Source organism: Microbacterium testaceum (assembly GCF_001476285.1).
Classification (GTDB): domain Bacteria; phylum Actinomycetota; class Actinomycetes; order Actinomycetales; family Microbacteriaceae; genus Microbacterium; species Microbacterium testaceum_B.
Genome location: NZ_LDRU01000035.1, coordinates 1 through 47,312 on the forward strand (window position 1 = coordinate 1; position 47,312 = coordinate 47,312).

General features: G+C 67.9%; 41 protein-coding genes and 2 tRNA genes. 20 read left to right on the forward strand and 23 right to left on the reverse strand.

The window, feature by feature from the left end; all coding sequences use genetic code 11:
* Positions 1-232: 232 nt before the first annotated feature.
* Positions 233-472, forward strand: a complete 240-nt coding sequence (locus NS283_RS07125) for a cell division protein CrgA (RefSeq protein WP_058596186.1) — start codon at positions 233-235, stop codon at positions 470-472.
* Positions 473-534: 62 nt separating this feature from the next.
* Here NS283_RS07125 and NS283_RS07130 read toward each other — a convergent pair whose 3' ends face one another.
* Together NS283_RS07130 and NS283_RS07135 are read right to left on the reverse strand one after the other, a co-directional pair.
* Positions 535-1,464, reverse strand: a complete 930-nt coding sequence (locus tag NS283_RS07130) for a rhomboid family intramembrane serine protease (RefSeq protein WP_058596187.1) — start codon at positions 1,462-1,464, stop codon at positions 535-537.
* 18 nt (positions 1,465-1,482) lie between these two features.
* Positions 1,483-2,040, reverse strand: coding sequence for a peptidylprolyl isomerase (locus tag NS283_RS07135; protein WP_058596188.1), 558 nt, complete (start codon positions 2,038-2,040; stop codon positions 1,483-1,485).
* A 100-nt stretch (positions 2,041-2,140) separates the two neighbouring features.
* On the opposite strand from NS283_RS07135, the gene NS283_RS07140 reads away from it, so the two are divergent.
* Both NS283_RS07140 and NS283_RS07145 read left to right on the forward strand, forming a co-directional pair.
* A complete protein-coding gene (locus tag NS283_RS07140) occupies positions 2,141-2,713 on the forward strand; it encodes a hypothetical protein (protein WP_058596189.1) in 573 nt (190 codons plus the stop codon).
* Positions 2,710-3,183: an aminoacyl-tRNA deacylase gene (locus NS283_RS07145; RefSeq protein ID WP_058596190.1), complete on the forward strand. Its 474-nt coding sequence runs from the start codon at positions 2,710-2,712 to the stop codon at positions 3,181-3,183. The genes NS283_RS07140 and NS283_RS07145 overlap by 4 nt, the downstream gene beginning before the upstream one ends.
* Here the strand turns inward: NS283_RS07145 and NS283_RS07150 are convergent.
* From NS283_RS07150 to dnaA, 10 genes are all read right to left on the reverse strand, one after another.
* Positions 3,164-3,631, reverse strand: coding sequence for an NUDIX hydrolase (locus tag NS283_RS07150; protein WP_058596191.1), 468 nt, complete (start codon positions 3,629-3,631; stop codon positions 3,164-3,166). The two genes, NS283_RS07145 and NS283_RS07150, sit on opposite strands and share 20 nt — an antisense overlap.
* A gap of 87 nt (positions 3,632-3,718) precedes the next feature.
* Positions 3,719-3,791, reverse strand: a tRNA-Ala gene (locus NS283_RS07155).
* Between the two features lie 12 nt (positions 3,792-3,803).
* Positions 3,804-3,877, reverse strand: a tRNA-Ile gene (locus NS283_RS07160).
* Between the two features lie 68 nt (positions 3,878-3,945).
* Entirely contained in the window at positions 3,946-4,350 is a 405-nt protein-coding gene (locus NS283_RS07165) for a DUF3566 domain-containing protein (RefSeq protein ID WP_058596192.1), read from the reverse strand.
* Positions 4,347-6,977, reverse strand: coding sequence for a DNA gyrase subunit A (gene gyrA / locus NS283_RS07170; RefSeq protein ID WP_058596193.1), 2,631 nt, complete (start codon positions 6,975-6,977; stop codon positions 4,347-4,349). Before gyrA ends, NS283_RS07165 begins: the two co-directional genes overlap by 4 nt.
* 71 nt (positions 6,978-7,048) lie before the next feature.
* Complete coding sequence (gene gyrB / locus NS283_RS07175) at positions 7,049-9,082, reverse strand: DNA topoisomerase (ATP-hydrolyzing) subunit B (protein ID WP_058596194.1); 2,034 nt, start codon at positions 9,080-9,082, stop codon at positions 7,049-7,051.
* 118 nt (positions 9,083-9,200) lie between these two features.
* On the reverse strand, positions 9,201-9,689 hold the full coding sequence (locus tag NS283_RS07180) for a DUF721 domain-containing protein (RefSeq protein ID WP_058596224.1): 489 nt from the start codon (positions 9,687-9,689) through the stop codon (positions 9,201-9,203).
* Positions 9,682-10,833 carry a DNA replication/repair protein RecF gene (gene recF / locus NS283_RS07185; protein WP_058596195.1) on the reverse strand — a complete coding sequence of 384 codons (1,152 nt, stop codon included), beginning with the start codon at positions 10,831-10,833 and terminating at the stop codon, positions 9,682-9,684. Before recF ends, NS283_RS07180 begins: the two co-directional genes overlap by 8 nt.
* 70 nt (positions 10,834-10,903) lie before the next feature.
* On the reverse strand, positions 10,904-12,055 hold the full coding sequence (gene dnaN / locus NS283_RS07190) for a DNA polymerase III subunit beta (RefSeq protein ID WP_058596196.1): 1,152 nt from the start codon (positions 12,053-12,055) through the stop codon (positions 10,904-10,906).
* Between the two features lie 448 nt (positions 12,056-12,503).
* The gene (gene dnaA / locus NS283_RS07195; protein ID WP_058596197.1) at positions 12,504-13,919 is read right to left on the reverse strand and encodes a chromosomal replication initiator protein DnaA; all 1,416 of its coding nucleotides are present in this window, start codon (positions 13,917-13,919) and stop codon (positions 12,504-12,506) included.
* A 296-nt stretch (positions 13,920-14,215) separates the two neighbouring features.
* On the opposite strand from dnaA, the gene rpmH reads away from it, so the two are divergent.
* From rpmH to NS283_RS07240, 9 genes are all read left to right on the forward strand, one after another.
* Entirely contained in the window at positions 14,216-14,353 is a 138-nt protein-coding gene (rpmH, locus tag NS283_RS07200) for a 50S ribosomal protein L34 (RefSeq protein WP_013584598.1), read from the forward strand.
* A gap of 8 nt (positions 14,354-14,361) precedes the next feature.
* A complete protein-coding gene (gene rnpA / locus NS283_RS07205) occupies positions 14,362-14,700 on the forward strand; it encodes a ribonuclease P protein component (protein WP_058596198.1) in 339 nt (112 codons plus the stop codon).
* A complete protein-coding gene (gene yidD / locus NS283_RS07210) occupies positions 14,697-15,053 on the forward strand; it encodes a membrane protein insertion efficiency factor YidD (protein ID WP_058596199.1) in 357 nt (118 codons plus the stop codon). The genes rnpA and yidD overlap by 4 nt, the downstream gene beginning before the upstream one ends.
* Positions 15,054-15,055: 2 nt before the next feature.
* Positions 15,056-16,135, forward strand: coding sequence for a membrane protein insertase YidC (gene yidC, locus NS283_RS07215; RefSeq protein ID WP_193751221.1), 1,080 nt, complete (start codon positions 15,056-15,058; stop codon positions 16,133-16,135).
* A 15-nt stretch (positions 16,136-16,150) separates the two neighbouring features.
* Positions 16,151-16,654 carry a Jag family protein gene (locus NS283_RS07220; RefSeq protein ID WP_193751220.1) on the forward strand — a complete coding sequence of 168 codons (504 nt, stop codon included), beginning with the start codon at positions 16,151-16,153 and terminating at the stop codon, positions 16,652-16,654.
* 9 nt (positions 16,655-16,663) lie between these two features.
* Positions 16,664-17,293, forward strand: a complete 630-nt coding sequence (gene rsmG / locus NS283_RS07225; protein WP_058596202.1) for a 16S rRNA (guanine(527)-N(7))-methyltransferase RsmG — start codon at positions 16,664-16,666, stop codon at positions 17,291-17,293.
* Between the two features lie 5,314 nt (positions 17,294-22,607).
* Entirely contained in the window at positions 22,608-23,525 is a 918-nt protein-coding gene (locus tag NS283_RS07230; protein WP_058596203.1) for a ParA family protein, read from the forward strand.
* A complete protein-coding gene (locus NS283_RS07235; protein WP_058596204.1) occupies positions 23,525-24,505 on the forward strand; it encodes a ParB/RepB/Spo0J family partition protein in 981 nt (326 codons plus the stop codon). The genes NS283_RS07230 and NS283_RS07235 overlap by 1 nt, the downstream gene beginning before the upstream one ends.
* A 42-nt stretch (positions 24,506-24,547) precedes the next feature.
* Entirely contained in the window at positions 24,548-24,895 is a 348-nt protein-coding gene (locus NS283_RS07240) for a hypothetical protein (RefSeq protein WP_058596205.1), read from the forward strand.
* A gap of 428 nt (positions 24,896-25,323) precedes the next feature.
* On the opposite strand, the gene trxA is transcribed toward NS283_RS07240, so the two are convergent.
* From trxA to NS283_RS07260, 4 genes are all read right to left on the reverse strand, one after another.
* Positions 25,324-25,647, reverse strand: coding sequence for a thioredoxin (trxA, locus tag NS283_RS07245; RefSeq protein WP_058596206.1), 324 nt, complete (start codon positions 25,645-25,647; stop codon positions 25,324-25,326).
* 61 nt (positions 25,648-25,708) lie between these two features.
* Positions 25,709-26,695 (reverse strand): thioredoxin-disulfide reductase, encoded by a 987-nt coding sequence (gene trxB / locus NS283_RS07250; RefSeq protein ID WP_081317303.1) that lies wholly within the window; start codon positions 26,693-26,695, stop codon positions 25,709-25,711.
* Positions 26,696-26,768: 73 nt separating this feature from the next.
* Complete coding sequence (gene murJ, locus NS283_RS07255) at positions 26,769-28,388, reverse strand: murein biosynthesis integral membrane protein MurJ (protein WP_058596208.1); 1,620 nt, start codon at positions 28,386-28,388, stop codon at positions 26,769-26,771.
* Positions 28,385-30,658 (reverse strand): DUF6049 family protein, encoded by a 2,274-nt coding sequence (locus NS283_RS07260; RefSeq protein WP_153003298.1) that lies wholly within the window; start codon positions 30,656-30,658, stop codon positions 28,385-28,387. Before NS283_RS07260 ends, murJ begins: the two co-directional genes overlap by 4 nt.
* Positions 30,659-30,726: 68 nt before the next feature.
* Between NS283_RS07260 and NS283_RS07265 the strand changes: the two genes are divergently transcribed.
* Both NS283_RS07265 and NS283_RS07270 read left to right on the forward strand, forming a co-directional pair.
* Positions 30,727-32,241: a DUF7059 domain-containing protein gene (locus NS283_RS07265; protein ID WP_058596210.1), complete on the forward strand. Its 1,515-nt coding sequence runs from the start codon at positions 30,727-30,729 to the stop codon at positions 32,239-32,241.
* A 125-nt stretch (positions 32,242-32,366) separates the two neighbouring features.
* Positions 32,367-33,794, forward strand: a complete 1,428-nt coding sequence (locus NS283_RS07270; protein WP_058596211.1) for a CCA tRNA nucleotidyltransferase — start codon at positions 32,367-32,369, stop codon at positions 33,792-33,794.
* 288 nt (positions 33,795-34,082) lie between these two features.
* On the opposite strand, the gene NS283_RS07275 is transcribed toward NS283_RS07270, so the two are convergent.
* Positions 34,083-35,171: a hypothetical protein gene (locus tag NS283_RS07275; protein WP_058596212.1), complete on the reverse strand. Its 1,089-nt coding sequence runs from the start codon at positions 35,169-35,171 to the stop codon at positions 34,083-34,085.
* Positions 35,168-35,524, reverse strand: a complete 357-nt coding sequence (locus NS283_RS07280) for a PadR family transcriptional regulator (protein WP_058596213.1) — start codon at positions 35,522-35,524, stop codon at positions 35,168-35,170. The genes NS283_RS07275 and NS283_RS07280 overlap by 4 nt, the downstream gene beginning before the upstream one ends.
* A 264-nt stretch (positions 35,525-35,788) precedes the next feature.
* On the opposite strand from NS283_RS07280, the gene NS283_RS07285 reads away from it, so the two are divergent.
* The 4 genes from NS283_RS07285 (at position 35,789) to NS283_RS07300 (ending at position 40,247) form a co-directional block, all read left to right on the forward strand.
* Complete coding sequence (locus NS283_RS07285) at positions 35,789-37,078, forward strand: GAF domain-containing protein (protein WP_058596214.1); 1,290 nt, start codon at positions 35,789-35,791, stop codon at positions 37,076-37,078.
* Positions 37,079-37,227: 149 nt separating this feature from the next.
* Positions 37,228-37,752, forward strand: coding sequence for a hypothetical protein (locus NS283_RS07290; protein ID WP_058596215.1), 525 nt, complete (start codon positions 37,228-37,230; stop codon positions 37,750-37,752).
* Between the two features lie 338 nt (positions 37,753-38,090).
* A complete protein-coding gene (exaC, locus tag NS283_RS07295; protein ID WP_058596216.1) occupies positions 38,091-39,641 on the forward strand; it encodes an acetaldehyde dehydrogenase ExaC in 1,551 nt (516 codons plus the stop codon).
* A gap of 207 nt (positions 39,642-39,848) precedes the next feature.
* Positions 39,849-40,247 carry a DUF779 domain-containing protein gene (locus NS283_RS07300; protein WP_058596217.1) on the forward strand — a complete coding sequence of 133 codons (399 nt, stop codon included), beginning with the start codon at positions 39,849-39,851 and terminating at the stop codon, positions 40,245-40,247.
* Positions 40,248-40,254: 7 nt separating this feature from the next.
* On the opposite strand, the gene NS283_RS07305 is transcribed toward NS283_RS07300, so the two are convergent.
* From NS283_RS07305 to NS283_RS07325, 5 genes are all read right to left on the reverse strand, one after another.
* A complete protein-coding gene (locus NS283_RS07305; RefSeq protein ID WP_081317304.1) occupies positions 40,255-40,860 on the reverse strand; it encodes a response regulator transcription factor in 606 nt (201 codons plus the stop codon).
* Positions 40,857-41,966, reverse strand: a complete 1,110-nt coding sequence (locus NS283_RS07310) for a sensor histidine kinase (protein WP_058596225.1) — start codon at positions 41,964-41,966, stop codon at positions 40,857-40,859. Before NS283_RS07310 ends, NS283_RS07305 begins: the two co-directional genes overlap by 4 nt.
* A 17-nt stretch (positions 41,967-41,983) precedes the next feature.
* Positions 41,984-42,781, reverse strand: a complete 798-nt coding sequence (locus tag NS283_RS07315; RefSeq protein WP_058596219.1) for an ABC transporter permease — start codon at positions 42,779-42,781, stop codon at positions 41,984-41,986.
* Positions 42,778-43,707: an ABC transporter ATP-binding protein gene (locus tag NS283_RS07320; RefSeq protein WP_058596220.1), complete on the reverse strand. Its 930-nt coding sequence runs from the start codon at positions 43,705-43,707 to the stop codon at positions 42,778-42,780. The genes NS283_RS07315 and NS283_RS07320 overlap by 4 nt, the downstream gene beginning before the upstream one ends.
* 118 nt (positions 43,708-43,825) lie before the next feature.
* The gene (locus NS283_RS07325; protein WP_058596221.1) at positions 43,826-44,737 is read right to left on the reverse strand and encodes an AbaSI family restriction endonuclease; all 912 of its coding nucleotides are present in this window, start codon (positions 44,735-44,737) and stop codon (positions 43,826-43,828) included.
* Between the two features lie 197 nt (positions 44,738-44,934).
* Between NS283_RS07325 and NS283_RS07330 the strand changes: the two genes are divergently transcribed.
* Together NS283_RS07330 and NS283_RS07335 are read left to right on the forward strand one after the other, a co-directional pair.
* Complete coding sequence (locus NS283_RS07330; protein WP_058596222.1) at positions 44,935-45,876, forward strand: ATP-grasp domain-containing protein; 942 nt, start codon at positions 44,935-44,937, stop codon at positions 45,874-45,876.
* The gene (locus NS283_RS07335; protein ID WP_058596223.1) at positions 45,869-47,182 is read left to right on the forward strand and encodes an O-acetylhomoserine aminocarboxypropyltransferase/cysteine synthase family protein; all 1,314 of its coding nucleotides are present in this window, start codon (positions 45,869-45,871) and stop codon (positions 47,180-47,182) included. Before NS283_RS07330 ends, NS283_RS07335 begins: the two co-directional genes overlap by 8 nt.
* Positions 47,183-47,312: the final 130 nt, after the last annotated feature.

Genomic DNA, 47,312 nt, shown 5'->3' on the forward strand with positions numbered 1-47,312 from the left:
TTCTCTGTTCTATTTGTTTTCTTACTTCTTAGTTGTATTTTTTTTTTTTTTTCAAGCAGAAGACTGCATCCGAAGTTTCCGCCTGTCTCGGTGGCTCGGCTATGTGTCTAAGAGACATCCGTAGCACTCGCCGGCGTCCCGCTCCGCGGCGCGTCTGCGGAGAGGATGCGGTGGGCACCAGGCGATTCTAGTTCCGTGGGTCGCGCAGCACCTGAGCATTAGACTGGGCCGCATGGCTCGAACTGGAAACGGCGACGACCCGATCGCCGAGCGCAACGAAGGCGCGTCGGCACCGAACCCTGTGTGGTTCCTGCCCATCATGATCGGTCTCATGCTGGTGGGCCTGGTCTGGGTTCTGGTGTTCTACCTCAGCAACTCGCAGTTCCCCATTCCCGGCATCGGCCCGTGGAACCTCGTCATCGGCTTCGGAATCGCCTTCGTCGGCTTCCTGATGACCACGCGCTGGCGCTGATTTTCACCCGACTTACACGCGTGTAATTCATCCCCACCTGTGGATGAGCCTGTGGATAACTCTCAGTAGTACACGACGACGGGGATCACGAGCAGCGCGAGAAGCACCGCGCCCACCCCGACCAGCAGCCCGATCTGCAACGCTCTCTGCCGCGCGAGACGCGTCCGCGCGTAGACGAAGCCCACGGCCGCCCCGGTGATCAACCCGCCCAGGTGCGCCTGCCACGAGATCCCGACGCCGTTCAGTGCGGAGATGAAGTCGCCCGTGCCGATCGAGGTGATGAGCGCGACGACGAACGGCCACGCGAAGTTGATGCCGATCAGCACGGCGATCACGCGGATGTCGGCGCCGATGTGGCGCCCGATGACGAGCAGCGCGCCGAAGAGGGCGAAGATCGCCCCCGAGGCGCCGACAACCGGAGTCAGCGGCGCGAGCAGAGCCACGGCGACGGATCCGCCGAGGGTGCCGAGGGCGTAGAGCACGACGAACCGCCACCGCCCGAGGAGCGGTTCGAGGTTTCGACCGATGAACCACAGCGCGAGCATGTTCAGCGCGATGTGGAAGAAACCGGAGTGCACGAGCGAGACGGTGAACAGCCGCCACGGCTCGAAGGCCCCGAACTGCGGCACGAGGTACGGGCCGTAGAACATGAGCGCGTTGCTCAGGATCGACCCGAGACCGGGGATGATCCCGATGATGTAGACGAGGCCTGTGACCGCGATGATCGTCAGCGTGGCGAGCGGTCGACCCGAGGCGACCACGACCGCCGGGCGACGCGAGGCCCAGCGTCGTTCCGCCTTCTTCTGGGCGGGGGTCTCCGCGGCGCGCTGCTGAGCCATGCACTCGGGGCAGATCACGCCGACGGCGGCGGGGGTGCGACATTCCGAACAGACCGTGCGCAGGCATCGCTGGCAGAGCACGAAGCTCTGCCGATCCGGATGCCGGTAACAGAAGTTGTCGCTGTTACGACGGAAATCGTCGGTCGTAGACACCCGCCGCCGCTCCCAGGGTCAGACGGCGACGACGTCGACCGAGTGCAACACGACGTCTGCCTTCGGTCGATCCTGGGCGCCGGTGGGGACAGCGGCGATGGCGTCGACGACGGCCTTCGACGCGTCGTCGGCCACCTCACCGAAGATGGTGTGCTTGCCCTGCAGCCACGGCGTCGGGTCGGTGGTGATGAAGAACTGCGAGCCGTTGGTGCCCTCCGGCTGGCCGGTGATGGCGTTGCGGCGCAGACCCGCGTTGGCCATGGCCAGCTTGTACGGAGCGGTGAAGTCGAGCTCGGGGTGGATCTCGTCGTTGAAGTTGTAGCCGGGACCGCCGATGCCCTTACCGAGCGGGTCACCGCCCTGGATCATGAAGTTCGGGATGATGCGGTGGAAGATGACGTCCTTGTAGAGCGGACCCTCGCCCTTGGCGCCGGTGGCGGGGTTGGTCCATTCCTGCGTTCCATCGGACAGGCCGATGAAGTTGCGGACGGTACGGGGAGCGTGGTCGCCGAACAGGTTGACCACGATGTCGCCGTGGTTGGTGTGCAAGGTCGCGACGGCGGTGTGAGTAGCCATGGGTACATTCTCTCAGAGTTATCTGCAAGGGTCCGTGGTGGGCGCCGCCCGGTCTGGCAAGATGAAGCAACGTACATCCCATCGATAGGGAGGATGAGCCGTGGGCCTCAGCCGCAAGAGCAAGAAGGAACTGCGCAAGCTCCAGAAGCACGCCGCGAAGGTGTGGGAGTCGCAGCAGGTGCTGCTGGGCGAGAGCGGAAAGGTGGCTCGCGAAGCCGGCCACCAGCTCGGTCGCTTCAGCCGCGAAGACCTCGTCCCCGCCGTCCAAGACGGCTACAACAAGTACGCCGCGCCTTACGTCGACAAGAGCGTGAAGTACAGCAACCGCTTCCTCAGCAACAAGCTCATTCCGGCGGCCGGTGCGGTCGTCGGCGGGGCGATGTCGGTGTGGGATGCCGCGGGAGACACGCGTGACCGTCTCGCGAAGGGCCAGGGCTTCGAGCTCGACGCCCACAAGTACGCGAAGCGTGCCGAGAAGTACGGCAAGAAGGCGTCGAAGAACCTCGCCAAGAAGCTTCCTCACCAGAACGACGGCATCGGCGCCGGCGGCGTCATCGCCATCATCCTCGGCGTGGTCGCGGCGGCCGGTGTGGCCTACGCCGCGTGGCAGACACTTCGTGCCGACGACGAGCTGTGGGTGGCCGACGACCCGCTGCGTGCACCGGACGCGTGAGCGACCCCACCATCAGAGTCCGAGAGGCCGCGCGCGAGCGCGGCCTCTCCGTCGATATCCGGGAGCGTCCGGCGGCGTCGAGCCTGGACGAGGCGGCCGAACTCCTCGGCATCCCCTCCGCGGCCATCGTGAAGACGCTCGTGGTCAAGCGATCCGACGACACGTATCTCTTCGCGCTCGTGCCCGGTGATCGGGCGATCTCATGGCCCAAGCTCCGCGCCGTCGTCGGGGTCAACAAGCTGCGCCTGCCCGAACCCGAGCTCGCGCTGGCGGCGACCGGGTACGAACGCGGGACGATCGTTCCCATCGGCAGCACGAAAGACTGGCCGGTCTACGCCGACGAGAGCATCGTCGGGCAGCGCATCGCCATGGGAGCCGGCGCACACGGTTACAGCCTCTTCGTCGAGGCCGACGACCTCATCGACGCTTACGACGCGACGGTCGCCGATATCACCGCGCCTCGGGCATAAGAGCCGACTCCTCCGTCCCGCGCGGCGAGATCTTCGCCATGCGGAGGGCGATGTCCACGAGCTGGACACGGCGGAGCTTGCGGACCGTCGGCAACGAGAACCACTCTGCGCGGTCCGTGGATCCTCCGACCTCATGGCGGAGACGCCCTCCGACCACATGGGCGCGGTAGACGATTCGCAGTGTGTGAAGCGGCCCGTCGGCATCCGCTGACAGCCGCCCGGACGCAGGTATCACTCGGGAGTGGATGCCGAGAAGCTCATCGACCACCACACGGTAGCCCGTCTCCTCCCGCACCTCGCGCCGGACCGCGCGCTCGGGGTCCTCCCCGGCCTCGAGACCGCCTCCGGGGAGCGTCCACGCCGCCCGACGGCCCTCGACCCAGTGCGCCAGCAGCAAACGGTCGCTCGAGCCGGTGACGATGGCATAGGCGGCGACTCGCATGTCCATTGCGACACCATAGCGGCGCGACAGCGGCGGCGTGCGACGCGGGCCGTGAAGAGACCCGCATCGGCCGGAGCCGGGATGAAGAAGATGTGGAGCCTGGGAGATTCGAACTCCCGACATCCTGCTTGCAAAGCAGGCGCTCTACCAACTGAGCTAAGGCCCCGTGGGGATGGGGTGGGGCTACCAGGACTTGAACCTGGGACCTCTTCATTATCAGTGAAGCGCTCTAACCGCCTGAGCTATAGCCCCGTTGCGACGACGTGATGTCGTCAACCTCGAAGACTTTACCGGAATCCCGAGGTTTTTCCGAATCGGCCTCAGTTCGAGGTGAAGCCGACCAGGAGACCGCCGGTGACCTTGACCGCCAGGTTGTAGATTCCGGCGACGACGGCGCCGAGAACCGTGATGACGACCAGGTTGAGGATCGCGACGATCGCCGCGAACGCCATCACCTGGGGGAGCCCGACGTACTGCGAGAGTGTGGCGCCGCCGTCGGTGAAGCTCGTGAAGAACTCGTCCAGCTTCGTGATGAGGCCCGTGGCGCTGACGACGAGGTAGATGAGGAAGTACGAGACCACGGTCACGATCGCGACCGCCACGGCGGCCAGGAAAGACAGTTTCACCGCCGACCAGAAGTCGATGTAGACCAGGCGCAGGCGCACCTGCTTGGCGGGGGTCTTGTGAGTCGACTTCTTAGCGAGCTTGTCGGCTACCGTGCTCATGCGTCAGTACTTTCCTCGGGGGTCTCGGGAGCGGAGGCGTCGGCCTCGTCCGCAGGGGCTGCGGCGGGCTCCGTGGTCGTCTCCGTCGTCTCTGCCAAGTTGCGTTCGGCGTTTCGAGCGATCGCGATGATGCGATCGTCGCCTCCAGCTCGGGCGAACACGACACCCATCGTGTCACGTCCCTTGGCGGGCACCTCGGCCACGGCAGAGCGTACCACCTTGCCGCTGGCAAGAACCACAAGGACCTCGTCACCCTCGGAGACCATCATTCCGCCCGCGAGGACGCCCCGATCGTCGGTCAGACGGGCCACCTTGATGCCCAGACCGCCGCGGTTCTGCATGCGATACTCGGTCACCGCGGTGCGCTTGGCGTAGCCGCCCTCGGTCACGACGAAGACGTACTCGTCGTCCTTGGCGACGGATGCCGAGAGCAGGCTGTCGCCCTCGCGGAAGTCCATGCCCTTCACGCCCGACGTCGACCGACCCATCGGGCGCAGCGCACTGTCGGTCGCGGAGAAGCGCAGCGACATGCCCAGCCGGCTGATGAGGAGGATGTCGTCGCCCTCGTCGACCAGCAGGGCGCTCACCAGTTCATCGGCCGCGCCGGGCTCGGTGTCGTCGCCCTCCTCGGCCACCTGGCCGCGGAGCTTGATCGCGATGACACCGCCCTGCCGGTTGGTGTCGTACTCGTCGAGGCGCGTCTTCTTCACCAGACCGTTGCGGGTCGCCAGCACCAGGTAGGTGGCGACGCTGTAGTCGCGGATGTCGAGGATCTGCGCGATCTCTTCGTCGGGCTGCAGGGCGAGGAGATTCGCCACGTGCTGGCCCTTGGCATCCCGTCCCGCCTCCGGGACCTCGTAGGCCTTCGAACGGTAGACCCGACCCTTGTTCGTGAAGAACAGCAGCCAGTGGTGCGTCGTGGTGACGAAGAAGTGCTCGACGACGTCGTCGGCGCGCAGCTGCGCACCCTTCACGCCCTTGCCGCCGCGATGCTGCGACCGGTAGTTGTCGCTGCGCGTGCGCTTGATGTAGCCGTCACGCGTGACGGTGATGACCATCTCTTCTTCGGCGATCAGGTCTTCGATCGACACGTCGCCGTCGAAGCCGTGCAGGATCTGCGTGCGACGGTCGTCGCCGAAGCGGTCGACGATCCCGGTCAGCTCGTCACGGATGATCGTGCGCTGGCGGGCAGGGGTCGCGAGGATGTCGTTGAAGTCCGCGATGCGGGCCTCGAGCTCGGTCGCCTCGTCGACGATCTTCTGCCGTTCGAGCGCTGCCAGACGACGCAGCTGCATGTCGAGGATGGCCTGCGCCTGGATGTCGTCGATGTCGAGGAGCTTCTGCAGTCCCTCGTTGGCATCCTGAGCCGTCGGAGACCGGCGGATGAGCGCGATCACCTCGTCGAGGGCGTCGAGCGCCTTCAGGTAGCCGCGCAGGATGTGCATGCGCTCTTCGGCCTTGCGGAGGCGGTACCGCGTCCGGCGCACGATGACGTCGAGCTGGTGGTCGATCCAGTGGCTGATGAAGCCGTCGAGCGACAGGGTGCGGGGCACCCCGTCGACGATCGCCAGCATGTTCGCGCCGAAGTTCTCCTGCAGCTGGGTGTGCTTGTAGAGGTTGTTCAGCACGACCTTGGCGACCGCGTCGCGCTTGAGGACGACGACGAGGCGCTGGCCCGTGCGACCCGAGGTCTCGTCGCGGATGTCGGCGATGCCGGTGATCTTGCCCTCGCGAGCGAGATCGCCGATCTTGACCGCGACGTTGTCGGGGTTCACCTGGTACGGCAGCTCGGTGATCACGAGGCACGTACGGCCCTGGATCTCCTCGATGTTGACGACGGCGCGCATCGTGATCGAACCGCGACCGGTGCGGTAGGCGTCCTTGATTCCTCGGGTTCCGAGGATCTGCGCGGCGGTCGGGAAGTCGGGCCCCGGGATGCGCTCCATGAGCGCTTCGAGCAGCTCCTCGCGGGTGGCATCCGGGTTCTCGAGAGCCCACAGCGCGCCGGCGGAGACCTCGCGGAGGTTGTGCGGCGGGATGTTCGTGGCCATACCGACCGCGATACCGACCGAGCCGTTGACGAGCAGGTTCGGGAAGCGCGACGGCAGGACGACGGGCTCCTGCGTCTGACCGTCGTAGTTGTCCTCGAAGTCGACGGTCTCTTCTTCGATGTCGCGCACCATCTCGAGCGCGAGCTGCGACATCTTCGTCTCGGTGTAGCGAGGGGCAGCCGCTCCCTGGTTGCCCGGGGAGCCGAAGTTGCCCTGCCCCAGCGCCAGGGGGTACCGCAGCGACCAGGGCTGCACGAGCCGGACGAGGGCGTCGTAGATCGGCGCGTCACCGTGGGGGTGGTAGTGCCCCATCACCTCGCCGACGACACGGGCGCACTTCGAGAACGACTTGTCGGGGCGGAAGCCGCCGTCGTACATGCCGTAGATCACGCGGCGGTGGACCGGCTTGAGACCGTCCTCGACACGCGGCAGTGCGCGGCCGACGATGACGCTCATCGCGTAGTCGAGGTAGCTCCGCTGCATCTCGAGCTGGAGGTCGACCTGGTCGATCCTGCCGTGGTTGTGCGCGGGTTCCGACCGGACGTCGTCGGGCTCGGGCGTGATGTCGTCAGCCATGTCTTCTCAGTTTCGTAGTACGTCGTCGATCGTCGTCGTGAGGTTCCGTGCGGGGTCGCGCGGGCGAGAGATCAGATGTCGAGGAAGCGGACGTCTTTGGCGTTGCGCTGGATGAAGCTGCGACGCGACTCGACGTCTTCACCCATGAGCACGGAGAAGATCTCGTCGGCGGCCGCGGCGTCGTCGATCGTCACCTGCTTCAGGGTGCGCGTCTCGGGGTCCATCGTGGTCTCCCAGAGCTCGTGGTCGTTCATCTCACCGAGACCCTTGTAGCGCTGGATGCCGTTGTCCTTGGGGATACGGCGACCGGCGGCCTGGCCGTCGACGAGCATCGCGTCACGCTCACGGTCGCTGTAGGCGTACTCGTGGGGGTGGTTGGACCACTTCAGGCGGTAGAGGGGCGGCTGGGCGAGATAGACGAAACCGGCCTCGATGAGTCCGCGCATGTAGCGGAACAGCAGGGTCAGAAGCAGCGTGGTGATGTGCTGGCCGTCGACGTCGGCATCGGCCATGAGCACGATCTTGTGGTACCGCGCCTTGGCCATGTCGAAGTCTTCGCCGATGCCCGTGCCGAAAGCCTGGATCATCGCCTGGACTTCTTTGTTGCCCAGCGCCCGGTCGAGACGCGCGCGCTCGACGTTGAGGATCTTGCCGCGCAGCGCCAGGATCGCCTGCGTGTGCGGGTCGCGGCCCTGCACGGCCGAACCGCCGGCGGAGTCACCCTCGACGAGGAAGATCTCGCTGATCGAGGGGTCCTTCGAGGTGCAGTCCTTGAGCTTGTCGGGCATCGCGGCCGACTCGAACACGCTCTTGCGGCGCGCGGTCTCGCGCGCCTTGCGCGCGGCCAGACGTGCGGTCGCGGCATCGATCGCCTTGCGGATGATGTTCTTGGCCTGGCCCGGGTTGCGGTCGAACCAGTCGCCGAGCTTGTCGCCGACGACCTTCTGCACGAAGGCACGCGCCTCGGTGTTCCCGAGTTTCGTCTTGGTCTGGCCCTCGAACTGCGGCTCCGACAGCTTCACCGAGATGACGGCGGTGAGCCCCTCGCGGATGTCGTCGCCGGTGAGGTTGTCGTCCTTCTCTTTGAGCAGGTTGTTCGCGCGGGCATAGCGGTTGACCAGCGTGGTCAGCGCGGCGCGGAAGCCCTCTTCGTGGGTGCCGCCCTCGTGCGTGTTGATCGTGTTCGCGTACGTGAACACGTTCTCGGTGTACGCGGTGGTCCACTGCATCGCGAGCTCGAGCGCGATGTGGCGCTCGGTGTCTTCCGACTCGACCTCGATGATCTCGTCGTTGACGACATCGGCCTTGCGCACACGGTTGAGGTGCTCGACGTAGTCGACGAGACCGCGCTCGTAGAGGAACGAGTCGTTCCGCGCCTCGGTGACCTCTTCGCCCGGCTCGCCCTCGACGACCACCGACTGCGGACGCTCGTCGCGGAGGCTGATGCGTAGACCCTTGTTGAGGAACGCCATCTGCTGGAAACGCGTGCGGAGGGTGTCGTAGTCGAAGTCGATGGTGTCGAAGATCGTGGCATCGGGCCAGAACGTGATCGTCGTCCCGGTCTGGTCGCTCTCTTCGCCCTTCTCGAGCGGAGCGAGAGGGTGCCCGCCGTCGCGGAACGACTGGCGCCACACGTGCCCCTGCCGCTTGACCTCGACCTCGAGGCGGGTCGACAGCGCGTTCACGACCGATGAGCCGACGCCGTGCAGACCGCCGGACACGGCGTATCCGCCACCGCCGAACTTCCCGCCGGCGTGCAGGACCGTGAGCACGACCTCGACCGTCGACTTGCCCTCGGTGCGGTGCATGTCGACGGGGATGCCGCGGCCGTTGTCGACGACGCGGACAGCGCCGTCGCTGAGGATCGTGACCTCGATCGTGTCGCAGTACCCGGCCAGGGCCTCGTCGACGGAGTTGTCGACGATCTCTTGGACGAGGTGGTGCAGGCCCCGCTCGCCGGTGGAGCCGATGTACATGCCGGGGCGCTTGCGCACCGCCTCGAGACCTTCGAGCACCTGGATGGCGTCGGCCCCGTACTCGTTGGGAACCTTGGTGGAGGGTGCTTCAGGTTCCTCGGAAACGCTGTCGGGGTTTTCGGACGTCATGGGTACGCGCGCTCCAGATCGGTTCTCGGAGCTTCCATCCTATCGCGCGCGACCTGCAGAAATGGCGTGTACGCCCCTACGCGGGGATAAATCGGGTCGAGGCGGGATCGACCATGGCCTAGCCGTAGGTATCGCGCGGGCCGCGGCCTGGAACGGCTCTGGGCCCCCATTTCCAGGAGGGGACGTCCGGCCCCACGAACCGGATCGCCTCGACACCCGCCTCGGGGAAGCGACGCAGGATCTCCGACAGGATCTGCGCGCGCATGAGCTGGAGCTGCTTCGCCCACGCGGTGGAGTCGGCCTGGACAGTGAGTGTGCCGGCGTCCAGAGCGACCGGGCGGGTGTGCGCGGCCGTGTCGGCGCCGGCGACGTCGTGCCAGGTGCGAACCAGATCCTCGCGTGCAAGCTGCGGCTCCCACCCCGCCGACTGCGTCAGCGTCGAGAGCACGTCCCCGAGCCCGCGCGGGTCGCGGCCGGGGGTGAAAGGGGCGTTCTCGTCGTCGTCGGTCCGCCGACGACGCCTCTTCTTGCGGTAGGGCGAGGGTTCGAGGCCACGAAGGCGGAGGTAGGTCGCCATCGTCTCGGGCAGTTCGGTCTCGTCACTCATCGTCGTCACTCACGATCCGACCCGCCTCCACTCGAACCACGTGGGCGCGGAGGCCGTCGGGGACGTCCTCTTCGACCGCGGAGGTGACGATCACCTGCTCGTATCCGCCGACGAGCTCGGCGAGGCGCGCGCGGCGTCCGGCGTCGAGCTCTGCGAAAACATCATCGAGGATCAGGACGGGGTCTCCGAGACGTGACTCCGCGCGCAGGATCTCGGCCGAGGCGAGGCGCAGAGCGAGCGCGACCGACCAGGACTCTCCGTGCGAGGCGTAGCCCTTCACGGGCAGGTTGCGGACACGCAGCACCAGATCGTCGCGGTGCGGACCGACGAGTGTCAGCCCCCGCTCGAGCTCGGCGGAGCGGCGAGCGGCGAGGGCGGCGCGGAACTGGTCGGCGAGAGGCCCGGCCGACGCGGGGGTGGCCGCCTCGCCCTCTTCGGGATCGCAGCCACCGACGGAGAGTGCCCACTCGAGGCGCGGTTCGTGGTCGGCGCCCGCGATCGCCGCGTACGCGCGTGCGACGGGTTCGGACAGATCGGATGCCAGCGCCAGGCGCGCCTCGATGAGTTCGGTCCCGAGGGTGACCAGCTTGTCGTCCCACACGTCGAGCGTGCCGAGGGCGTCGCCGCGCACCCCTCGCGCCCGAGCGGACTTCAGCAGAGCGGTGCGCTGACGCAGGACCCTGTCGTAGTCGGCGACGACAGCGGCCATGCGGGGGCTCCGCTGCACGATGAGCTGGTCGGCGAAGCGCCGGCGTGCGGACGGGTCACCGCGGACGATCTGAAGATCTTCGGGCGCGAAGAGGATCACCTGCGCATAGCGCGGCAACTCGGCGGTGCGGACGTTCACGCCGTTCACACGCGCGCGATTGGAGCCCTGGCGATTGAGCTGCAGTTCGAGGAGGACGTTGCGCTCTCCGTGAGCGAGACGCGCGCGAACGATCGCGGCATCCGCCCCGTCCTTCACCATCGGCGCGTCACTGGACACGCGATGAGAACCGAGCGTGGCCAGGTAGGCGACCGCCTCGACGAGGTTCGTCTTCCCCTGGCCGTTCCGTCCGACGAAGACGTTGGCGCCCGTGGCGAGCGAGACGTCGACTTCCGCGTAATTGCGGAAATCCCTCAGTCCCAGCTGCTCCACGATCACCGAGTCAGACTACCGGCCGCCTCCGACACCGAAGCCCGAGGATCAGCCCGAGGATCGGCCCGGGGCCGGCTCAGCGCAGCAGCAGGTTCGGCTGGAGCAGGTACTTGAACGTGCCCTCGCCGCCCTTGTCGACCGAGGTCTGCGGGGTGACCAGCACGGGACTCAGCTTGTTCGCGTTGTCGCTCGAGGTGAACGTGATGCGCGTGAACTCGCTGCGCACCGCGCCGAGCGATTCGAGCAGGTACTGCGGGTTGAGGCCGAGCGTGACCTCGTCGCCGACCAGCGTGGCATCCACTGTCTCGGTGGCGCGCGCCTGCTCGGTGCCCGACGCGTCCATCGACACACCGTCGGCGCCGAAGGTGAAACGCAGCGGAGCGGAGCGGTCGAGGACGAGCGCCACGCGACGGACGGCTTCGGCCAGCTCGGCGGTGTTGACGACGCTGTGGTGCTCGGTCTGCTCGGGGAAGAGCCGGCGCACCGGGGGGAAGTTCCCCTTGATGAGCAGTGACGTCACGGTCTTATTCGCGGCCGTGAACGCGATGATCTCGCGGTCGCCGGACCCCGAGAAGGCGATGGAGATGTCGCCGCCGTGCGCGAAGGTCTTGCCGACCTCCTGCAGGGTGCGCGCGGGCACCAGCGCCGACGTCGTCTCGTCGGATGCCGCCTGCCCGCCGTCCCACGGGATCTCGCGCAGCGCGACGCGGTAGCGGTCGGTGGCGACGAGGCTGAGCCGTGTTCCGCTCACCTCGAGCTGGACACCGGTGAGGACCGGGGTGACGTCGTCGCGGGATGCCGCGAAGGCCACCTGCGCGATAGCGGTGGCGAACTCGTCCGCGGGGACCAGACCCGACTCACCCGTGACCTCGGGGATCGCGGGGTACTCCTGGACGGGCATCGAGGCGAGGGTGAACCGCGCCGACCCGCACGTGAGCAGGATGCCACCGTCGTCGTCGACGGCGATCTGGATGGGTGCGTTCGGCAGGCGGCTGGCGATGTCGCTGAGGAGACGACCGTGGACGAGGATCGTGCCGGGCTCGTCGACCGTCGCCTCGATCGTCGTACGCGCGGAGGCTTCGTAGTCGAACGCGGCGAGCGTGAGTCCCTGATCGCCGGCCTCGATGAGCACACCCGCGAGGATCGGCTGCGGATTGCGCTGAGGCAGGAGCTTGACCACGAACGAGACGGCTTCGCTGAACACATCGCGATTGACGTGGAACTTCACGGACGCTCCCTTGACGGCGGGTATGGCTTACCCATGCTAGTCCCCGACCGAGGCGCCCCCGATGTGCGTGCCCTCGCACCACAAGGTCATCGAATCTCTCTTAACTCGAATGGGATCTTTCATCTTGTTAACAGCTGTGGAGAGTGTGGATAACTCGATGGATCCCTGTTAACAGAAGGGAACGACACGAGTGTGACCTGTGGAGGCGTTGCGGAGAGTCTGCGCAGTTAACACGACGGCGCTCGGCGGGGGTGCGCCTGTCGTCCACAGGTTAAGGTGCGTCGTACACAAGTCATCCGCAGAGATTTCGAGTTATCCACAGGTTTTCCACACTGTGTAGAACCTGCCGAAAAGTCTCCGCGGAAGAGGTTGTGACGGGTTCTCCCGGCCGAAAAAGACGAAAGGCCCGACCGCGGATGCGGACGGGCCCGGTGCGGGAGACGAGCTCTCAGCGCATACGTCCGAGTTGGCTCGTGATCTCCGACACCTGGTTGAAGATGGATCGACGCTCCTTCATGAGGTCGCTGATCTTCTTGTAGGCGTACATGACGGTCGTGTGGTCGCGGTTGCCGAAGAGCTGTCCGATCTTGGGCAGTGACAGGCTCGTGCGCTCACGGCAGAGATACATTGCGATCTGCCGGGCGGTGGCGACGGCCTGTGATCGGCTCGAACCGTAGAGGTCGTCGACCGAGAGCTTGAAGTACTGCGCAGTCGCCGTGATGATGTCGGTCGGTGAGACGACATTGGCGTCGTCCTGATCGATGATGTCGCGGAGCACCGTCTGCGCGAGCGACATGTCGAGGGTCGACCGGTTCAGGCTCGCGAACGCGGAGACGCGGATGAGAGCACCCTCGAGCTCGCGGATGTTGGATGACACCACCGTGGCGATGTACTCGAGGACGTCGTCGGGAATGAGGAGACGTTCGCTCTGCGCCTTCTTGCGGAGGATCGCGATGCGGGTCTCGAGGTCGGGCGCCTGCACATCGGTGATGAGGCCCCACTCGAAGCGACTCCGCATGCGGTCCTCGAAGCCCGTGAGCTGCTTCGGGGGCAGGTCGCTCGTGATGACGACCTGCTTGTCGTGGTCGTGCAGGGTGTTGAACGTGTGGAAGAAGGCTTCCTGCGTCTCGGCGCGCCCCTGGAGGAACTGGATGTCGTCGATCAGAAGGATGTCGACGTCGCGATATCGGGCCTGGAACGCCGAGCCGCGGTTGTTCGCGATCGAGTTGATGAAGTCGTTCGTGAACTCTTCGCTCGAGACGTATCGGACGCGGATGCCGGCGTACATGCTCGCGGCGTAGTCGCCGATCGCGTGGAGAAGGTGGGTCTTGCCCAGCCCCGAGTCCCCGTAGATGAAGAGCGGGTTGTAGGCCTTCGCCGGCGCTTCGGCCACGGCGACGGCCGCTGCGTGGGCGAACCGATTGGACTGGCCGATGACGAAGTTGTCGAACGTGTACTTCGGGTTGAGCCGGGTGTCGCTGCGGGATGCCGGCACGATCGGTTCCGGCGCCTGCTCGGGGATGAGTGAATGAGCGGCGGGGGCCGGCGCGGGGCGGTCGTCGGCGGGAGCGGGCCGCGGCGAATCGATCAGGTCGGGGTTGACCACCACGCGGAACCCGTTCACTTCGGGGTCTGATCCCTGAACCTGGGTCAGCGCCTCGAGGATGGGTGCACGCATGCGCTTGTTCATCTGCGCGGCGGTCAGATCGTTGGGGACGTCGAGATACAGCGTGCCGCCCATGACGCCCTGAGGAACGGCGAGGTTGAGGAAGCCGTGGAGCTGCGGCGTGACGCGCTCATCCTCGAGGAGGTGGTCGAGCACGGCGGACCAGACGGGAACATCCGGTACTTCGTGCAATGACATGTCCCCTCCGGGATCTCGGCGCGCGGGCAGACCGACGGAGTCGCGTCGAACCTGTGGATAACTTCCGGGGCCACGCTAGTTCGCGGCTCATCCGGAGCAAAATCCACTGTAGAACGCTGTCGCGTGTCTTTGCCACGCCTGTGGACAACGACTGGGGATAATGGGCGGTCGGATTCTCGGTTTGAGTTAAGGGCGCGCGCGACGTAGCCTTAGTCGGTTGACTTATGCCTATACGGCAGTCCCGACCCACGTCCCCGGCAGAAGAGCATCGGGCGACACCACCTCCGGAGTGACCCATGAGCAAGCGCACCTTCCAGCCCAACAACCGTCGCCGCGCCAAGAAGCACGGCTTCCGCGCCCGCATGCGCACGCGCGCCGGCCGCGGCATCCTCGCGGCCCGTCGTGCCAAGGGCCGCACCGAACTCTCGGCCTGACCCACCTAGTGCTCGCGAAGCCGAACCGACTCACCCGCGGATCGGACTATAAAGCCACTGTCCGCCGGGGCACTCGGTGCGCCGGAACCCATGCCGTGACGTACGTCGGCAGCGTGGACGAAGACGGCCCCGCCCGTTTCGGTTTCATCGTGAGCAAGCAGGTCGGATCCGCGGTCACTCGCAACACCGTCCGCCGCCGCCTGAAGGCGGTGTGCGCCGAGGCGCTCCCGTCTGTCCGCGGGGGCGCCTCGGTCGTGATCCGGGCTCTCCCTTCTTCAGCGACCGCCGACTACGCGTCGCTCCGGTCCGACGTCCTTCGTTGCTTGCAGCGGAAGGCCTTCGTATGAGCGCCTCGACCCTCCCCACCTCGTCCACCGGGACCGCCCACTTCGAGCTGTCCGCGGTGGTGGCATCCATCCCGCTCCTGCCCCGGAACGCGGGACTGGCCCTGTTGCACGCGTATCGCGCGACGATCTCGCACGTCTATGGCGACGTCTGCAAGTACTACCCGTCCTGTTCTGCCTATTCGGTAGGCGCCGTGCAGCAGCACGGACTCGTCAAGGGTGTCGCGCTGACCGCGGCCCGCCTCGCACGCTGTCATCCCTGGGCTCAGGGAGGCATCGACGATGTCCGTCCTCACCGCGCCTTCCGTCACGAACTCACTCCGCACGGATTCGTCGTGCCCTCCCGGAAGGACTGATCGTGCAATTCGATCTCATTGGGACCATCCTCTGGCCGTTGAAATGGATGGTCGAGCTCGTGCTGGTGGGCTGGCACGCGCTGTTCACGGCGTTGGGCATGGCGCCGGCCGCGGGCCTCACCTGGGTGCTCTCGATCGTGGGTCTCGTGCTCATCGTGCGTGCCGCCCTGATCCCGCTCTTCGTGAAGCAGATCAAGAGCCAGCGCAAGATGATGGAGATCGCTCCGGAACTGCGCAAGGTGCAGGAGAAGTACAAGGGCAAGCGCGACCAGCTGTCTCGCGAGGCGATGAGCCGCGAGACCATGGCTCTGTACAAGAAGCACGGCACGACACCGGTCTCGAGCTGCCTCCCGCTCCTGGTGCAGATGCCGATCTTCTTCGCCCTGTTCAGCGTGCTGAACGACGTGTCGAAGCACGCCGCGAGCGGCGTCGGTGGTGTGGGTCTGCTCACCCCCGAGCTCACGACCGAGTTCTACGACGCGCGTCTGTTCGACGTGGCATCCATGCACGTGAACCTCGTGACGGCGTGGAGCCAGCCCGACGGCCAGGTCACCGTGGCGATCCTGCTCACGCTGGTGGTGCTGATGATCGCGTCGCAGTTCTTCACGCAGCTGCAGATCATCTCGAAGAACCTCTCCCCCGAGGCGAAGACCGGCCAGGCGTACCAGATGCAGAAGGTGATGCTCTACATCCTTCCGCTGGCGTTCATCTTCTCGGGCGTCTTCTTCCCGCTCGGTGTCGTCATCTACTGGTTCGTCAGCAACCTGTGGACGATGGTCCAGCAGTTCGTCGTCATCCGCGAGATGCCGACCCCCGGATCGGACGCGGCCAAGGCCCGCGAAGAGCGCCTCGCGCGCAAGGGCAAGGCGATCGATTCGAGCGGCAAGGTCGTCCCGATCGAGAAGTACCGCGCCGAGCAGCAGCGTCTCCTCGAAGAGGCTGAGCGCGCCCGTGCAGCGCAGCCCAAGCGGCAGCAGCCGGTCGGCAAGCAGCGTGCCAAGAAGCAGCAGGGCGGCACCAAACCCGGCGGCTCCCCCGCGCGCCCGGCATCCGGTTCCGCCGCATCCGACCCTTCCTCCTGACGACCCGGAGACATCATGACGACGTCCGAGCAGATCTCGACCGACCAGAACGCCGCCACCGAAGAGCAGCTCGAGCAGGAGGGCGACATCGCCGCCGACTACCTCGAGGGACTGCTCGACATCGCCGACATCGATGGTGATCTCGCCCTCGACGTGCGTGCCGGGCGGGCTTACGTGTCCGTGGAGGCGGACGATGCGAGCGCGCTGTCGTCGCTGTCGCACCCTGACACGGTTCAGGCCCTCCAAGAGCTCACGCGTCTCGCCGTGCAGAACGCGACCGGTCGCTTCTCGCGACTGATCCTCGACGTGGGCGGCTCGCGCGACGCGCGCCAGCGTCAACTCGAGAACCTCGTCGACCGGGCGATCGAGCGCCTGGACGAGGGTGCGTCGCAAGCGTCCCTTCCCGCGATGTCGAGCTACGAGCGCAAGCTCGTCCACGACATCGCGGCTCAGCGAGGCTGTGTGTCCGAATCCTTCGGTGAGGGCGCGGACCGTCACACCGTTCTGCGTCGCAGCTGAGGACTCCGGATGCCGTTGGAGCTGGAGGCGGAGCCCGCGGTCGCCGCGGAGATCTTCGGTGATCGTCTCGGCCTCGCTCGGCGTTTCACCGAGGCTCTTGCGCAGCATGGCGAGGAACGCGGTCTGATCGGTCCGCTCGAGGTTCCGCGCTTGTGGACTCGTCACATCCTCAACAGTGCTGTCGCGGCGCCCTTCTTCGAAGGTCAAGCAGCGGACATCGGGTCGGGGGCCGGTCTGCCGGGGATCGTCCTCGCGATCGCGCGCCCGGACGTTCATTGGACGCTCATCGAGCCGATGGAGCGCCGGACGATCTGGTTGACCGAGCAGGCGGAGAGTCTCGGGCTCTCGAACGTCACGGTCGCTCGCATGCGCGGCGAAGAGTGGACCGGTGGGCGTTCGTTCGACGTCGTCACCGCGCGTGCGGTGAGTGCGCTGCGCACGCTGCTCTCCTTCACCGCTCCCCTGGTTCGTCCGGGTGGTCGACTGGTGCTCCTGAAGGGGGCGAACGTCGCGGCCGAGATCGACGCGGCCGCGAAGCAGGTGCGCCGCTTCGGACTGACCGATGTGCGCGTCGAGGTCGTCGGCGAGGGGCAGTTGGACGAGCCGACGCGCGTTTTCGTGGCGACGGTGTCGCGCTGACGATCTCCCTCATCCCGCCGACTTGCGGCGTACCCCTTCCTGATTGACGTCAGCGGTTGTGGGTGCCTATCTCGCGGTTTCGGGTGAGGCTTCGGTGGCACTGTTCTCGTGCGGGGCTCGCAGAGACAGGGGCGGATGCCGCGTGCCGGTCGACCGGAATCAGCGCCCGGCCGAGCGAGCTGCGACCGGCGGAGAACTCATCGATCGTGCGGGTGATTCTGGGACACGGGGCGCTTATGGACGGCGCGTGTGCGCTCGTCCGACGGGCGTGGCGCGGTGATCTGCGTCCTTCACTTGAGCGCGAAGGCGACCGCGATAGAGTGTGGAAGGCTTGTCTGACAAGTTGGTCGTGGCTTACGCGACCACGAAGACCCTTGCGGGGTAGTCAGTTGGATCGCAGGGGTGTCGGCGTGAACCCTGCGCGTGGTGCGTCGTGGGCTCCGGTGCCGGTGTTGGCATCGGTGTTCCACGTGAAACGGCTTTCGGTGAAGTCCGCGGGGTCGAGCGTGGACGGACATCTTGACCTCGGTGACGCACTGCGCGCGCCGGCGGCGAGAGGGTGCGATCTCGCCGGACCGATGGGCGTGGCCTGGCTTTGAGCGACTCGCTCGGGAGGCATCCGGCAATGAGGCCGGGCGGTGCCGCACCGCCTCCGAAGGCCTGCGCCCGGATTGCGGACAGGAGAGGATCCACGTGAAGTGCGACGACCAATCCGGCGCACGTCTCTTCCGGGACATGTCATCCGCTCGAGGCCGAATCGGATGGCCCGGCGAAGGCGGCAGTGGATATCTCGCCTCTCCCCCACGATCTCCGGACGCCGCGGGTCGACGCTCAGGCGGAAAACTTCTCGCATTGTGAGCGCTGGAGATGCGTGATGAACGGAGTTTGCGTGATCGAAGGAGTGGACGGCTTCAGAGTGGTGATCCGCCCCGTCATGTACCGCGATCTGGCGCGAAGATGAGTCCGGGAGTAGGCCCGACCACAACGACGTCCGCGGTGGAGGTGTGATCGCCGCGCAGCGGTCGGTGACTGATGCGACGGGCGCCACGGTCGGTAGGGCCGATCACATCTCGTCCGCATAAACGGGGCGCGGGTTGGCCGTGGGTCGTAGTGTGCGTAGGGCTGATGGCGCGTGAGCGTTCTCCCGGGCTCTCCCCCATGTCGCGAGCACGGGCGGTAGCAGTGACCGTGTTCGTGCGAGATGCGTCTGATTCCTCGCCATCCCCAGCGTATGAGGGGGTTGCGAGACAGTGATGCGGACGATCAGGATCGGGCTCGCGATCGAGATGACAGAGACGGCCGTGTGGGGATGGGGGTTCTTCCGGTGGTGCCGGTATTGGTCGGAGTCAGCGGGCGCACCTCGAGCGGACGGTCCGACTGCAAGTTGTGCTCGCATCAGCGCGCGGGTGGAATCGCCCACGCTTCTGCCCCGTGGCATGCGGAGCCTGTGAGTGTCATGCTGTTGGACCTCGAGCCGGCGTCCTAGCGTGCGTTCGCTGACGCCCTTGGCTGCGGGCGCGTCCTCGGGTGTTGCCGCGGCAGCTATCGCGGTACCCGGTCACCGAGGCGGGTGACGCGACGGTCAGCTGCTGTCTCGGGAGTCGAGGCACCGAGGAGTGTCCTCGTCGACCTTCGTGCGGGCGAAGAAGCGCAGGTCGGTTGGAGGGAGCCGCGATTTACCTCCGCCAGAGAGGCATGACTGAGGGTCTGGATTGCGAGCCTTGGGCATCTGCGACCGGCGGCGAACATCGCGCGATGATGGATGCGATTTCCCGCCCAGGATCAGGTCGTGAGCGCAGTGAGGCGGCAAGATGAGCCGCTGCGGGGCCCGTCGTAGACGCATTCCGTGACGCGTTGTGCGGGCAGCTACTGGTTTGGGCTCGAACTGACCGCGCGGTGACCGTTGCGGGCCTGATGTTCCTCGCTGCGAATGCGTGTGCGCGCGCACTCTGCGCCCGTACGGCCGGGCTTGATGTTTCACGTGAAACGTACCGCGCTGCCCGCGGTGAATCTCGCGGGGTCTCATCGCCATAGTCGTGAGTGTGAGTGTGAGTGTGAGTGTGAGTGCGAGTGCGAGTGCGAGTGCGAGCTTGAGGCGCCTGGCGTTCGAAAGTACGTGATACCCCACCCCCCATGCGTAGCTCGTCGAGCACCTCTGGCCCGTGTGTTTCACGTAAAACATGCACGGCGACGTGCCCACTTTTCGGCTGCCTGGGAGCGCGGGTTGGCGCTGCGTACCTACGGTCAGAACGCGCGGCATCCGGCGTGCGCAACGACCTCCCGCCGCACCAGCACGTAGGTACCGCGGCAGCTGACGCCGTATGAAACGGGAAACGATCGTCACGCTGGCACCTGGCGATATCGCGCAAGTTCTGATGCCGACGCGGACCTGCTTGTCGACTGGGCCGGCCGCCGCATGTGTTCGCGCGAGGAGCCGACATGGCCAGGTCGGGGCGACGATGCGTTCCGCTGCTCGCGCACGTCGACCATGGCGTGGATATGTCGGGAGCGGATGACGTGGTCGACCGTTCCGTCACCCAGATGAACCCCGACGCTCACGCGTGCCACATGCTGATGGAATCGAGCGAGGGAGCGCGGAATGCTCGTCGAAGCAATATGGGGTGACGAGGGATCAGAGGGTTCGGACCCACCGTCGAGCCTAGGAGCAGCTCGCCACGGTCCTGGAATCAGCGAGGCGCGACAGAAGCTCGCCGGTCCACACGTCGCCGGGCGGCCAGAGCGAGGAACGTGTCCGAGAGCTCGAAGCGTGATGGTGTGATGGAGCGACTGGCGATCGGCTCCAATGGGAAGCTCCTCCCCCAGGCCCGCCTCGTCCGGTGGCAGCTAGGAAAGGTTCCAGGGAGTCGACCGAGTGGGGCAGGTAGAAACGCTTTCTCGGAATTGATCGGGTGGTGGACGCCGTCGTGCGGAAGGTAGAGCACGCCCGCTGTGCCCTCCCGTTATCGTGACTCGGGGCCCGAATGATGTCCCCCGGAGGCGGGATCTGGCTCATATCGAGGGTCAATGCCATCGGGCCAACAGGCGGAGCGTGGCGTTCGCCACGGTGAATGGTCTGGAAGAGAGTCGTCGTGCTGCCATGAGACGAAGTACTTGGCGACCGAGACGACACATGTTTCACGTGAAACTCGCCCGCGGACGGGGCTATGCGGCCTCGCACGGGGCAATGCAGGTGGTGGCCGTGGGTGGCGAGACACGCGCGGGGGCTGCAATGCGCGCTCGTCGAAGTCACAAACGGAGTCCTTCCCCGACCACAGGCCTGGTTCTCCAAGCGGATGCCTTCGTAACGGAGGTGTGCCAGAAGCAAGTCAGCCGGGCTGCCGCGTCGATCGACGCGTCGAGGACTCGTCGGTCTAGTGGACCAGCGGTACGTACGCACACCGCCACGGCGTGACGGCTGTTTCACGTGAAACCTCGTTTTCGCTGTCCAACACGTGGACGGTAGGCAGGGCCGCACGAGCGGGCTTTACGACTGCGCCAGTCAGGACAAATCGGTGCGTGTTGGCGAGGACAGCAGCGCCTCCCCGAAATGAATCGGATCTGGGAGAACCGATCCACTCACCGAGGTTCCACGAGCTGTAGAGGGTCACGGGGCCCACCTGCGAGGTGGGACTTCTCCTGTCGTGGCGCCAGCTCTCAACTGACAGCAGAGTCAGTGTGCTCGTGCTGCATCGGATCTCTCACACGCTCGCCGCGCGCCCGTGGCCGCACAAGTTGTCGCCAACGAATGGGGCACCATCCCGTGGACCGCGAAGTCGAAGCGAGCGGACACGCGGGTACTGATGCTCTCACGATCGAGCGACTGCAATCCACTCATGGCGTCATGTCGACGAGTTCTCGGCTCGTGTAATCACGTTCGTACAGCCCGGGGCCTCTCATTCCGATCTGGGCGCGGCGTGAACTTGACCGTCGCCGTGTGGTCTGGTTGGGACGAAGGTTGCCAGCGGGTACTCGCCAGTCGACTCGTTGGAAGTCGAACCATTTGACGGGTGGTCTGTTGGCTGGTGGCACTGTCCCTGCGAATGTCGTCGGACCCTGTCGCAGGGCCTGCGTTGATCTGGGCGTGAAGACGACCGCGACCTGCAAGCCGTGCGCGGAAGAGCTCTATCGTGGGACCTGAGGTGCTGACGGGTGGTGTTTCACGTGAAACGTCCCCAATGAGCTCGGCGGGGCATCGAGCCAATCGGGGCTGAGAATCGACACACCAGCTCCCCTCGAACCAATCGCCCGGGTGTTGGCGTCAAGAGTCGACACGACCGGGTTGGGTTCCCCGGAGGATGCCGGTGCTCGTCCACCGTGACAGGGTCATCACGCAATGCCTGGGACCCAGTGGAGTCCAGATTGTGTGAGATGTCAGGGGGAAACGGATCGACGGGCAAGTGATGCTCATCCGTGATTGCTGGGATGGGAGTCCTCGCTCAGCAACAGCCCTGGGAACGGAGCTACCCGATGTTTCACGTGAAACACCCGCGCCGCTCCCTCTCGCTCGTGGTGCTCGCTATGTTGCGTGTAGAACACGACCAGCGCCATGAGCTGCCGTGGCTACGCCGCAAGGGGCAAGATATCGGGCCGAGGGCTAAGCCGGCGGCACGCGTCAATCGATGACGTGCTGAACGACTACGGTTCGGTGGTGTCCATCGAAAATGGCTCGCGGTGCCATTGCGGCGCGCGAGGGGCCGCTGGAGGAGGGCGGTTGACCGCATCTTGCCGGCAGGACCGACTTCGGCAGTCCTTGTCGAGAAGACCGGCCGTCCGTGCCGGGCGGTCCGTCCGTTCGCGCTAGTCCCCGCGGCTCGCAACCCGCGACGCGCCCACGACGAGACCCGATGTGCGGGCCGCCTCGGGTGTGCGCTGTCGAACCTCGCCGTGGGAGCCCGCTGTATCGGCCGTCCTCGGGGAAGGCAGTGTTGGCGCATCGCGGCGGATGCTCGCGCGAAGAAAATCAAAGGGATTCGCGAACCACGAACCATGGTCGTCTCCGCAAAGCGGGCGCTGTCAGCATGTCGTGGCCCATCGCATGAGTCGGGCCTACGCGCGGCACCTGCGGCACGTGGCACTTATCACCCGACGCTCGCTGCGACGTGCCGAGCCTCACCCCCTTCTCGTGGGCGCCCCGACCGCCCTTGGCGAGGTCGAGGAGACGCCCACCCCGGGGACGGCTGGCATCCCGAATGCCCCGGGGAGATGACCTTCACCCTCCCCGGAAAGCCTGTGGGTAACCGGGCCGCGTCGATCATCGCGACAGCCGCGCGGGTAGACTGGGCGAGTTCGGCGACGGCAAGGGAGAGCGTTTCACGTGAAACAGTCCGACGAAACGCCATCGTCATCCTCGTTCTTCGACTCCCCCATCGCACGCGAGATCGCTGATCTCTCAGCGCGTCGACGGGCGCTCGAGAGCGCGAAAGTCGAGCTCTCCGGTCGCACCCGCGTCTTCACGGTGTCGAACCAGAAGGGCGGCGTCGGTAAGACGACGACCACGGTCAACATCGCCGCCGCTCTCGTGTCGGTCGGAGCTCGCGTGCTCGTGATCGACCTCGACCCGCAGGGGAATGCCTCCACGGCTCTGGGGGTTGCGCACAACGCGGAGACCACCAGCATCTACGACGTCCTCATCAACGAGGTGCCTCTCGCCGAGATCGTCCAGACGAGCCCCGAATCGCCGAACCTCCTGTGCGCGCCGAGCACGATCCACCTCGCCGGCGCGGAGATCGAGCTGGTGTCACAGGTCGCTCGCGAGCACCGTCTTCGGGGAGCGCTGCGCGACTACCTCGCCATCGACGGCAATCATCTCGACTTCGTCATCATCGACTGTCCTCCGTCGCTGGGTCTGCTCACGATCAATGCCTTCACGGCGGCCGACGAGGTCATGATCCCGATCCAGTGCGAGTACTACGCGTTGGAAGGATTGAGCCAGCTTCTGGGAAGCGTTCAGATGATCCAGAAGCACCTCAACCCAACCCTGCATGTCTCCACGATTCTTCTCACCATGTACGACGGCCGTACCCGTCTGGCCCAGCAGGTGGCCGACGAGGTGCGTTCCCACTTCGCGAACGAAGTGCTCGATACCGTGATCCCGCGTTCTGTGCGCGTCTCGGAGGCGCCGAGCTTCGGGCAGACCGTGATCGCGTACGATGGCCAGTCAGCGGGCGCCATCGCCTACCGCGAAGCGGCGGTCGAGATCGTCAACCGCGACACCACGACGAAGGGCTCCTGATGGCGAAGAGGACCGGACTCGGGCGCGGTATCGGCGCCCTCATCCCGACGGCGGAAGCATCGGAGGCGCGTCCCGTCGACGTGTTCTTCCCTGGTGCTTCCTCGAAGGATTCGTCGGTCAAGACAGAATCCCCCGCGGGAACGGACGCGACGTCGCCGGCGGGCGACCTCGTTTCGGTGCCGGGCGCTCGACTCGTACACATCGACCCCAAGGCGATCGTCCCCAACCCTCGCCAGCCACGTACGCACTTCGACCCCGAAGACCTCGCGGAGCTCGTGCACTCCGTGCGGGAGTTCGGTGTGCTCCAGCCCGTGGTCGTCCGCGACAAGGGCGATGGCACCTATGAACTGATCATGGGCGAGCGCCGGACGCGCGCTTCGCGGGAGGCGGGCCTCGACTCCATTCCCGCCGTCGTTCGTGAGACCGAGGACGAGTATCTTCTGCGTGACGCGCTCCTCGAGAACCTCCACCGCTCCCAGCTCAACCCCCTCGAAGAGGCGTCCGCCTACCAGCAACTCCTCGAGGACTTCGGCATCACCCAGGAGGAGTTGGCCACTCGCATCGGTCGCTCTCGCCCACAGATCAGCAACACCATTCGCTTGCTGAAGCTCCCCGTGCCCGTTCAGCAGCGCGTGGCGGCGGGTGTGCTCAGCGCGGGGCACGCTCGTGCGATCCTGTCGCTCGACGACCCGCAGGAGATGCAGAAGCTCGCCGACAAGATCGTCAACGAGGATCTCTCCGTGCGCGCGGCGGAAGCAGCGGCCAAGATGCCGGGGGTCTCCCCCGCACGTCAGAAGCCCAAGGCAGGATCGCGACGATCCGGTCTCGACGACGTCGCCGAGCGGCTCGGCGACCGACTCGACACCAAGGTCCGCGTGTCACTGACGGCCAAGAAAGGCCAGATCAGCATCGATTTCGCGACGATTCAGGACCTGAATCGAATCCTCTCCGCCCTGGGCGAAGAGAGCTACACCGGCTGACCGGGAGGCCCAGGTGTCGCCGGTCGCGCGTACCCTGGAAAGGTGACCGCGAACGAGCAAGACCCGCCCCGGCGGGCGAGTCTGGAACTGCTGCGGGCAGAGGCATCCGACGAACTGGCGGTGCTGATCCATGAGCGGCTGCGCGGTGGCGAGGATCCGTGGGACTTCATGGAGGACCTCCCGAGTGTCGATGAGCTCGTCGTCCTGACGCTGCGGGCCGACAACATCGCCGAGAACGGCGGGCAGCGACCCAACCGCGCGCGCAACTACCGCGTGCTGCGGCAGATCGCTCTCGACTATCCCCCGCTCACGCGCGCTGTGTGGCGCATCCTGGGCGAAGAAGAGCCCCACCGGCGCTGGGATGCCAGCGTACGTCTCGACGCGTCCTGACGGCCCTCAGGCGCCTGACGCCGTCCCACCAACCGATACGACGCCCTCAGCCCGTGCGGCGCGCTCCCTGCGCGGCGTAAGACCCCGCACGCCGCGGTCACCGCACACCCCGTATGCCGCACAACCCGGCACGACGTTCAGCCCGAGCGGCGCACACCTGGCACGACGCGGTCCGCGTGCGGTGCACACCCCGACAGGAGACGGTCCGCGCGACGCAAACGCCGCAGCGCGCCCTCCGCGGCATCCTCTCCCCCACCGTCTCGACGATGCAACCTCCATGGGCCTCACGCCTGCGCCAGCACCCCGGGCGTGATCGAGCGCGGGCCCTGCTCGGCATCCATCGTCCCCGGCGATCCCCGCGTCGATATGCCCCCGGAAACGACGAATCCCCGACGCCGAAGCGCCGGGGATTCGATTCGCGAGGGGACTCAGCCGATGAACGGCGCGAGGTCCTGCTCGAGCGCGTACTTGGGCTTCGCGCCGATGATGGTCGTCTTGACCTCGCCGCCCTGGAACACCTTCATCGCCGGGATCGAGGTGATCTGGTACTTCATCGCGAGGTCGGGGTTCTCATCGACGTTGAGCTTGAGGATCGTGATCTTGCCCGAGTTCTCGGACTGGATCTCGTCGAGCACGGGGGCGACCATGCGACACGGTCCACACCACTCGGCCCAGAAGTCCACGAGAACGGGTCCGTCGGCCTGCAGGACGTCCTGCTCGAAGGTCGCGGAGGTCGTCGCCTTGGCGGTCATGTGCTTTTCTCCTTAGTGAGAGCGTCAGTTGATGAAACGCCCGGGGGCGTCGAATTGTTCCTCAGACCACCGCAGCGTCGGGCAGGCCCTCGATGAGGCTGTCGGCGACGGCGGGTTCGCCGGCCTCGCCACGCGCCGCGAGGAAGTGCTCCACGTCGAGGGCGGCCACCGTGCCACTGCCGGCCGCGGTGATGGCCTGACGGTACGTGGGGTCGATCACGTCGCCGGCGGCGAAGACACCCTCGACCGACGTGCGCGACGAGCGTCCGTCGACCCAGATCGTGCCCTGGTCGGTGAGCTGCAGCTTGTCGTGCACGAGGTGCGTGCGCGGGTCGTTGCCGATCGCGACGAACAGGCCGTCGAGGGGCAGCTCGCGCGTGGTGTCGTCGACGGTCGAGCGCAGGCGGACGCCGGAGACGGCCTCGTCGCCGAGGATCTCGTCGACCGCGCTGTTCCAGATGAACTCGATCTTGGGGTTCGCGAAAGCGCGCTCCTGCATGATCTTCGAGGCGCGCAGGGTGTCCTTGCGGTGGATGATGTACACCTTCGATGCGAACTTGGTGAGGAAGTTGGCCTCCTCCATCGCGGAGTCACCGCCGCCGACGACCGCGATCGTGCGGTCGCGGAAGAAGAACCCGTCGCATGTGGCACACCACGAGACACCGTGGCCCGAGAGGCGGTCCTCGCCCTCGAGACCGAGCTTGCGATACGCCGAGCCGGTGGCGTAGATGACCGAAACGGCCTCTTCGACCTTGCCGCTGCCCAGCGTCACCTTCTTGACCGGTCCGTCGAGCTCCAGCGACACGACGTCGTCGTAGAGGACCTCGGCACCGAAACGCTCGGCCTGAGCCTGCATCTTGGCCATGAGGTCGGGGCCCTGGATGCCTTCGGGGAACCCGGGGAAGTTCTCGACCTCGGTCGTGTTCATGAGGTCGCCCCCGGCTTCGACGGAGCTCGCGACGACGAGGGGCTCGAGGTTGGCCCGGGCGGCGTAGATGGCGGCCGTGTAGCCGGCAGGACCCGACCCGATGATGATGACGTGACGCACGATTGCGCCTTCCTCTCGTTGATTCCGTCGGATGAAACCCATGGTAGCCGCGGGGTATTCCGCGACCGGGGGGCTAGCGCTTGGGGAGGAACCGCCGACCGAGCGCGAGCGCCGGAGCCAGTTCGGGGGTTCGGAACAGGGCCAGGATGCTGATGTACACCGCGAGCACGACAACACCGACGAGCGCGGACCCGAGCACTCCCGTGAGGCGATCGGCGGAGATCCACCCCTCGGGACCGCCGCAGAGCATCACCACGCCCCATCCGGCCGCACCCGCGGGGATGCCGACCAGGAGGAAGCGTCCGAGCGGTACCAGCCACTCGCGAACGCCGATACCCCCCAGGCGGCGATTCAGGATGGCCGTCGCGATGATGACCTGAACGAGACTCGATAGCGACTGACCCAGGGCGACCGCGGCGGCGAGCTCGGTGATCGGGAGCAGTCCGGCATCCAGCGCCCATCCCGCACCGAGAGCGGTCAACGCGACGAGGACGCCCTGGACGAGGGTGAAGAAGAACGGGGTGCGCGTGTCGTTGTACGCGTAGAACGTGCGCTGGATGACGAAGAGCACCGCCAACGGCAGCAGGCAGACCAGGAAGCACAGCAGAACCGGAGCGGCGGCCACGGCTTCGCGGGAGTCGTTCGTGAAGATGCGGGAGGCAGGGACGGCAGCGGCGACCAGCGCCGCGGTGGCGGCCACGATGAAGAGGCCGAGGACGCGAATGCTCCGGACGATGTCGTCCCGGACGCGATCGTCTCGTCCGGCGGCCGCATGCTCGCTCAACTGCGTGAAATAGGGCGTCCCGATCGACAGCACGATGAGGGAGTAGGGGAGCATGAACACGAGCCAGGCGTTCTGCGACGCGAGGACGGCAGGACCGTTTCCGGATGCCTCGAAGAGGACACGGCTCTGCACGATGCCGGCGAGCTGACCCACGATCACCATGAGGAACGTCCAGCCGGCGAGGCGCCCGATGTGGCGGAGGCCCACTCCGCGCCACTGGAAGTCGGGGCGCAGCTGCAAGCCGGCGCGACGCCAGAACACGAGCAGGACGACGGTCTGCAGCACGATCCCCCCGGTGGCGACGCCTCCCAGGAGGGCGATCATCGCGGGTGTCCACTGATCGACCGCCGTGTTCGGACCGCCGAAGATCAACAGGAACGCGCCGAACCCGATGAGGGAGACGACGTTGTTGACGATCGGCGCCCAGGTGTACGGACCGAAGACCTTCCGAGCGTTGAGCACCTCGCCGAGGAGCGAGTACAGGCCGTAGAAGAAGATCTGCGGCAGGCACCAGTAGGCGAAGGCGGTGGCCAGGGCGAGCTGGTCGGGCGCCGTCGTCGCCGGTGTGTACAGTGCCACGATCCACGGGGCGGCCATCATCGCGAGCGCCGTGGCGATGAGGAGGATGACGGTGCCGAGGGTGAACAGCTTGGAGATGAACGCGCGGCCGCCGTCCGAATGGGACGCCGCCTTGACGATCTGCGGGACGATCACCGCCGTGAGCACGCCGGTCGAGATGATCGCGTAGATCGCGTTCGGGAGCGAGTTGGCGAGACCGAACGCATCGCCGGCGTAGCTCTGGACCGAGCCGACGATCGCGACCAGGACGACCTGGCGGAGCAGGCCACTGACCCGCGAGACGACAGTGCCCGCCCCGATGAGGACGCTCGCGCGACCGATGCTGCTCACGGGTGGGACTCCTCGGTGGCGTTGACGTCGCGGGCGTTGACGTCGGTGGCGTCGACGTCGGGGGCGTTGGTGGGGTCATCGAGGGCATCGCCTTCGGCGGGGGCGCGTCCGTCGGCCGGCTCGTCATCGGGTGTCGGCTCCGGCTCCTGGCCGGCGGCGACGCGCCGTCGGCGCGCGAGAGTTCGGATCACGCCCACGCTGAGGAAGACGACGACGAGCACGATCACGACGATGAGGCCGATGCTCTCCCACTCGGCGCGCACTTCGACGTCGACGACCTGCGGGGCACCGACGGGCTCTCCGGTGGGGCTGTAGAGCTGAAGAGCGACGCTGACCTCGCCGTTGGCCAGTCGCGCCTCGACGGGCACCTCGACGCGCGTGTTCGCCGACGCTTGGGCCTCGACCGGGGTGCGATCCTGGACCCGCAGTCGCGCATCGTCGGGACGGACCGCGAGCACCACCGAGATCGGCCACGGGAGGTCGTTGCGCACCCACGGCCGCAGCGGCGCGCTCGAGCTCACCAGGCGGAAATCGGACGACAGGATGCCGACCGCGTTCAGGGTGGTCTGCGTCGCGGCGCGGTGATCGGAGACGGCCGTGCGGGCGGCATCCCCGGTCCATCCCACGCTCAGCACCTGCAGGACCTCGGCGCGCTCTCGACCGGTGAGCAGGTCGGGCTGCTCGAGGATCGTCGCGAACCGATCGATGACCTGCTCGTCGGCGACGAGGTTCGTCACGTCGTCGACCCGGGTGCCGTCGATCGCGGCATCGACGAGCGAGATCGCGGATGCCGGCTGCCCGGCGATCGCGTCGAGGGTCGTTCCGGTGAAGCCCGGCGCCGTCGTGACCGCCGTCATGGTGGCGCGGAGGCTCCCGCGCGAGCGGTCCGTGCCGCGGTCGAGGACGGCGAGGACGGGACGGTCGCCGTTCGCGGCGCGCGCGAACGAGAGATAACCCAGTGCCGCGGCGAGGTCGCCTCCCCGTCGTGTCGTGTCGTTCTCGCCGGCCGCACGGGTCAGCGCCGCTGAGACCTCGGCGTCATACACGGGGGTGGACACTCCTCCGACGCTGGCGTTCGCCGGGACGGCCTCGCCCGCACCGGCGACGGTGCTCGAGGGAACCAGGACCCGCGCGGGGGCGTCCACGGTCCCCTGACCGCCGAGAGCGGCCACCGTGTCGGCACCCGCGGAGCCGGAGGCCGGCCAGTAGACCGACGGTGTCGCGGAGCCGATGTCGAGCAGGGTCGTCAGGTCGGGGAGCGTCGGCTGCCCCGGGGTCGCGGAGGGATCCGGCGACGGGCTCGCGACCGCGGGGGGCTGCGTGAAATCGCTCGTCGTCATGTACGACTGGAGCGAGGTCGGGGCGAGGGGGGCCGTGAGCCCGGCGCGCAGCTGCGATGCCAGATCGGCATCGCCGAACTGCAGAGCGAAGCGTTCGTTGGGCAGCGACAGCAGTCTCTGGAGCCACGCCACGGCGGTGGGAGGTGCCGACGAGCCGAGTGCGCGGATGGATGCCACGATCGCCGGGTCGATTGCGAGGGTCGCCCGCGTGCCGTCGACGGCGTCGAGCTGGGCCGAGAGGGGACCGTCGACCGCCGTGAGGTCGACGAGCTCGTTGGCGGTGAGGAGGCCACGCGTCATCGGCGACGCGGTGATGGGAACGACGAGTCCCAGGGGCGTCGGCGTCCCCCCGTCGGCGGTCACCACGACGACGCTGAGCGCCGTGAGGCCGTCATCCGTGCGGGCGAGAAGCGGGTACACCCCTGCGGGCCGGCCGGCCACCGCGGCATCGGTGGCGGGCACGCTGAACGTCGTCGACGCCTGCGAGCCGGAGGGTGTGGCATCCAGAATCCCGGTGGCGATCTGCTGCAGCGTCACGCCGGTCGCGTCGCCGTCGAGCCAGCGCGTCAGGGCGGTGTCGTCGGCGAGGGCCTGCGTGCCGATCGAAAGCGCCACGGCGGAGGCGGAGAGAGCGCTTCCGCCGCTGGGGTTCGCTCGGGTCGCGGTCGCGGTGAGCGCGTCCCCGCTGCGCAGGATGCCGTTGGCCGCCGGTGCGACCGCGAGCACCGGTGCGGCGTTCGCCGTGGCCGAGGGCGTCGGCGTGGCCGTCGGAGCAGCCACGGCCGCCGCGGGAGCGGCCAGACCCAGCGCCAGGGCGGTTGCCGCGAGGGTCGCCAGCAGCCGGCGCGTGAGAGGGCGCCGCAGCACGGGTGAGCCAGAGGGCTGGGAGATCACGGTCATACGAGCGTCGGTGGGCGAGGGGTCTCGCACCGCGACGAGTCTAGGGCCGCCCACCTCGGAGCCCCCCGATAGCCTCGCGGAGACGGTTGAATGGAGCGGTGCTTCCCGAACCCGATCCGACGCTGTGCCGCCTCCTCGCCGACGACCTGCGGGCGGCGGGCTACCGCAGCGCCGAGCTGAGGAGCGCGTGGGGCCCACAGGCCGACGACGCCGTCGCACGCGGACTGCTCGGCCCCGCGATGCGCGCGCTGGGCGACCGGCGCGATCCGCTCGCGGTGCTGGGCCGGTTGTGGGGGCTCGGTCGTGCGGTGACGCGCGACGACCTGGCGACCGCTCTGCCGTCGGTCGGCGTTGCGGGAGTCGTCGCTCTCGGGCTCGTCGCAGAGGACGGCGACGCTGTGGCTCCCACGGTTCTCGTCCGCCCGCAGGCCATCGCCGACGCGGACGGCGAGGAGGAGTGGTGGATCGCCAGTGACCTCGACGAGGCGGCCCTGGGCGGTCCCCTCCCCGAGGACCACGTGCTGGGCGTCGGTGGGGCGTCGCAGACGCTCGCGCGGCTGCAGGTCACCTGGCGCGCCGCCTCGGCTCTCGACATCGGCACGGGGTGCGGCATCCAGGCTCTTCGCCTGCGGCGCCTGGTGCCGCGAGTGGTCGCCACCGACATCTCCGAACGGGCCTTGCGGTTCACCCGCCTGAACGCCCTCCTGAACGACGTCGACGGGATCGAGACGCGGCACGGTTCGCTCTTCGAACCCGTCGAGGGAGAGGTGTTCGAGCGGGTGGCATCCAATCCTCCGTTCGTCATCACTCCGCGTGTGGCGGGGGTTCCGGCGTACGAGTACCGCGACGGAGGGCTCGAGGGTGACGCTCTCGTGGCCTCCGTGATCGCCGGCGTCGGAGCGCACCTCGCACCGGGCGGAGTGGCGCAGTCGCTCGGCAACTGGGAGTACCGCGACGGCGAGAGCGGGCTGGACCGGGTGAAGGGGTGGGTCGATCCCGAGCTGGATGCCTGGGTGATCGAGCGCGAGGTGCTGGATCCGCTCGCGTACGCCGAGCTGTGGGTGCGCGACGGCGGAACGGTGCCGGGGACACCCGCGTACGCCGGTCTGATCGACGCCTGGCTCGAGGACTTCGACCGGCGCGGGGTCACGGGGATCGGCTTCGGGTACGTGCTCCTGCGCCGACCGCTCGCCGGGGCTCCGACGTTGGCGCGCTACGAGCGGGTCGCCGGCGGCGGCGACGCGGCGTTCGGTCCGCACCTGGCCGCGTGCCTCGAGGAGCACGACCGCGCCGCCCTGCTCGACGACGACGGGCTGGCCGCCGCGACCCTTCGTGTGGCGTCCGACGTCACGGACGCCCGGCACCACCGCCCCGGAGAGGAGTCTCCGTCGGTGATCGAGCTGCGCCAGGGCGGAGGCTTTGGTCGCACGATCGAGGTCGACCCGGCGCTCGCCGCCCTCGTCGGTGCGTGCGACGGAGACCTCGCCGTGGGACCGCTGGTCGGTGCGATCGCCGAGCTTCTCGAGGTGGATGCCGATGACCTCCGCGCCGACCTCCTCCCCCGCGTGCGTGAGCTCATCGTCGCCGGGTTCCTGCGCTTTCTCGACGCATAGGCGCCGCGGCGGTCGAGTGTCCGGAACACGCCGCAACGCGTGAGCCCGATACGGCGTTTCTCGGACACTCGGCGTCGTGGGGTGCCGCAGGTGCGCTGTCGGCGGCCCCGGATAGGCTCGAAAGCATGCTGAACATGGCCGAGGGTCTCGCGCGCCTCGAAGAGCTCGCCGCGCATCCCGTGGTCGCCACCCTGGCCCGCGTCTTCGCCGACGCGGGGCGCGATCTCGCGATCGTGGGCGGCCCGGTGCGCGACGCGCTGCTCGGGCGCCTGACGCACGACTTCGACTTCACCACCGACGCCCGCCCCGATGAGATCCTCGCGCTCGTGAAGCCCGTGTCGTCGGTGCAGTGGGACGTGGGACGGGCCTTCGGCACGATCGGCGCCCGCGTGAAGGGCGAGCAGGTCGAGATCACGACCTATCGCGCCGACAGCTACGACGGCGTCACCCGCAAGCCCACCGTCGAGTTCGGCGACACGCTCGAGGCCGACCTCAGCCGTCGTGACTTCACCGTCAACGCGATGGCGCTGCGCGTCCCCGCGCGGACGCTCGTCGACCCGACCGGCGGCGTCGAAGACCTCATCGCCGGACGCTTGCGCACCCCGATCGACCCGGCCGTGAGCTTCGGCGACGACCCGCTGCGCATGTTGCGCGGGGCGCGCTTCTCGTCGCAGCTCGAGTTCGCGATCGACCCCGACACCCTCGACGCGATGAGCGCTCTGCGCGAGACGCTCCAGATCGTCAGTCCCGAGCGGGTTCAGGCCGAGCTCGTGCGGCTTCTGCAGACCGATGATCCGGTGCGTGGCATCCGGGTCTTGGTTGAGACCCGGTTGATCGACGAGTTCCTCCCCGAGGTCCCCGCGCTGCGGCTCGAGGTCGATGAGCACCACCACCACAAAGACGTCTACGAGCACTCGCTCACGGTGCTGCGGCAGGCCATCGCGCTCGAGAAGGAGCGGAATCCGGATGCCGCGCCCGACGTGCCCCTCCGCCTCGCGGCCCTGCTGCACGACATCGGCAAGCCGGCGACCCGGCGACTGGAGCCCGGCGGTGGCGTCACCTTCCACCATCACGACATCAAGGGCGCGCGGATGGCACGCAAGCGCCTTCAGGCGCTGCGGTTCGACGCGGCGACCACGACGACCGTCTCGCGCCTGATCGAGTTGCACCTGCGCTTCTTCGGCTACGCGGAAGGGGCGTGGACGGATGCCGCGGTGCGGCGTTACGTCCGCGACGCGGGGGACGAGCTCGAGCGGCTGCACATCCTCACGCGGGCGGACGTGACCACGCGGAACAAGCGCAAGGCCCAGCGCCTGGCATCCGCCTACGACGACATCGAATCGCGGATCGCGACGCTGCGCGAGCAGGAGGAGATCGACGCGATCCGGCCCGAGCTCGACGGCAACCGCATCCAGGAGGTGCTGGGGCTGACGCCGGGCCGCGAGGTCGGCGAGGCGTATCGCTTCCTGCTCGACCTGCGACTCGATGAGGGCGTGGTGGGCGAAGAAGAGGCCGAGCGGCGTCTTCGGGACTGGTGGGCCGCGCGGAGCTGACGCGAGTCGCGGCGGGGCGTCGTGTGCGGCCGGGCGTGGTGTGCCGTCGCGCGGAGTTCGTGGCCGACACGCCGGTCCGGAGCCGTCGGGAACGGCGTGTCGAGGTCGAACTCCGCACGACGGCGCGCGTTCAGCGGGCGGGGAGACGGCCGGGGCGTGATTCGACGCCCCCAATCCGCCGAATCACGCCCCGAGTTCGGTATGCCTACTCCTCCTCGTCGCGGGCGTCCTCCAGCGCGGCGATCACGAGGTGGGTGAGGTCGATGCTCACGATGCGCGGCTCGTCGCTCACGGGGTCACCGCCGCGTCGGTGGGGCTCGGCGACGGCTGAGGCGTGGGCCCGGCAGTCGTTCCGGCGGAAGACGCCGCGTCGGTAGGGACGGGCTGAACGCGCAGGAAGGGGAACGCCGGCGCGGTCGCTTTCTTGACGTCCTCGACCGAATCCCAGCTCATCACGCCCGCCGGGATCTCGTGCAGCGGATAGATGTTCCACGCGTCGGCGGCGCCGGGTGCCGTGTAGGGCACGGGCACGGGACCGCCACCGCCATAGAAGTAGTTGTCGAAGGGAGCGTTGCCGTTCGCGTTGCCGACGGTCGTGAGCGGAGTGCCGTCCTGATCGAACAGCTGCACGGTCGGGATCGCGTTGCCGTCGGCGTCGAACGCGAAGATGTTGCGGACGCGCTGACCGTCGAGCGACAGACCCGACGTGTAGGGCGCCGCGAGGACGTCGTGCGATCCATCCCACACCAGGGACTGCAGGTTGCCGCCGATCGCCGCGAGCGTGAACGGGGTCAAGACCACGACCACGATGGTCACCGCGGTGCGGAGACCGCGGACGATCGCGTTGGGTGCCCATCGTCCACGACCCCACTGCACGCTCACCAGCAGCAGCACCGCCAGGAGCACGATGCCCGGGAACTGCACCGCCCCGATCAGATACGCGAGCGCACCCGACATCGAGCCGTACCCCGACCAGAAAAGCGGCGCGATGAAGAGGTACAGCACCACCGCGCGCAGGATCCACCAGATCGGACGGAGGGATGCCAGCAGGTCGAGCAGCCAGGCACCGGCCGGGTTGCGGCGGATCTGTGCCTCGACAGACGTCCGGGCGTTCGAGAGTCGCTCGCGGAACGGCGTGCGTTTCGTCGCGGGAGCATCGCCGCGTTCCGGCAGCCCCGCGGCCGCACGAAGCTCGGCGGCGTAGGTCGCAGCATCCGGAATCGTGAAACCGTCACCGGCCTCGGCGGCCTGATCCGACAGGTCGGCCTCGAGGCCGTCGAGCAGGTCGTCGACTTCGTCGACGGGGAGGTCGTCGAGGTGCGCGCGCACCGCGGAGGCGAAGGCGCGGATGTCGTCGCGGACGGGCGTGGTGATCATCGGGCTTCTCCGATCGTGCGCAGTTTCGTGGTCGTGGTGTCGTCGAGGAGAGTGCTCATGGCGGAGGAGAAGTGAGCCCAGCTCGCGCGTTGCGCGGCGAGCAGCTCACGGCCCTGCGGGTTGATCGCGTAGTACTTGCGGTGCGGTCCCCCGTCGCTCGGCACGACGTAGCTCGACAGGGCGCCTGCCGAGTAGAGCCGGCGGAGCGTGCCGTACACCGAGGCATCCCCCACCTCGCCGAGCCCCGCTTCGCGCAGGCGTCGCACGATGTCGTACCCGTACCCGTCGTCGTGCTGCACGACCGCCAGCACGGCGGCATCCAGCACCCCCTTCAACAGCTGCGTCGTATCCACACGCGGCCCCCTTCGCTTGTCTGCCTCGGACAGTACCACGCAGTGCGCGGTAGTGCGGGGTGCGGAACGTGTTTTCCCCTTTCTGTACCTCGGCCCTCCGGTACGAGGCGGGCCGTCGCGCGGAGTCCGGGGCCGACACGCCGCGTGGACCAGCCGCAGAACGGCGTGTCGCGCCGTGAGTCCGCGTGACGGTACCGCCCCTCCCGCCCGGGCGACGACCGACTTACACTGGGAGCCTCCTCCGTCACCGCCGATGGGAGTGCCGTGCCTTCTCCGTGGTCGCGACCGCCGATCTCCCCCGAGACATCGGGGCTGCTGATCGCGCGAGCGCACGAGGAACTTCTCGCGGGCAACGAGGAGGATCGGCGGCTGAACGACGTGCGCCCGCTCGTGCAGGAGTCGTGGCGGCGGTCGTTGGCATCCCTCGTGGGACCGGAGGGACTCCCCTCGCTCGACCTCGCAAGCGACGAGCTCGAGGCGTATCGCCGCGCGCATCCGCTCGCCGGGGTGATGGACATGGTCCGGGCTCTTCTGCTGCCCGGAACGGCCGAGGAGTCGGGCGTCGTCGTGGCCGTGGGCGACGCGGCCGGCCGGCTGCTGTGGGTCGAGGGTGACCGGCACATCCGGGCCTTGACCGGCGACATGGGCTTCGTCGCGGGCGCGAACTGGGCGGAGGATGCCGTCGGCACCTCGGCCCCGGGAACGGCTCTGACCCTCGACCGGTCGGTGCAGATCCGCGGTGCCGAGCATTTCAATAGGCTCGTGCAGCCGTGGTCATGCACCGCGGCACCCGTGCACGACCCGGAATCGCGACGCCTCCTCGGGGTGATCGACGTGACGGGAGGCCCCGAGGCGGTGACTCCGCAAGCGCAGTTGCTCGTGGATGCCACGGCCCGGGCGATCGAGAGCGAGATCCTCGTCGCGCGCCTCCGGGCGCAGCAGGCGCCCCCGCCGAGAAGATCGGCACCGTCCCGCGCGCTGCTGCGCATCCTCGGTCGCGACCGCGCGGTGCTCGAGGCCGGGGGAGAGACGCTCGAGCTGAGCGCCCGTCACGCGGAGATCCTGCTGCTGCTCGCCGTCCATCGCGAGGGTCTGTCCGCCGAGGCGTTGAGCGAGGCGGTCTACGGTCATGCCGTCGTCGAGACGCTCCGTCCCGAGATGGTGCGTCTGCGGCGCGCGCTCGCCCCCGTCGCACCGCGCCTGGTTCCGGCATCCCGTCCGTACCGGCTGCCCGACGGACTCGAGACCGACGCGCAGCATGTGCTGTCGCTCCTCGACCGCGGGGCGCACCGCGTGGCGCTCGCCGCCTATGCCGGCCCGGTGCTGCCCGAATCGGACGCGCCGGGCGTCGTCGACCTGCGCGAGTCCGTGCGCTCGGCGCTGCGCGAGGCTCTGCTCGCCGAGGCGAGCATCGACGTGCTGCTCGCGTACGCCGACACGGCGGATGCGCGCGACGACGAGGAGGTGCTGCGGCTGTGCCTGAGCATGTTGCCCGCGCGGTCTCCGAAGCGCGCGGGACTGGTCGCACGGGTGGAGCGGCTCGAGCGCGGGTGAGGCGTTCGCGCCTTCTTGCACGTATTCCTGAACCGGCATGTCCCACTTCGTGCGGATATCGCGCTGACATCTCGCGCGAAGTGGGACACGTGACATCGGGATGCGGCCCCGGGGTGCCCGATGTCGGAGGCCCTCGTTACGCTGAACATATGGACGAAAAGGCGCTCGACATCTTCTCGGCAGCTCGCGCTCGGCGCGACGTGGGGCGCATTCGTGAGGCGCTCGCCGAGGTCAAGGCGGGCGATGTCGCCCGGGTGATCGTCCGTTCCCCGCGCTATGGGCTGTACGCGATCGAGGGAACCGTACGCATCGGCGTGGGCGGGCAGCCGCTCGTCGGCGACATCATCCTGGGCACGAGCTCCGAGATCCAGCGGATCGACGTGGGGATCGAGCCCCCCGAGCCGGCGCTCACAGCCGATGTCGTCGACCCGTCGACCCTCCCCCACGGCACGCCCGTGCGGGTCACCTTCGCCACACCGACGAACCACACCTTCGCCCTGACCGGGCCCATCACCGCCGGCAACGATCGCTTCCTCCTCGTCGGCAGTTGGATCGTCGCCGACGACCGCACGATCGCGCCGCGCGTCATCAGCATCGAGCGCCTCGACGACATCGACCTGCACGAGGTGAACGTCCCGCCCCTGCGCTCGGTCCTGGCGGACGCCGACGCCTGACGGTACGCGCGGAACGGATGCCACGGCCTCGGGGTCGTGGCATCCGTGGTTTCCGGTGCCTGCGCCGTAGTTGTGGGGGGCGGCCGCTGGGCAAGCGCGATGTCGCGTGCTGTCCGCGCGAGGCATGTGCGACGCAGCCGAGGTGAACGGATTCGGACGCGCGCAGCGGATTCGGATCGAACGGGCAGCGCCATCCGAATCCGATGCACCTCTCCGATTCCGGTGGCCAGGCCTGAGGCACATGCGGATGCAACCCGATGCAACCTCCCCCGGCGTACCGTCGGCGCATCGCCGCTCGAAGCCGTCGCGGCGACTCATGACCGTCGAAGGAGACACGCATGACCATCGTCGAAGAAGGCGTCTCGAGCGTCTATGCCGCCCCCGGCACCCGCGGGGCCGTCGCCGAGTACCGCTCGCGGTACGGGCACTACATCGGCGGCGAGTGGGTCGAACCGCACAGCGGCGAGTACTTCGAGAACATCACCCCCGTCACCGGCAAGCCGTTCTGCGAGGTCGGCCGCGGCGACGCGCACGACATCGACAGAGCGGTGGATGCCGCGTGGAAGGCGTTTGCGAGCTGGAAGAAGACCACGCCCGCCGAGCGCAGCGTCATCCTGAACAGAATCGCGGACCGGATCGAGGAGAACCTCGAGAGAATCGCCGTCGCCGAGACGTGGGAGAACGGCAAGCCGGTGCGCGAGACGCTCGCGGCCGACATCCCGCTGACCGTCGACCACTTCCGCTACTTCGCCGGCGTGCTGCGCGCACAGGAGGGCTCGCTGAGCCAGCTCGACGAGAACACCGTCGCGTACCACTTCAACGAACCGCTCGGTGTGGTGGGCCAGATCATCCCGTGGAACTTCCCCATTCTCATGGCGGCATGGAAGCTCGCGCCGGCCCTCGCCGCGGGCAACTGCGTCGTGATCAAGCCGGCGGAGCAGACCCCGGCATCCCTGCTGTTCCTCTTCGACATCATCGGCGACCTGCTCCCCGCGGGCGTGGTCAACATCGTCAACGGCTTCGGCATCGAGGCGGGTGCCCCGCTCGCGCAGCACAAGCGGATCCGCAAGATCGCGTTCACCGGCGAGACGACGACCGGGCGCCTGATCATGCAGTACGCCTCGCAGAACCTCATCCCGGTGACGCTCGAGCTCGGGGGCAAGAGCCCGAACGTGTTCTTCGAAGACGTGGCGCTGCGCAGCGACGACGCGTACTACGACAAGGCGCTCGAGGGATTCACGATGTTCGCGCTCAACCAGGGCGAGGTGTGCACGTGCCCCTCGCGGTCGCTCATCCAGCGCTCGATCTACGACCAGTTCCTGGGTGACGGCCTTGAGCGCGTGAAGAAGGTGCGTCAGGGGAACCCGCTCGACCCCGAGACGATGATCGGCGCGCAGGCCTCGAACGACCAGCTCGAGAAGATCCTGTCGTACATCGACATCGGCAAGCAGGGCGGCGCGAAGCTGCTCACGGGCGGTGAGCGGGTCGACCTCGGCGGCGACCTCTCGGGCGGCTACTACGTCGCACCGACCGTGTTCGAGGGCACGAACGACATGCGCATCTTCCAGGAGGAGATCTTCGGCCCCGTGCTGTCCGTCGCGTCGTTCGACGACTTCGACGACGCCATCTCCATCGCCAACGACACCCTGTACGGTCTCGGTGCCGGTGTGTGGAGCCGCAGCGGCGACACCGCGTACCGCGCAGGTCGGGCGATCGAAGCCGGACGCGTCTGGACGAACACGTACCACCAGTACCCGGCGCACGCCGCGTTCGGCGGCTACAAGCAGTCGGGCATCGGCCGCGAGAACCACCTCAAGATGCTCGACCACTACCAGCAGACGAAGAACCTGCTCGTGTCGTACGCCGAAGGCGCGATGGGCTTCTTCTGATCGGCGGAGCCGGGGCCGCGGCGGGTGGCCCTGGTTCCGTGACCCCCGGGTTAGTCCCGGGGGTCACACCCGTTCCCGTCGATGCCGCTCCGGGCCGCGCCCGTTCTCGCCGTGCTGCGGCCGCGGCGCAGCCCCTCGTCCCACTTATGGCCGGTCACCGGCCGTGACACCGACACATTTTGGGACATCAACCGAAAGGAGCGGGACATGGTGACCCAGCTCTCCCGCGTCGACGTGACGGATGCCGCGGCCGCGCTGCTGCGCGACCTGACGGCGAAGCACGGCCCGCTGATGTTCCACCAGTCCGGCGGCTGCTGCGACGGCAGTTCGCCGATGTGTTACCCGGTGGGGATGTTCCTGACCGGACCGAGTGACGTGCGCCTCGGTGACATCGAGGTCGGCCTGGATGACCCGATCGAGGTCTACATGTCGGAGTCGCAGTTCGAGTACTGGAAGTTCACGCACCTCACGATCGACGTCGTGCCGGGGCGCGGAGCCGGGTTCTCGGTGGAGGGGCCGACGGGGATGCGGTTCCTCATCCGGTCGCGGATGCTGACGGAGGAGGAGGCGGTGGCGTTCGGGGTGGGTGCTCCTGCCGAAGGCTGAGTTCCCGCTACAGCCACCCCCGCTCCACCGCCACCCGCACGGCATCCGCCCGATTCCGCCCACCGGTCTTGCCGATCGCGCTGGACAGGTGGTTCTTCACCGTCCCCTCGGAGAGGTGGACCGTCCGCGCGATGTCGGCGATCGAGCCGCCGTCGCGCGCTGCGGCGAGCACGTCGGTCTCGCGCTCCGTCAGCGGAGAGTCGCCCTGTGCGAGCGACTCGGCGGCGAGGGCCGGATCGACGACGCGGAGGCCGAGAGACACGCGCCGCACGGCATCCGCGAGCTCCGCCGCGGGCGTGTCCTTCACCACGAATCCCGAGGCGCCGGCCTGCATGGCACGCGCCAGGTAGCCGGGGCGGCCGAAGGTCGTGACGATGAGGGCACGGCATCCGGGGACCTCGGAACGCAGGAGGGATGCCGCGGCGATGCCGTCGATACCGGGCATCTCGATGTCGAGCAGAGCGACGTCGGCTTCGGACGCCCGCGCCGCCTCGACCACCTCGTCGCCACGGCCGACCTGGGCCACGACCTCGATGTCGTGCTCGAGACCGAGCAGGGCGGCGAGGGCGCCGCGCACGAGAGCCTGGTCGTCGGCGATGAGGAGTCGGATCACCATGCCACCTTGAGTGTGAATCCGCCGAGGTCGCTGCGCCCGACGGTCAGACGAGCGCCGGACGTCTCGACGCGCTCGCGGAGGCCCGTCAGCCCCGAACCGGTGGATGCCGTGGACGAGGGGCCGCAGCCGTCATCGGCCACCTCGATCGACCGGCCGTCGAGCCGCACCCGGCAGGCGGTGGCACCGGAATGACGGATGACGTTGGTCACCGCCTCGCGGACGACCCACCCGGCGAGCTCGCGACGGTCGGCGGGAACCTGCTCGGTTGATCCGGGGAGGTCGGCGGAGACACCGGCGCTCTCCAGCGCCGCTCGCGCGGCGGCGAGCTCTCCGCTGATGCTCACCCCGCGGTACCCGTGGACCGTCGTGCGGACGTCGGAGAGGGCGCCGCGCGCCAGCTGCTCGATCTGCGTGATCTCGTCGCGGGCGGCCGGGGAGCCGGCATCCATCAGTCGTCCGGCGAGTTCTGCCTTCACCGTGATCACGGTGAGCGAGTGGCCGAGGATGTCGTGGACGTCGCGCGCGACGCGCCCGCGCTCCTTCTCGGCGGCGAGTTCGGCGATCTGAGCCTGCGCATCGCGGAGGCGCTCGAGGGTCGAGATGTTCCGCATGAAGCTGAACATCATGATCGAGATCGAAAGGATGATCGCCGAGTTGAGCACGCTCGTGAACGTGTCGGCCCCGCTCCACTCGCCCACGGCAAACGAGAGTCCGCTCAGGATGCCGACGGTCGTCCACATCGTGCGGGACCCCACACGCGAAACGGCGACTGAGACGCCCACGAACGTCCACAGCCATCGCACGTCGGCGCCGAGCCACGGCCAGAGGGCCACGCTCAGCGCGAAGAGCGCCACGGGGGGAATCAGCCGGCGGCCAAACGACGGGGTGATCCGCGCGAGGGGTGCGGTCGCCATGAACAGCGCCGCGAACACCACGACGATCGCGGTCCCGAGCACCCGCGGGGCCAGACCCGGCTCTTCCCAGAGGGTGAGCAGAGTCGGGAACGTCCAGATCAGCGAGATCGACGAACCGATGAGCCACCCGCGCTGAAACGGGCGACGGCCCGGAACGATCGCTCGGTCCGGGCCGGTCCCACTGCTCATGTCGTTCACCCTAGGCGTCACGCGCGCCGTGTGTCGCGCCGGAAGAAGTACACGGTTCCGGCGACGAACACCGCGAGCCAGACCACCGCGTTGATCAGGGCGCCGAGGTCGAAGGCATCCCCCGTCAGAGGCGACCGCGCGAGCTCGCCGATGCCGTAAACGGGCGTCAACTTGCCGATGACCTGGAGGAAATCGGGCATCGACGACAGGGGGAAGAACAGGCCGCCGAGGAATGCCAGCAGCACCACGGCGAGGCTCGTGATCTGCGCCGCGTTCTCGCCCGGCACCATGTAGCCGACCATGAGGCCGAGCGTCGTGAACACCGCGCTGGCGAGGAGCCAGGCTGCGAGGCCGGTGACGATCCATTGCACGGGGGCGAGGGTGACACCGGCGAAGGCGGCGACGGCGTAGGTCGCGATCACGGCGATGAGGCCGAACATCATGCCCGCCATCATCTTGACCACCACGTTCGCGACGGGGTTCAGGGGGGTGAGGCGGAGCTGGCGGCTCCAGCCCTGCGCACGCTCGACGGCGACCGACGCCCCGGTCTGCGTCGCGGACATCATGGTTCCGTACATCGCCATCGAGACCATGATGTACGCGGCCACCGACACGCCCCCGGATGCCAGCGGGGTATCGGTCAGCGGAACGTCGAGCGTCTGGAACCCGACGATGAAGAACATCAGCACCGGGAACGCGACCGTGAACAGCAGGCTGCGCGGGTTGCGGAGCTTGCGCAGCAGCTCGATGCGCAGATACGTGAGCGTGAACCCACCGAACGCGGGGACCGGGCGGTCAAGTGTGATGGCGGTCATCGGACTGCTCCATTCTGGGCGGGTTCGGCGTTGTCGGCGGTGAGGGTGAGGAAGACGCTCTCGAGGTTCTGCGCCGTGATCTCGATGTCGCGCGCGTCGGTGGTGGTGAGCAGGTGTCGTGCGAGGGCGTCGGAGTCGCTCGTGCGGATCGCGATGCGCTCGCCGACGGCCTCGACCGAGTCGACGCCGGGGAGGGCCGCGAGGGCGGTGATGTCGGCATCCGGAAGCGTCGCGTGCACCATGCGCCCCGAAACGAGGTTCTTGATCTCGGAGGTGGGGCCGTCGGCGACGATCTCTCCCCCGCGCATCAGCACGATGCGGTCGGCGTACTCGTCGGCCTCGTCGAGATAGTGCGTCGCGAACATGACGGTGCGTCCGCGGGCGGCATCCGCTCGGATGGCGTTCCAGAACGAGCGGCGCGCTTCGACATCCATGCCCGTGGTCGGCTCGTCGAGGATGAGCAGGGCGGGGTCGCTCACGAGCGCCATTGCGAAGCGGAGCCGCTGCTGCTCACCGCCCGAGCAGAGGCCGACGCGTCGGTTCGCCAGATTCCGGATGCCGGCCCGCTCGAGCGCTTCGTCGACGGGACGCTTCTCGGCGAACAGGCTCGCCGTCAGCTCGACGGTCTCGCGAACGGTCAGGTCTTTCAGCAGCCCGCCCGTCTGCAGGACCGCGGAGACGAGACCCCGGGCGATCGCGCCGCGCGGGCTGTGTCCGAAGACGCTGATGGAGCCGGAGTCGGGGGTGCTCAGGCCGAGGATCATGTCGATCGTCGTGGTCTTGCCTGCGCCGTTCGGCCCGAGGAACGCCACGATCTCGCCCGGCTTGATCGAGAGGTCTATGCCGCGGACGGCATGAACGGAGCCGAAGCTCTTGACGACGCCCCGCGCGTCGATCGCGGCGGGAGTGGGGGTGGAGGAGGTCATGTCTTCATGCTGGCCGCCAGGCGGCCGAACGACCTCAGACTCTCGTCACGATGTGGGGGTGACGTTCGTCATGGGTGCAGCTGTCCTCCGGTCAGGGTGCCGCCGGGCGCGGGGCCCGTCATTCGCGGAGGATCTCGAAGCCACCCACGCCGTCGACGGTGATCCGCTGGCCGATGCGGCGGAAGTCCGCGCTGTGACCGTCCTGGCCAACGTGCTCGAACGCCCCGACGAAGCGGTAGTAGATCCGCCCGAACTCGTCGCGGTAGTGCGCGAAGACGAGGCGCGTCTCGCCCGAACCACTGCCGAGGCGAAGCGGCTCGGGGTCGCCGCCGGCGTTCACGTCGGCCGCGAGACGCTGCACGATGCGCTGGCCGTCGTCGAGCAGAGCGTTGTCCCACTCCTTGTTCGGGTAGAGCTTCGGGAACCAGACCTGCACGCTCTTCGTCAGCCGCAGCATGCCAGAGCGGTGCACGGCGAGATCCTTACCGAACAGTCGGGCGACATCGGTGTGGCGTCGGAATCGGGCGTCGTCCTGGATGCCGACTCCCCCGCGCGCGATCCACTCGGTGGGGTCGTAGGTGCGGCCGAATCGGAACGGCACGAAGGTTTGATCCTCGATCTGTGCGCGCTTGCGTTTGCGGATGTTGCGGACCAACTTGTCGATACGCTTTCGCGCGTCGTCGAGGGTGCGGATCTCCTGCATCTTCCACCGCCAGAACTCGACGTTCGCGGTGTCGATGACATGACGCTCCCGAAGGCGGTCTTGCTCGACCTGGTCGACGTGCTGCAGCTCGTCGATCTCCACGGCCAGCCGGAACTGCGGGAAGTAGAGGTCGAGCAGCGCGCGCTTCCCCTCCTCCCGAGCGGGAACGGCCTGCTGGGTGACCCACTCGATCTCGGGGTCGTCCAGACCGTGGATGATGCGGGTGATCGCCCAGAGCTCGAACTGCTTGTGCACGATCTTCCGGAGGCGCAGAGCCTGCCAGTCGAGTTCGGCGTCGATCGGCGTTCGCGGGGGCTTGGCATCCATCGGTTCTCTTTCCTGCGTGGTCCCGGCTCGACCGCGGGTGTGTCTCTTCATCCAAAGGGATGCCACTGCGCCGGCGTGGTCGCGCGGTGTTCGGGATTGTTCGGATTCGACGGGCGGCCCGTGCGCCCGGGGGACGGCGATGACGCACGGTGACACGCGAAGGCTGCGATGTCGGGGCCGCGGGCTAGCCTGGCGGCATGTCGGGCAAGGTGTACGTGATCCATGACAACCCCTCGTGGTTGCCGCCGTTCCGGGCGGCCTTCGACGCCGAGGGGGTGCCGCTCGAGGAGTGGCTGTTGACCGAGGGGGCGATCGACCTCTCGTCCGAGCCGCCGGAGGGCGTGTTCTGGTCGCGATTGAGCGCCTCTGCGCACACCCGCGATCGAGCGCTCAGCAAGGACTATGGTCGGGCGGTGCTGCGGTGGCTCTCGGCATGGGGTCGCACCGTCATCAACGGTGCCGACGTCCTGGAGCTCGAGGTGAGCAAGGTCGCGCAGCACGTGGCCCTCCAGCACGCGGGCATCGAGGTCGCGCGCACCGTCGCCGTGCTCGGCACCGATGGGATCGTCGAGCGGGCGGCTGAGTTCGGTGCCCCCTTCATCAGCAAGCACAACCAGGGCGGCAAGGGTCTCGGTGTGCGTCGGTGGGACTCCGTCGACGAGTTCGCGGCGTGGGTCGACGGCCCCGACTTCGAGCCGTCGCCCGACGGGATCACGCTGCTCCAGGAGCTGCTCGTCGCCAAGGCGCCGTTCATCACACGCGCGGAGTTCGTCGCCGGCTCGCTCGTCTACGCGGTGCGGGTCGACACCAGCGCGGGCAGCTTCGAACTGTGCCCGGCCGAGGCGTGCGCGATCCCCGGAGCCGACGGCGTCGAGCCCGAGCCGATGTTCCGCCGCCGCGATGACGTGGATCCCGAGCTCGTCGACCGATACCTCGCGTTCCTCGCCGCCGAGGGCATCGGCATCGCCGGCATCGAGTTCATCGAGACGCGCGACGGACGCACGGTCACCTACGACGTCAACACGAACACGAACTACAACCCCGACGTCGAGGCGACGGCTCCCCGCTCGGGACCGCGCGAGATCGCGCGGTGGCTCGGCTCCCTCCTGCCGCAGGAAGTGGTCGGAGCTCGTGGCTGAGGCATCGCCGCCCCACGTCGAGTGGGACGGCTTCGGCTTCCAGACGCGCCAGGTGCACGCCGGCGAGGTCGAAGACCTCACGCACGGTTCCCGCATCACCCCGGTTCACCTGTCGGCGGCATATCGCTTCGCGTCCTTCCAGGAGGCGACGGACCGGTTCGCCGGTGCCGATCTCGGACACCTCTATTCGCGCAATCTCAACCCGACGAACCAGGTGGCGGAGCGACGCCTGGCCTCTCTCGAGGGCGGCAGCGGGGCGATCGTCGTCGGGTCCGGGCAGGCGGCGATCACGACCGCCCTGCTGGCGCTGGCGGGAAGCGGCGAACACATCGTCTCGACCGCGAGCATCTACAGCGGCACGCGCGTGCTCTTCGATCGCACGTTCGCGCGCATGGGCGTCACCGTCGAGTACGTCTGGAACCCCGACGACGAGGCGGAGTGGGACGCCCTCATCCGCCCCGAGACGAAGGCGATCTTCACCGAGACGCTCCCCAACCCCAAGAACGACGTGGTCGACGTCGCCGCCGTCGCCCGCATCGCGAAGCGCCACGGCATCCCTCTGATCGTCGACAACACCATCGCGACACCGTTCCTGATCCGCCCGATCGAGCACGGCGCCGACGTCGTGGTGCACTCGGCCACGAAGTTCCTCTCGGGACACGGGGCGAACCTCGCCGGGGCGGTGGTCGACGGCGGAACGTTCGACTGGGTGGCATCCGATCGCTCGTATCCCGCGATCACCGCGACGCCGATCGCCGAGCATGCGTCGTACGTCGACGCGTTCGGCCCGCGCGCCTTCGAGTTCTCGCTGCGGTTCGGGATCGCGAACGACACGGGACCCGCGCTGTCTCCGCTCAACGGCTTCCTCTTGCAGCAGGGCATGGAGACGCTGTCGGTGCGCATGCGGCAGCACCTCGCCTCCGCCCGCACGATCGCCGAGTGGCTCGAGCACCAGCCCGTCGTCGAGAGCGTCGACTACGCGGGACTCCCGTCGCACCCGCAGCACGCTCTCGCCGTGCGCGATTACGGCGGGCAGTCGGGCTCGGTGTTCTCCTTCACCGTGCGCGGGGGACGACCGGCGGCCGAACGGTTCTTCGACGCGCTCAGGCTGTTCAGCCGCATGACGAACATCGGTGACACCCGCTCGATGGCGCTGCATCCGGCGACTACGACGCACCTCGGCTTCACGCAAGAGACGCGCGACCGCCTGGGCATCGGCGACGGACTCATCCGCCTGTCGATCGGGCTCGAGGATGCCGAAGACCTGATCGCCGACCTCGACGAGGCGCTGCGCGCGGTGGCGTAGCGGGCGCTCGCCGGCTTGCGTTCGCGCACCGGGTCACGGGTGCGGTGCTGCACGAGGGTCGACGCCCGGCATCCCTCGTTCAGTGTCCGAAACACCCGGACGTATCTCGAGTGTGATGTCTCAGGACATC

What these genes read in the sequence shown, in the direction of transcription:
- rpmH (WP_013584598.1), top strand. Translation starts at nt 14,216, where the DNA reads ATGAGCAAGCGCACCTTCCAGCCCAACAACCGTCGCCGCGCCAAGAAG.
- NS283_RS07300 (WP_058596217.1), top strand. Translation starts at nt 39,849, where the DNA reads ATGGTGACCCAGCTCTCCCGCGTCGACGTGACGGATGCCGCGGCCGCG.
- NS283_RS07290 (WP_058596215.1), top strand. Translation starts at nt 37,228, where the DNA reads ATGGACGAAAAGGCGCTCGACATCTTCTCGGCAGCTCGCGCTCGGCGC.
- NS283_RS07125 (WP_058596186.1), top strand. Translation starts at nt 233, where the DNA reads ATGGCTCGAACTGGAAACGGCGACGACCCGATCGCCGAGCGCAACGAA.
- NS283_RS07320 (WP_058596220.1), bottom strand. Translation starts at nt 43,707, where the DNA reads ATGACCTCCTCCACCCCCACTCCCGCCGCGATCGACGCGCGGGGCGTC.
- rsmG (WP_058596202.1), top strand. Translation starts at nt 16,664, where the DNA reads ATGCCGTTGGAGCTGGAGGCGGAGCCCGCGGTCGCCGCGGAGATCTTC.
- dnaA (WP_058596197.1), bottom strand. Translation starts at nt 13,919, where the DNA reads ATGTCATTGCACGAAGTACCGGATGTTCCCGTCTGGTCCGCCGTGCTC.
- NS283_RS07275 (WP_058596212.1), bottom strand. Translation starts at nt 35,171, where the DNA reads ATGATCACCACGCCCGTCCGCGACGACATCCGCGCCTTCGCCTCCGCG.
- gyrB (WP_058596194.1), bottom strand. Translation starts at nt 9,082, where the DNA reads ATGACGTCCGAAAACCCCGACAGCGTTTCCGAGGAACCTGAAGCACCC.
- trxA (WP_058596206.1), bottom strand. Translation starts at nt 25,647, where the DNA reads ATGACCGCCAAGGCGACGACCTCCGCGACCTTCGAGCAGGACGTCCTG.
- NS283_RS07165 (WP_058596192.1), bottom strand. Translation starts at nt 4,350, where the DNA reads ATGAGCACGGTAGCCGACAAGCTCGCTAAGAAGTCGACTCACAAGACC.
- NS283_RS07220 (WP_193751220.1), top strand. Translation starts at nt 16,151, where the DNA reads ATGACGACGTCCGAGCAGATCTCGACCGACCAGAACGCCGCCACCGAA.
- gyrA (WP_058596193.1), bottom strand. Translation starts at nt 6,977, where the DNA reads ATGGCTGACGACATCACGCCCGAGCCCGACGACGTCCGGTCGGAACCC.
- NS283_RS07310 (WP_058596225.1), bottom strand. Translation starts at nt 41,966, where the DNA reads ATGAGCAGTGGGACCGGCCCGGACCGAGCGATCGTTCCGGGCCGTCGC.
- NS283_RS07150 (WP_058596191.1), bottom strand. Translation starts at nt 3,631, where the DNA reads ATGGACATGCGAGTCGCCGCCTATGCCATCGTCACCGGCTCGAGCGAC.
- NS283_RS07325 (WP_058596221.1), bottom strand. Translation starts at nt 44,737, where the DNA reads ATGGATGCCAAGCCCCCGCGAACGCCGATCGACGCCGAACTCGACTGG.
- NS283_RS07180 (WP_058596224.1), bottom strand. Translation starts at nt 9,689, where the DNA reads ATGAGTGACGAGACCGAACTGCCCGAGACGATGGCGACCTACCTCCGC.
- NS283_RS07235 (WP_058596204.1), top strand. Translation starts at nt 23,525, where the DNA reads ATGGCGAAGAGGACCGGACTCGGGCGCGGTATCGGCGCCCTCATCCCG.
- NS283_RS07270 (WP_058596211.1), top strand. Translation starts at nt 32,367, where the DNA reads ATGCTGAACATGGCCGAGGGTCTCGCGCGCCTCGAAGAGCTCGCCGCG.
- NS283_RS07315 (WP_058596219.1), bottom strand. Translation starts at nt 42,781, where the DNA reads ATGACCGCCATCACACTTGACCGCCCGGTCCCCGCGTTCGGTGGGTTC.
- exaC (WP_058596216.1), top strand. Translation starts at nt 38,091, where the DNA reads ATGACCATCGTCGAAGAAGGCGTCTCGAGCGTCTATGCCGCCCCCGGC.
- NS283_RS07330 (WP_058596222.1), top strand. Translation starts at nt 44,935, where the DNA reads ATGTCGGGCAAGGTGTACGTGATCCATGACAACCCCTCGTGGTTGCCG.
- NS283_RS07135 (WP_058596188.1), bottom strand. Translation starts at nt 2,040, where the DNA reads ATGGCTACTCACACCGCCGTCGCGACCTTGCACACCAACCACGGCGAC.
- yidD (WP_058596199.1), top strand. Translation starts at nt 14,697, where the DNA reads ATGAGCGCCTCGACCCTCCCCACCTCGTCCACCGGGACCGCCCACTTC.